48 protein-coding genes and 2 pseudogenes (1 of these 50 running past the window's edge) are annotated in these 57,671 nt (G+C 60.2%); 19 read left to right on the forward strand and 31 right to left on the reverse strand.

Annotation, left to right across the window (positions count from 1 at the left end; all coding sequences use genetic code 11):
• Positions 1–7: 7 nt before the first annotated feature.
• The gene (locus AC3WJW_RS13895; protein WP_493726382.1) at positions 8–298 is read left to right on the forward strand and encodes a DUF6388 family protein; all 291 of its coding nucleotides are present in this window, start codon (positions 8–10) and stop codon (positions 296–298) included.
• A gap of 104 nt (positions 299–402) precedes the next feature.
• On the opposite strand, the gene AC3WJW_RS13900 is transcribed toward AC3WJW_RS13895, so the two are convergent.
• Both AC3WJW_RS13900 and AC3WJW_RS13905 read right to left on the reverse strand, forming a co-directional pair.
• Positions 403–1,257, reverse strand: coding sequence for a helix-turn-helix transcriptional regulator (locus AC3WJW_RS13900; RefSeq protein WP_008060989.1), 855 nt, complete (start codon positions 1,255–1,257; stop codon positions 403–405).
• A 178-nt stretch (positions 1,258–1,435) separates the two neighbouring features.
• Positions 1,436–2,407, reverse strand: a complete 972-nt coding sequence (locus tag AC3WJW_RS13905) for an XdhC family protein (protein WP_116579518.1) — start codon at positions 2,405–2,407, stop codon at positions 1,436–1,438.
• A 90-nt stretch (positions 2,408–2,497) separates the two neighbouring features.
• Between AC3WJW_RS13905 and AC3WJW_RS13910 the strand changes: the two genes are divergently transcribed.
• On the forward strand, positions 2,498–3,283 hold the full coding sequence (locus AC3WJW_RS13910; RefSeq protein WP_116579519.1) for an alpha/beta fold hydrolase: 786 nt from the start codon (positions 2,498–2,500) through the stop codon (positions 3,281–3,283).
• Here the strand turns inward: AC3WJW_RS13910 and AC3WJW_RS13915 are convergent.
• From AC3WJW_RS13915 to AC3WJW_RS13965, 11 genes and pseudogenes are all read right to left on the reverse strand, one after another.
• A complete protein-coding gene (locus AC3WJW_RS13915) occupies positions 3,276–4,628 on the reverse strand; it encodes an MFS transporter (protein WP_116579520.1) in 1,353 nt (450 codons plus the stop codon). The genes AC3WJW_RS13910 and AC3WJW_RS13915 overlap by 8 nt on opposite strands.
• Positions 4,629–4,729: 101 nt before the next feature.
• Positions 4,730–5,533: an enoyl-CoA hydratase/isomerase family protein gene (locus AC3WJW_RS13920; RefSeq protein WP_493726383.1), complete on the reverse strand. Its 804-nt coding sequence runs from the start codon at positions 5,531–5,533 to the stop codon at positions 4,730–4,732.
• Positions 5,534–5,552: 19 nt separating this feature from the next.
• On the reverse strand, positions 5,553–7,091 hold the full coding sequence (locus tag AC3WJW_RS13925; RefSeq protein WP_008060979.1) for an AMP-binding protein: 1,539 nt from the start codon (positions 7,089–7,091) through the stop codon (positions 5,553–5,555).
• A 5-nt stretch (positions 7,092–7,096) separates the two neighbouring features.
• A complete protein-coding gene (locus AC3WJW_RS13930) occupies positions 7,097–7,597 on the reverse strand; it encodes a (2Fe-2S)-binding protein (protein ID WP_008060977.1) in 501 nt (166 codons plus the stop codon).
• A 2-nt stretch (positions 7,598–7,599) separates the two neighbouring features.
• Complete coding sequence (locus tag AC3WJW_RS13935) at positions 7,600–8,406, reverse strand: FAD binding domain-containing protein (RefSeq protein ID WP_133839520.1); 807 nt, start codon at positions 8,404–8,406, stop codon at positions 7,600–7,602.
• Positions 8,403–11,402, reverse strand: a complete 3,000-nt coding sequence (locus AC3WJW_RS13940; protein WP_493726384.1) for a xanthine dehydrogenase family protein molybdopterin-binding subunit — start codon at positions 11,400–11,402, stop codon at positions 8,403–8,405. Before AC3WJW_RS13940 ends, AC3WJW_RS13935 begins: the two co-directional genes overlap by 4 nt.
• Before the next feature lie 132 nt (positions 11,403–11,534).
• Complete coding sequence (locus tag AC3WJW_RS13945; RefSeq protein ID WP_493726385.1) at positions 11,535–13,775, reverse strand: putative bifunctional diguanylate cyclase/phosphodiesterase; 2,241 nt, start codon at positions 13,773–13,775, stop codon at positions 11,535–11,537.
• A gap of 589 nt (positions 13,776–14,364) precedes the next feature.
• Positions 14,365–17,028 (reverse strand): excinuclease ABC subunit UvrA, encoded by a 2,664-nt coding sequence (locus AC3WJW_RS13950; RefSeq protein WP_102674092.1) that lies wholly within the window; start codon positions 17,026–17,028, stop codon positions 14,365–14,367.
• A gap of 390 nt (positions 17,029–17,418) precedes the next feature.
• A pseudogene (locus AC3WJW_RS13955) lies at positions 17,419–17,779 on the reverse strand (avidin-fold protein).
• Between the two features lie 459 nt (positions 17,780–18,238).
• On the reverse strand, positions 18,239–18,541 hold the full coding sequence (locus AC3WJW_RS13960) for a putative quinol monooxygenase (protein WP_095966138.1): 303 nt from the start codon (positions 18,539–18,541) through the stop codon (positions 18,239–18,241).
• Positions 18,542–18,773: 232 nt separating this feature from the next.
• Positions 18,774–18,914, reverse strand: a pseudogene (locus AC3WJW_RS13965) (FAD-binding oxidoreductase); the annotation flags it as partial.
• A gap of 111 nt (positions 18,915–19,025) precedes the next feature.
• On the opposite strand from AC3WJW_RS13965, the gene AC3WJW_RS13970 reads away from it, so the two are divergent.
• The gene (locus tag AC3WJW_RS13970) at positions 19,026–19,514 is read left to right on the forward strand and encodes a class I SAM-dependent methyltransferase (protein ID WP_493726386.1); all 489 of its coding nucleotides are present in this window, start codon (positions 19,026–19,028) and stop codon (positions 19,512–19,514) included.
• A 464-nt stretch (positions 19,515–19,978) separates the two neighbouring features.
• Here AC3WJW_RS13970 and AC3WJW_RS13975 read toward each other — a convergent pair whose 3' ends face one another.
• Entirely contained in the window at positions 19,979–20,842 is an 864-nt protein-coding gene (locus tag AC3WJW_RS13975) for an MBL fold metallo-hydrolase (RefSeq protein ID WP_493726387.1), read from the reverse strand.
• Between the two features lie 150 nt (positions 20,843–20,992).
• On the opposite strand from AC3WJW_RS13975, the gene AC3WJW_RS13980 reads away from it, so the two are divergent.
• Positions 20,993–22,096, forward strand: coding sequence for a CaiB/BaiF CoA transferase family protein (locus AC3WJW_RS13980; protein ID WP_493726388.1), 1,104 nt, complete (start codon positions 20,993–20,995; stop codon positions 22,094–22,096).
• A 69-nt stretch (positions 22,097–22,165) separates the two neighbouring features.
• On the opposite strand, the gene AC3WJW_RS13985 is transcribed toward AC3WJW_RS13980, so the two are convergent.
• Positions 22,166–23,173 (reverse strand): AraC family transcriptional regulator, encoded by a 1,008-nt coding sequence (locus tag AC3WJW_RS13985; protein WP_493726389.1) that lies wholly within the window; start codon positions 23,171–23,173, stop codon positions 22,166–22,168.
• Between the two features lie 432 nt (positions 23,174–23,605).
• Between AC3WJW_RS13985 and AC3WJW_RS13990 the strand changes: the two genes are divergently transcribed.
• The 5 genes from AC3WJW_RS13990 to AC3WJW_RS14010 all read left to right on the forward strand — a co-directional run bounded on the left by AC3WJW_RS13990 (position 23,606) and on the right by AC3WJW_RS14010 (position 30,433).
• On the forward strand, positions 23,606–25,063 hold the full coding sequence (locus AC3WJW_RS13990) for a flavin monoamine oxidase family protein (RefSeq protein WP_493726390.1): 1,458 nt from the start codon (positions 23,606–23,608) through the stop codon (positions 25,061–25,063).
• A gap of 109 nt (positions 25,064–25,172) precedes the next feature.
• A complete protein-coding gene (locus AC3WJW_RS13995) occupies positions 25,173–26,624 on the forward strand; it encodes an arylsulfatase (protein WP_493726391.1) in 1,452 nt (483 codons plus the stop codon).
• 212 nt (positions 26,625–26,836) lie between these two features.
• Complete coding sequence (locus AC3WJW_RS14000; RefSeq protein ID WP_493726392.1) at positions 26,837–27,220, forward strand: c-type cytochrome; 384 nt, start codon at positions 26,837–26,839, stop codon at positions 27,218–27,220.
• 57 nt (positions 27,221–27,277) lie between these two features.
• On the forward strand, positions 27,278–29,062 hold the full coding sequence (locus tag AC3WJW_RS14005) for a DUF1302 domain-containing protein (protein ID WP_493726393.1): 1,785 nt from the start codon (positions 27,278–27,280) through the stop codon (positions 29,060–29,062).
• A gap of 9 nt (positions 29,063–29,071) precedes the next feature.
• Positions 29,072–30,433, forward strand: a complete 1,362-nt coding sequence (locus AC3WJW_RS14010; protein WP_493726394.1) for a DUF1329 domain-containing protein — start codon at positions 29,072–29,074, stop codon at positions 30,431–30,433.
• A 459-nt stretch (positions 30,434–30,892) separates the two neighbouring features.
• Here AC3WJW_RS14010 and AC3WJW_RS14015 read toward each other — a convergent pair whose 3' ends face one another.
• The 10 genes from AC3WJW_RS14015 to AC3WJW_RS14060 all read right to left on the reverse strand — a co-directional run bounded on the left by AC3WJW_RS14015 (position 30,893) and on the right by AC3WJW_RS14060 (position 40,497).
• Positions 30,893–31,363, reverse strand: coding sequence for an acyl-CoA thioesterase (locus AC3WJW_RS14015; protein WP_493726395.1), 471 nt, complete (start codon positions 31,361–31,363; stop codon positions 30,893–30,895).
• A gap of 69 nt (positions 31,364–31,432) precedes the next feature.
• Entirely contained in the window at positions 31,433–32,575 is a 1,143-nt protein-coding gene (locus AC3WJW_RS14020; protein ID WP_493726396.1) for an acyl-CoA dehydrogenase family protein, read from the reverse strand.
• A gap of 111 nt (positions 32,576–32,686) precedes the next feature.
• Positions 32,687–34,252 carry an arylsulfatase gene (locus AC3WJW_RS14025; RefSeq protein WP_493726397.1) on the reverse strand — a complete coding sequence of 522 codons (1,566 nt, stop codon included), beginning with the start codon at positions 34,250–34,252 and terminating at the stop codon, positions 32,687–32,689.
• A gap of 45 nt (positions 34,253–34,297) precedes the next feature.
• The gene (locus AC3WJW_RS14030) at positions 34,298–35,326 is read right to left on the reverse strand and encodes a DUF1254 domain-containing protein (protein ID WP_493726398.1); all 1,029 of its coding nucleotides are present in this window, start codon (positions 35,324–35,326) and stop codon (positions 34,298–34,300) included.
• Between the two features lie 13 nt (positions 35,327–35,339).
• The gene (locus tag AC3WJW_RS14035; protein ID WP_493726399.1) at positions 35,340–36,776 is read right to left on the reverse strand and encodes a DUF1254 domain-containing protein; all 1,437 of its coding nucleotides are present in this window, start codon (positions 36,774–36,776) and stop codon (positions 35,340–35,342) included.
• A 79-nt stretch (positions 36,777–36,855) separates the two neighbouring features.
• Positions 36,856–37,449: a DUF2889 domain-containing protein gene (locus AC3WJW_RS14040; RefSeq protein WP_493726400.1), complete on the reverse strand. Its 594-nt coding sequence runs from the start codon at positions 37,447–37,449 to the stop codon at positions 36,856–36,858.
• 63 nt (positions 37,450–37,512) lie between these two features.
• Positions 37,513–38,340 carry an SDR family NAD(P)-dependent oxidoreductase gene (locus AC3WJW_RS14045; RefSeq protein WP_493726401.1) on the reverse strand — a complete coding sequence of 276 codons (828 nt, stop codon included), beginning with the start codon at positions 38,338–38,340 and terminating at the stop codon, positions 37,513–37,515.
• Between the two features lie 34 nt (positions 38,341–38,374).
• Positions 38,375–38,794 (reverse strand): MaoC family dehydratase, encoded by a 420-nt coding sequence (locus tag AC3WJW_RS14050; RefSeq protein ID WP_493726402.1) that lies wholly within the window; start codon positions 38,792–38,794, stop codon positions 38,375–38,377.
• A gap of 10 nt (positions 38,795–38,804) precedes the next feature.
• A complete protein-coding gene (locus AC3WJW_RS14055; RefSeq protein ID WP_493726403.1) occupies positions 38,805–39,245 on the reverse strand; it encodes a MaoC family dehydratase N-terminal domain-containing protein in 441 nt (146 codons plus the stop codon).
• Positions 39,246–39,309: 64 nt separating this feature from the next.
• A complete protein-coding gene (locus AC3WJW_RS14060; protein ID WP_493726404.1) occupies positions 39,310–40,497 on the reverse strand; it encodes a lipid-transfer protein in 1,188 nt (395 codons plus the stop codon).
• A gap of 434 nt (positions 40,498–40,931) precedes the next feature.
• Here AC3WJW_RS14060 and AC3WJW_RS14065 point away from each other — a divergent pair, with 434 nt between their 5' ends.
• Positions 40,932–42,782 carry a DUF1302 domain-containing protein gene (locus AC3WJW_RS14065; RefSeq protein WP_493726405.1) on the forward strand — a complete coding sequence of 617 codons (1,851 nt, stop codon included), beginning with the start codon at positions 40,932–40,934 and terminating at the stop codon, positions 42,780–42,782.
• A 25-nt stretch (positions 42,783–42,807) separates the two neighbouring features.
• The gene (locus tag AC3WJW_RS14070; RefSeq protein ID WP_493726406.1) at positions 42,808–44,175 is read left to right on the forward strand and encodes a DUF1329 domain-containing protein; all 1,368 of its coding nucleotides are present in this window, start codon (positions 42,808–42,810) and stop codon (positions 44,173–44,175) included.
• A gap of 130 nt (positions 44,176–44,305) precedes the next feature.
• Here the strand turns inward: AC3WJW_RS14070 and AC3WJW_RS14075 are convergent, their stop codons facing one another.
• From AC3WJW_RS14075 to AC3WJW_RS14085, 3 genes are read right to left on the reverse strand one after another with little or no spacing between them, the layout of a single operon-like run.
• On the reverse strand, positions 44,306–44,992 hold the full coding sequence (locus AC3WJW_RS14075) for a TetR/AcrR family transcriptional regulator (RefSeq protein ID WP_493726407.1): 687 nt from the start codon (positions 44,990–44,992) through the stop codon (positions 44,306–44,308).
• 19 nt (positions 44,993–45,011) lie between these two features.
• Positions 45,012–45,449: an acyl-CoA thioesterase gene (locus tag AC3WJW_RS14080; protein WP_493726408.1), complete on the reverse strand. Its 438-nt coding sequence runs from the start codon at positions 45,447–45,449 to the stop codon at positions 45,012–45,014.
• Positions 45,446–46,597, reverse strand: coding sequence for an iron-containing alcohol dehydrogenase (locus AC3WJW_RS14085; RefSeq protein ID WP_493726409.1), 1,152 nt, complete (start codon positions 46,595–46,597; stop codon positions 45,446–45,448). Before AC3WJW_RS14085 ends, AC3WJW_RS14080 begins: the two co-directional genes overlap by 4 nt.
• A 426-nt stretch (positions 46,598–47,023) precedes the next feature.
• Here AC3WJW_RS14085 and AC3WJW_RS14090 point away from each other — a divergent pair, with 426 nt between their 5' ends.
• From AC3WJW_RS14090 to AC3WJW_RS14125, 8 genes are all read left to right on the forward strand, one after another.
• Positions 47,024–48,463, forward strand: coding sequence for a hypothetical protein (locus tag AC3WJW_RS14090; RefSeq protein WP_493726410.1), 1,440 nt, complete (start codon positions 47,024–47,026; stop codon positions 48,461–48,463).
• Positions 48,464–48,467: 4 nt separating this feature from the next.
• Complete coding sequence (locus AC3WJW_RS14095; protein WP_493726411.1) at positions 48,468–49,925, forward strand: acyl-CoA reductase; 1,458 nt, start codon at positions 48,468–48,470, stop codon at positions 49,923–49,925.
• A 55-nt stretch (positions 49,926–49,980) separates the two neighbouring features.
• Positions 49,981–51,042, forward strand: coding sequence for an NAD(P)-dependent alcohol dehydrogenase (locus AC3WJW_RS14100; protein ID WP_493726412.1), 1,062 nt, complete (start codon positions 49,981–49,983; stop codon positions 51,040–51,042).
• A 97-nt stretch (positions 51,043–51,139) separates the two neighbouring features.
• Positions 51,140–52,471, forward strand: coding sequence for an MFS transporter (locus AC3WJW_RS14105; RefSeq protein WP_493726413.1), 1,332 nt, complete (start codon positions 51,140–51,142; stop codon positions 52,469–52,471).
• A 16-nt stretch (positions 52,472–52,487) separates the two neighbouring features.
• Complete coding sequence (locus AC3WJW_RS14110) at positions 52,488–54,050, forward strand: acetolactate synthase large subunit (protein WP_493726414.1); 1,563 nt, start codon at positions 52,488–52,490, stop codon at positions 54,048–54,050.
• Positions 54,047–54,223 (forward strand): hypothetical protein, encoded by a 177-nt coding sequence (locus AC3WJW_RS14115; protein ID WP_493726415.1) that lies wholly within the window; start codon positions 54,047–54,049, stop codon positions 54,221–54,223. Before AC3WJW_RS14110 ends, AC3WJW_RS14115 begins: the two co-directional genes overlap by 4 nt.
• A gap of 25 nt (positions 54,224–54,248) precedes the next feature.
• Positions 54,249–54,473, forward strand: coding sequence for an FAD-linked oxidase C-terminal domain-containing protein (locus AC3WJW_RS14120; protein ID WP_493726513.1), 225 nt, complete (start codon positions 54,249–54,251; stop codon positions 54,471–54,473).
• A gap of 88 nt (positions 54,474–54,561) precedes the next feature.
• Positions 54,562–55,710: an alpha-hydroxy acid oxidase gene (locus tag AC3WJW_RS14125; RefSeq protein WP_493726416.1), complete on the forward strand. Its 1,149-nt coding sequence runs from the start codon at positions 54,562–54,564 to the stop codon at positions 55,708–55,710.
• Positions 55,711–55,818: 108 nt separating this feature from the next.
• Here the strand turns inward: AC3WJW_RS14125 and AC3WJW_RS14130 are convergent, their stop codons facing one another.
• The 3 genes from AC3WJW_RS14130 to hisD form a co-directional block, all read right to left on the reverse strand.
• Positions 55,819–56,268, reverse strand: a complete 450-nt coding sequence (locus AC3WJW_RS14130) for an acyl-CoA thioesterase (protein ID WP_493726417.1) — start codon at positions 56,266–56,268, stop codon at positions 55,819–55,821.
• Between the two features lie 68 nt (positions 56,269–56,336).
• Entirely contained in the window at positions 56,337–57,239 is a 903-nt protein-coding gene (locus AC3WJW_RS14135; protein WP_493726418.1) for an SDR family oxidoreductase, read from the reverse strand.
• A gap of 177 nt (positions 57,240–57,416) precedes the next feature.
• On the reverse strand, positions 57,417–57,671 hold the final stretch of the coding sequence (hisD, locus tag AC3WJW_RS14140; RefSeq protein WP_493726419.1) for a histidinol dehydrogenase. 1,032 nt of this gene lie beyond the right edge of the window; the window shows 255 of its 1,287 coding nt (coding positions 1,033–1,287); the start codon falls outside the window, past its right edge; its stop codon occupies positions 57,417–57,419.

Here is a 57,671-nt window from a genome sequence, read left to right on the forward strand (position 1 = left end):
AATATTCATGATCGCAAAAGAATTCAGAGCCGAACTCGCCCTGAAGAAATTCCTGGACGCCAACTTATGGCTCCAGCTTGAACTCAGCGAGTTGAACTACAGCCTCGCTGAAAGTTGCGGGCTGTCGCCCAAAGAATATCGCCATAAATTCCTGCAAGAAGCATTTGAAACAGAAGCAGACGCTCATGACTGTGATTGTTGGGACTTCACTCTCCAATGGGTAGCCAACACTAATGAAGAGCTTGAGTTGATGCGTGAAGAACGCATGAAAGAGATTTATGAGTTTCTGGACGATTAGTCCACCCTATAACTTTCGTAGCCTATACACGCCTCCAATGCTGTAGATAAACGACTAACTTCACCGACGGGAGTATTGCCCAATACCCCCGCCCTTCTCTCGATTCAAACCGTCGGATAACAATCCACTACACGCCGATACTGGCTGGGTGAAGCTCCGATGTGCTGACGGAAAAACCGTGTGAAATGACCTTGCTCGGAGAACCCGAGGTTCTCCGACAACAGGCCCAATGTTCCACTGCGCTCACGCTCAAGCCAGGCAAAAGCCCGGCGCATGCGCGCGTCGTTAAGCAGCAGGGTCGGCGTCATGCCGGTATCTTTCTTGAACAGCGCAAAAAAGTGCGCCCGCGACAGACCACAAGCCCGTGCGGCGTTGTCGATCGGGTTCGGATCATCGAGGTGCTCAAGCAACCAGGCGGTGCCACGGCGCACGCGTGCGTCCCGGAACTCACCTGAGTTCGGCGCACCCAGTAGCGACAAATGCCGCCAGCTGGAAAAGTCCTCGATCAGCTCGATCAGGAAATCAAACAGCATGAATTCCATGCGCTCTTTCGGAACAATCCCGCAGCCATGCGCTTCGGCGACCAAGATGTCAGCCAAGGTGCGATTACGACTCGACAGCTCGATGCACGACTGGGCAAAAAAGTCCGGCCGACCGCTGAGCGCCAGCGACTGCTGGGCAGTGGCCAGCCAGGCGGGCTCGATGTAGAGCGCCAGGATCAGGGTGGCACCGGCATCCGGCTGCGGATCGTAGAAATGCGGCTCCCAGGCGTTGACCAGCACCGCCGTGCGATCGCTGAGCGGTACCCGCCGACCGTTAACGTTGAAGTAAGTGTCTTCGCCAGACACTTTGACCAGCACATGGCATTCGGAATGGGTGTGGGTGACCAGCGAACGATCCATATTCAGCAAGGCGACCCGTCCAAACCTGCCGTGGAAAACCCGTTGGGCAATGGACATCAGATTTCTCCGCTCGCATGAAGCGATATCGTTATCGACCTCAATGCATATCATCGGGGCGTCTATCTATTTCTCAACACCGGCGATCGCTCTATGGTTCAGCAAACCACTATCGCGCGCGAATGACCGAGCGTCTACCTCGACTTTCGCAGCCCCCACACTCGTCGGAAAAACCGTCTTACAAGGCATGACGCTCTTTCCCGTGATACACGCGCAGGATATCGGCCACCACCGCCAGGGCGATTTCCGCCGGGGCTTTGCTGCCCAGGTCGAGGCCGATGGGCATGTGCAAACGGGCAATCTGTTCATCCGTGAGACCACCGATGCGCTTGAGCCGCTCGGCGCGTTTGTCCGAGGTTGCCAGGGACCCCATGGCGCCGATGTAAAACGCCGGCGTGTGCACCGCTTCCATCAGTGCCAGATCGTCGATTCGCGGATCGTGAGTCAGCGCCACTACCGCGGTCGCCGCGTGGCAACCTCCGGCGGCAATGAACATTGAGGGCAGCACACGTTGCATCTCCACGCCTTCAAGATGTACATGCAGCATCTCTTCCCGGGGGTCGCAGGCGATAACTTCGCAGCCGATGGCTCGGGCGAAACTGGCGCAAACTTCAGCGACCGGCGAGAGCCCTGCCAGAATCAGGCGTAATGCCGGGCCAACGCTGATGCGCACCCTTTCGTAGTCGACTTGTACCCGTTCGCTGCCGTGGCCCGCGTCCGGATCCAGGCGCAAGGCACCGTTGCTCAGCTCGATATGGCGCTGCAGACGTCGCTGACCGAGTAACGCCGCTTGCAGACTCTCCAGGTGTGCGATCCATTCAAGGCTGGCAGCGCGGTGTTCGACCAGCACTATCAGCACGCCACCACAGGGCAACCTCAGGCGGTGGCGTTGCTCGACGCTGTCGCCATAACTGACGATCTGTGCCGGTTCGCGTAATTCACCGCGCGCCAGACTTTCGAGAAACTCCTCTTCGACGCAGCCACCCGACAGCGAGCCGACGTGTTCGCCCGAGCCGTTGGTCACCAGCATCGCACCCGGCGCACGCGGCGCCGAGCCATAGGTGGAGAGCACCGTGCACAACCACTGTGCCTGCCCGGCGCGAGCCCATTGCAGTGCCTGGTCGATCACCTGAACATCGAGATGACGCATGTTTTCTGTACCTCAAGCAAAGCGTGGTGCTGCATGCAGGGTTACGTTTACGGTAACCTGCGAGCAACCTTGTTCAATCGTTGATTCAACATGTCGCCACAACAATTTTTGCAACTTGGGTCGCTGCGCCTGGAATATCGCCAAATCCCTGCGGCTGACCCATCGCGACCGACGCTTGTGCTGCTGCACGAAGGCCTCGGAAGCGCCGATCAATGGAAAGACTTTCCCCAGCGCCTGGCCCAGGCCAGCGGTTACGGTGTAGTCACTTACAGCCGTCAGGGTTATGGGCAATCGAGCCCGGTAACCCTGCCGCGTCCGCTGAACTACCTGAGCAGCGACGGGCCTCGTGAACTGCGGCAACTGCTCGATGCCTTGCAACTGCCGCAAGTGGTCTTGCTCGGTCACAGTGACGGCGCATCCATCGTCCTGGCCTATGCCGCCGCCAACGATCCGCGCGTGTTGGGCAGCATTGCATTGGCGCCTCACGTGATTGTCGAGACCGAGAGCCTCGTTGGCATTCGCCATACCACTGAGGCTTGGCATCAGGGCGAACTGCGCGAACGCCTGGCGCGCCACCATGGGAGCAATGTCGACGGTGCTTTTCACGGCTGGAGCGACAGTTGGTTGCACGCGGACTTTTCCCTGGACGATCTCGAAACGCAGTTGGCTTATATCGAAAAACCGCTGCTGGTCATCCAGGGTCGCGAAGACCACTACGCGACGCCCGAGCAACTGGCAGTCATCCAGCGACAGGTGCCTGGACCGTGCCGCTGTGTGTTGCTGGATAACTGTCGGCACTTTCCCCAGACCGAAGCGCCCGAGCAGACCTTGCAGCTGATCTGCGAATTCCTGGAGCACCTCCCCGCGTTTATTTGAAATTGCCTTGGGTTTCTGGAATTACCACACTGCCAATCAGGTAGATCACAGACAGACCGACGGCAAAAAACGCCAGTACCATGGGGATCTGCGCGGGGCTGCTGCTGACCAGAGACACAAAGGTCGGCATGGTTCCGCCGAGGGCGAAACCGATGTTCCAGGATAATCCGGTGCCGCTGGCTCGCAGCTCGGTGGCAAAGCGTTCGTTGAGGAAGATCAGGATAGGCGCGATGATCGCTCCGCCCATGAAGCCTATGCCCATGCAATACAGCGCAGTGCGGGTCAGCGAACCCGGCTCGGCGACCCCATGGAACATCATGGGCAGGCCCACCAGGTTGATCACACCCAGCAGCATGAAGGTCTTCTTGCGACCGATCAGGTCACTCAGGTAACCGAAGGCCAGTGCGCCGACAATGGTTGCCACCGACCCATACATGAGCAGCTGCGAAGTCTGCGTATGAGGCACTTTGGCGACCACGTTGAGCAATGTCGGCAGATAACCGCAGGCCAGGTAATAGGTGGCACCGCCGCCGAAGGTAATCAGCAGATTGACCAGCATCACGGCGCGGTACTCACGACCGAACAGACGCTTGAGTGGCGACACGACCACGACCGTCGGCCCCTTGGTTTTGCGGGCCTGTTGCAGTTGCCGCCAGACCGGGCTTTCATCCAGGTAACGGAACATCACCAGACCGAAAAATGTGCTGAGCAGGCCGCAGAAGAACATGAAGCGCCAGCCCCAGACGTCGAATTCGCCCCCCGGAAAGATCTCCGACAACACCAGATAAGTGAATGACGCCAACAGCGCGCCCATGCCGGCACCGGCGCCACCGATCAACCCGGACATCAAGCCGCGATAGCGCGGCGAGATGGATTCGGTGCCGATGGTGTGAGTGGAAGCGACGATGCCGCCAACGAAAATGCCCTGAATCACCCGCAATACCAAAAACAGTATCGGGGCCAACACCCCGACCTGGTGAATGGTTGGCAACACGCCAAACAGTGCCGTGGAAATACCGACGCCGACCATCGATACCATCAGCGCACGCTTGCGACCGTGTTTGTCGGCATACGCGCCAAAGATCGCCGAGCCCAGCGGACGTACCAGCAAGGCCACGGCGAACGAGGCGTACACGGCGGCCAGCGACAGTGTCGGGGTGTCCGAGGGGAAGAACAGGCGGCCGATGATCGGCGCCACATAGAGCAGAATGAACAGGTCGAACAAATCCAGCGCCCAGCCGAATGTCGAGGCAAATGCCGCGAGCAAAGCCTTGCCCGGTGGAATCTGCGGCGTATCGATAGCGGCGCTGGTGGGTGATGCAGTTATTGTTGTTGTCGTAGTCATGGTTGCCTCACACAAGCGGTGAATCAAAAGGAGCGGCAGGCCCTGCTCCGTAAGGCGTACGCCGTTACCAACATACTCCCGGGCCTGTTCGCCGGTACGATCTACTCGCCGATAAATACGGCCTCACGCTTGCTGTGAAACGCTTCGACGCCTTCCTTGAAGTCCTTGGAACTGCGCAGACGGCTGTAGCAGTGACCTTCCATTTCGATCGCGACGGTCAGCGGCGCGTCTTCGTTGTCGTTGATCAGTTTTTTCGCCGTGCGCTGAGCCAGCGGCGAGAAGCGCCGCAGTTCATCGACCAACGCATCGACGGTGCTTTCCAGTTCGGTATCCGGCACGACCTCGGTCGCGATACCCCAGGCGTAGGCCTGGTCGCCGGTAATGCGTTTGGCGCGCATCACCATGTGCTTGGTGCGGGTGATGCCGATGATTTTCTGCAAGCGCGCGGAGCCACCCGAGCCCGGGATCTGACCCAGGTTCTGCTCAGGCAAGGCGTAGCGAGTGGTTTGCGAAGCAATACGGAAATCGCAGGCCAGGGACAGTTCGAAACCGACGCCGAAGGTGTAACCACGGTTGGCGACGATCACCGGTTTTTCGCAACGTGCCGGTGCCGCGACGTTCCAGGCCAGCTTCGAAACGTGCTCGGGCGAGGCTTCGAGGAAACCCTTGATGTCGCCGCCGCTGGAGAAGTGTTCACCCACCGAGCGCAGCACGATGACGCGCACGTCTTTGTGTGCATTGAGGGCTTCGAAGACCAGGCGCAATTGATCGCGCTGCCCCATGGAAATGACGTTCAATGGCGCCCGGTTGAGGATGATGTCGGCGCGCTCGCGGGACACATCGACTTCAACCTGGAAGCCATCGAACTGAGTGTCGAGAAATTGCTGGATCGCTTGTTGTTGCATGAGAGTGTCCTCTGGATGATTAGCTGATGGCCTTCAAGGCCTGTTCCTGAAATTGGGCCAGCAGCACGCGCCGCAGCACCTTGCCCACTGGAGACTTGGGAATCTGATCGATGAACTGGTAACGCCGTGGCCGCTTGAATTTGGCCAGGCCCGAAGCGATGCAATGGGCATCGAGGTCTCCTTCCGAGACCTCGGCGCGCGGCTTGATAAACGCGGCAATGATCTTGCCCCACTGCTCGTCGGGCAGACCGACCACCACCACTTCTTCCACTGCCGGGTGCAGAGAGAGCATGTTTTCGATTTCCGCCGGGCTGACGTTTTCGCCGCCGGTGATGATCAAGTCATCGACACGCCCCGTGACGAACAGATCGCCCTCCAGATCGAAGTAGCCGATGTCACCGGTGAAATACCATCCGTCACGTAATGCCTTGGCGGTCGCTTCGGGGCGGTTCAGGTAGCCTTCGAACGCCTCGTCACTCGCCAGGTCGGCGATGATCTGGCCCTCCTCCAATGGGTTGACCTGCACATCCGCCGTTTCAGCATCGATCGGCACCACGCGCACGCGCTGGTTCATTGCACTGCGCCCTGACGAACCGGGTTTGCGGTTGGCTTGCTGGTCGATGGTGAAGGTGTAGATCTCCGAGCTGCCGTAATGATTGACGAACAATTGCGGCTGGAACGCCTGCTCGACACGACGCATCAAGCCGTCGCTCATCGGCGCACCGGCAAAGCCGATTTTCTCCACACTGGCAACTCGCTCGCGAGCAAAGGCCGGGTGTTCGATGAGCATGTGGTAGAGCGTCGGCACCAGGTAAAGGTTGCTGACTTTTTCCCGCTCGATGGCCTGCAGCGTGGCTTCCACGTCGAACTTCGGCACACAGACGAAATGTCCGTCGATCAACGCCATGGACAGCAACGAACGCACGCCCATGGTGTGGTAAAGCGGCATGACACCCAGCGTGCACTCGCTCTGGCGGTAGAGGTTTTGCGCCACGTGGGCAACCGCCGCGGCGCGTTCGCAACGGTGCCGACGGGGCACGCCCTTGGGCTTGCTGGTGGTTCCGGAGGTGTAAAGCAGCAGTGAATAGTCTTCGGCGTCGGCCTGCAAAATGATGCCGGAGGGGGTCTGCGAACACAGTTCCTCGAAACTCAGGTCGGTGTTGGCGGCACGAAGTCCGGCGGCGATCCGAGGCAGCCTTGTGGCGGCGCTGCAACCGGCCACGGCGGTCACGGTAGCGTCGTCGTAAGCCACTGCCCGGATTTGCGCATCTTCGATGCAGTAACCCAGTTCATCGGCCGTCGAACGCCAGTTCAACGGGGTCATGACGATGCCCGTAAACTGACAGGCCCAATGCAAGGTTGCCATCTGCCAGCGGTTTTGCATTGCTACCAGCAGTCGATCACCGCGTTGCAGCCCAAGGCATTGCATGCCCCAAGCGGCGCTCTGGATATCGACGAACCAGTCTTCATAGGTTTTCTTCAACGCACCGTCACTGACCGCCACGGCGTGCGGCCGGCGTTCAACAGCAGCGAGGAAACTGCGTCCGAGATCGAACATTATTGTTATACCCCTTTGTTCGTTTGGCGCTGGGCAGCGACTTCGAGCACGGCCTGGACGATGCCGGTGTAGCCCGTGCAGCGACATAGATGCCCCGAAAGCATGTCGCGTACCTGGGTCTCGTCCGGGTTGGGTACCCGTTCCAGGAAATCCACGCAGGACATGAGAATGCCCGCAGTGCAAAAGCCGCACTGCAAGGCGTGATGACGGCGAAAGGCTTGTTGCAGGTCGCTCAGAGTGTCGTCGTCGGCCAGGGACTCGACGGTCTCGATACGCCGCTCGTGTCCCTGTACTGCGAGCATCAGGCAGGAACGCATGGCGACTCCGTCCACCAGCACCGTGCAGGCACCGCAGACACCGTGTTCGCATCCGACATGGACACCGGTGGCACCGAGGTCGTGGCGCAGGAAGTCGCAGAGTTGGGTCCGCGGTTCGGCTAGCGCTTCGCGGGAGCGGCCATTGAGTTCCAGGCGAATCGGAAAGGTTTGGTCGGCAGTTACACGCATGTTCAGACTCCTTCGATCAGCTGATGACCCAGCTCGCGAATCAGTTGGCGGCGATAGGCAGCGCTGGCCTGCACGTCGTCTTGAGCGTCGAGCGACCAGGCGGTTTGATTGAGCGCGTCCGGCAGCGCCGCACCACGTGGCAGGCTGCGACGTTGCGGACGGTCGGCGACCCCGCCGATGCCGAGTTCGACCTGGTCCGCGCCGATGGCCGCGGCCAGGGAGACAATTGCAAAGTCGCCGTGGCGCATGGCGATTTCACGGAAGCGATAGGTGATGCCTTCGCGCTTGAGCGGAAAACGCACCTCGACGACCAGTTCATCTGCACGCTTGTCGGTGGTGAGAATGCCTTGGAAGAAGTCGGCAGCCTTGACGATGCGCTTGCCTTTTTTCGACTCGAGAACGATCTCGCCGCCCAGCGTCACCAGGCACAGCGGCAACTCGGCGCTGGGGTCGGCGTGAGCCACCGAACCGCAGACGGTGCCGCGATTACGCGTCTGGAAGTGACCGATCCATGGCATCGCCTGTGCCAACAAAGGCACCTCGTCCATCAGGGTCGAACGCGCCAGCAACTGCGCCTGGCGTACCCCGGCACCTACCGCCAGGCAATCCTTGCGCAGTTCGATATAGGCGAGCTCAGCCACATGATTGATATCGATCAGCAACTTGGGTTGAGCCAGGCGCATGTTCAGCACCGCCATCAGTGATTGGCCACCGGCGATGATTCGAGCTTCCTGGCCGTACTCGGCGAGCAACTCAACCACCTGACGACGGGTGTCAGCCCGAACGTAATCGAAAGCAGCCGGTTTCATTGCGCACCTCCCTTGCCAAACAGCGCGCCAAGCGAAGCCCGCAGCCGCGCCCACCAGCCGGTGGAGATGGCTTGGCCGCTGACCCGTTGTGACAGGCGAGTAAAGATTTGTCCGATGATCACTTTCGAGGCCCCTTGCAACATTCGGCCGCCGACCGCGGCGACTTTGCCGCTGACCGCCACCTGGTATTGGTATTCCAGACGTGTGTGGCCATTTTCCAGTTCGACGAAACGAACCTTGGCGTGACCCTGGGCCGAACCCATCGAGCTGCTGCCGGAACCGGACAGACGCAATGAATGCGGCGGGTCCAGATCACTCAGGGCAACCTTGGCCTCGAAGCGCGCACGGATCATGCCGACGCCGACGGTGACGTCTGCGCGGTAACGGTTTTCGCCTTCAAGCACGAGGTCGTGGCAACCGGGAATGATTGCCGCCAGCGTCTGTGGGTCGAGCAAGGTATCGAAGACCTGTTGCGGCGCAGCAGGAATCACCACCGAGTCGTTGGCCCGCAGTGCCGGTCCACCGGCAGCTGCCGCGTCCAGGTTTTCATCGGGCTCCATACCGGCGGGCCGTGGCGGCTCGTCGATCCCGATGAGCGTGCGTACTTTCGATGGCGTCAGTGGCAGACGGATGTCCGAGCGGCCAAGGGCGTCGGCCACCGCGTTGGCGATGCACACCGGCGTGCTCATATTGTTGCCCTCGCCCACACCCTTGGCGCCCAGTGGGGTGAATGGCGATGGCGTTTCCATGTGCAGGATCACCGGTTCGATCACTTCCGGTGCGGTCGGCACCAGATAATCGGCGAAGGTCCCGGAGAGGAAACTGCCGTCCTCGCCATAGGCGAACTCTTCCATCAGCGCCGCGCCGAGGCCTTGGGTGAAGCCACCACGAATCTGGCCATCGACCAGCGCCGGGTTGAGCAGGCGGCCGGCGTCATGGCAGGTGACGTAGCGATCAATGTGGATCTCGCCGGTCATGCGGTCGATTTCCAGACCACAGATGTCGAAGACAAAGCCGTAGCACAGCGAGCTGTTGACCTGATCCTGGTCGTCCGGGGCCACCAATTGCGGCGGGCTCCAGAAGGCGGTTTCGCGCAGTCCGCCACTTTCACCTTCCGGCAGCAAGCCCGGCGACCAGTGGGTCGCACCAGCAATCCGATGGAATTGCGCCACCGCCCCACCATTGACGACAAAAATTTTGCCGCCCGCGAAGCGAATATCTTCGGGACTGGCCTGCAGCTGCTCGGCGGCAATCGCGGCGAGGCGATCGCGGATCTTCAGCGCGGCCTTATAGACGGCACCGGCTACAGCACCGGCGAAGCGGCTCGAATAGTTGCCCGAGGCAATCGACCAGGCGTCCTTCTGGGTATCGAGCTCGACGTTGACCACGATGGATTCCAGCGCAACCCCAAGCACTTCGGCGACGACCTGGGCCACGGTGGTTTGGTGGCCCTGCCCTTGCGGGGCCGAGGACACGTGCACACTGACGTCCCCCAACGGGCCGACGTTAATGGTTGCCGTTGCGACAGCGCCGTTTTTTGGACCGGCCTTACGCCGCTCTTCGGGTGTCATCGCGGTGGTGATGTAACCCATGTTGGAAATCGAGGGTTCGATGACGGCGGCATACCCAATGCCATAGATTCGGCCTTCGGCACGCGCCCGATCACGACGTTTGAGCAACTCGTCGAGACCGCCATCAGCCACCGCCAAGGCAATGCCTGCCTGGTAATTGCCGGAATCGAGCAACGCACCCGCGGCCGCTTGGTAAGGAAAGGCATCGGCGGGCACCAGGTTGCGGCGGATCACGTCCAACGGATCAAGCTTCAACTGCACGGCGATGTGTTGCAGCAGCCGCTCCAGGGCGAAATACACTTGCGGGCCACCGAAACCACGGTTCAGGCCGGAGGGGGTCTTGTTGGTCAGCACCACCCGGTTGCGCACTTGTACATTGCGGATTGCGTAGGCACCCGTCAGATTCCCGTGCATGCGGTAGAAAGTTGCCGGCTCGGGCGCTCTCAGGTAGGCACCACAATCATCGATCTGGTCATAACGCAACGCGGTGATGCGACCATCGGCTTCTACCGCCGCTTCAATTTCGGTCACCCGATTGGTCGCCGAAGAAGCCCCCTGAAGATGTTCCAGACGGTCCTCGACCCACTTCACCGGTGCACCGACCTTGCGTGACGCCAGGCCCATCATCACCACGTAAGGGAACACGCCTTGCTTGATGCCAAAGCTGCCGCCGGAATCTTTCGGTGTGCGCAAACGCAATCGGTTGCCGGGCACATTCAGTGCACGGGCCATGACCGTGTGTAACGCATAGGGGCCCTGGAAATTGGCAAGCACGTCATAAATGCCAGTGGCGCGCTCGTACTGAGCCAGCACCACATAGCATTCGATGGGTGTGCAGGAACTGCGCGGAAACTTCACTTTGAGCGAGACCTTGTGCGGCGCCTGCTCGAACGCCTGCTCCGGTTTGCCATAACGAAAGTGCCGTTCGTTGACCACGTTGCTGCCGACTGCTTCGTGCAGGATCGGCGCCTGTTCGGCGGTGGCCAGTTCAGGATCGATGATCGGTGGCAGCGGCTCGTATTCAACGCGCACACCTTCGATGGCGTCTTCGGCCAGATAGCGGCTCTCAGCGATCACCACGGCCACCGGCTCTCCGACGTAACGCACCTTGTCGACGGCAACGCACCAGTGCTCCATCGGCTGACGCACACCCACCGGGAACGGTAGCGCCCAGCGTTTGACGTCTTCGCCGACCAGTACGCCGTGCACGCCTTTCATCAGCAGCGCTTTGGAAAAGTCCACCGAGGTGATCCGCGCATGAGCGTGGGGTGAACGGATGATCGCCGCGTGTAGCGTACCCGGCGGGATCGCAGCGTCATCGGCATAGCAGCCAAGGCCGCGCAACAATGCGGCGTCCTCGACACGGGTCTGACGGGCGCCGATGTGGCCGGTCTGGCTTTCGGTAGCAGGTTGGAAACTAGTCATTTTTCGCGGCTCTTGTTGTTTTGCAGCGCGATAGCGTTAGAGCCGAGTGTGTGAGAAAGGCGCAGGGAGCGCCTTGCCTGGGGAGAGGGAGTTCTGCGCTGGGGTCTGAAAATTTGCCTTAGCGTCTGAATTTCAGGTCTGGGACCCGACACAATTGCCGGTCAGGGAGAGGGAAACGGGATGGCTCAGGAACGCTTCGATTTCTGCAAAGGGCATCGGTTTGGCAAAGTAATACCCCTGAAAAATATCGCAGCGACTGACCTCCAGAAAATCCACCTGGGCAGCCGTTTCCACGCCTTCGGCGACCACCGTCAGGCTGAGGTGATGGGCCATGGAAATGATGCCTTGGGTGATCGCTGCATCGTGATGGTCGGTGGCGCTTTCCTGGATGAACGAGCGGTCAATCTTGATCTTGTCGATGGGCAAACGCTTGAGATAGCTGAGGCTGGAAAAACCGGTGCCGAAATCATCGAGAGCAATGCGCACCCCCAACGCCTTGAGCCGGTGCAACGTGTCGATCGCCTGTTCAGCGTTATACAGCAGAAGCGACTCGGTAATCTCCAGCTCCAGCTGCTCACCCAGCAGACCATGTTTGTCCAGGGTAGCCTGAATACACTGGACGAAATGGCCACGCTGAAAATGCATCGGCGAAATATTCACGGCCATTGAGATGCCGGTGATGCCCTGCTCGCCTAGCTGGCGCAACTGCGCGCAAGCCGTATCAAGAACCCAAAGGCTTAGCGGGATGATCTGACCACTGTCCTCTGCCACTGGCACAAACACCGCCGGAGAGATGAATCCTTTTTCCGGATGCTCCCAGCGCAGCAACGCTTCGATCCCGACCACCCGCCCCGTGCGCGCGTCTATCTGCGGTTGATAATGCAGCTGTAACGATTGAGTTTCGATAGCCTTTTGCAGGTCATTGCGCAGGCTCGCGTGCTCACAAACGCGCTGATTAAGATCGCTGGTGTACCACTGAAAGTTGTTGCGCCCTTGCTGCTTGGCTTTGTACATGGCCATGTCAGCCTGCTGGATCAGCTGCATCGGCTGCTCGATGTGACCATCGCTCAGGGTGATGCCGATACTGGCACTCACGTGCAAGTCAATGCCCTGGACACAGTAGGGTCTGGCAATGCTGGCCATCAAGCGCTCGGCCACCGGTACAACGTCCTCATCACGAAGCAGGTCAGGCAACAGCACGATAAATTCGTCACCGCCCATGCGCACGATGGTATCCCCGGGACGAACCTGCTGGGTCATACGCTGCGCCACCTCGATCAGCACCTGATCGCCGAAGTAGTGCCCGGTCGAATCGTTGATGGATTTGAATCCATCCAGATCTATGCACATCACCGCCAGACGACGCTTACGCCGACGACTGATGTGACAATCCAGAACAAGCCGGTCTTCAAGCGAGACACGGTTGAGCAAACCGGTCAGACGGTCATGGCTGGCGTTGAAGCTCAATTGGCGCTCGAAATGCTTTTGCTCGCTGATGTCCCGGGCAATGCCAAATACCCCGACGATCTCTCCGTTGACCATGATCGGCAGGTTAGAGATGTCCATGGTCAACAGCTTTTCACTCTCGTCGCGAACCCGCGCCTCGAAGCGCTGAGGCTCTCCGGCGCGGGCTGCGGAAAAATGCTGACTGACCCGTTGCAGGTCTTCTTCAAGCACCAGATGGGAAAAGTGATGACCAATGAAATCGGTTGCGGTGTGCGGTTTCAGCTTCAGGCCTGCTGGGTTCACACTCTGGATGTTGCCAGCCAGATCAAGGGCGAACACCGGGTTGGGGTTGTAGGTGAACAACGACCGAAAACGTTGCTCGCTTTCCTCCAGTCGTTGGCCGTCACGCTCATGGCGGATCGCGATGACTGCCAGTTGGGCTGCGCAGGCCAGTCGTTGAATCTGCGCCTCGTCCGGTGCATGGACGCGGTTCTGGTATAGGGCAAATGTACCCAACACGTTTCCTTGATGGGAGAGCAAAGGCACCGACCAGCAGGAACGCAGGTTATGCCCCAGCGCCAGGTCGCGAAAACGCTCCCAGTTGGGGTCCCGGGCGATGTCTTCGGTGACCACCAGTTCGCGCCGGAACGCTGCGGTGCCACAGGTTCCTTCCTCTGGTCCAATGGTCATACCATGAACCGCCTTGCTGTATTCGATCGGCAGGCCGGGCGCCGCGCCGCTCAGCAAGCGTTTACCCTCGGCATCGGTAAGCAGAATCGAGCAGAAGGTTTCGGGGGACTGTGCGTCGAGCATCTCGCAGATGGCGCAGAGTATTTCGCCCAGATGATGGTCGGTCGCGATCATGCCGAGGATGTCACGTTGCGACTCGGGCAATGCCTTGCTGTGGAAGCCAGGACGAGTATTCATGGTGGTTCCTGAAGACTCTCGAGGTCATCCGGTCATCAGAGAGCCCGAAATAGTGGGCGGCCGATCACTGTCCACTAGTGCGTCGGACGCGCACTCTATAGAGCACCGACCAACAAAAAAAAGGTTCAGATCCAACATAAAAAACCGTATCAGATTGCCGCCGTTTAGCTGACTTCGATTTCTCGACTCGCTCGACCTAGGAGCACCCTCTGGTCAAATCGATTATGTCTTTTCCAGCGTACGTCGCCACAGTCCCCCTAATGCCGTCCTCGGTCAGATTCTTCAATACTGAATCACTTAAAGTTTTGTAGCGCTCGCAGAGCGCTTGTTTCAGGTCAACTCCGGCTCGGATTGATCGGCAGCAATCGGCCCAGAGTGTGTAAAAACGCTTCGCCAAAATTGAAGTGCGTGCGTCTACATGAAATTTGAAATTTATCGGCACGTCAGCAGATGTGAGATTGAAATCTTTAACCGACTTTTTCAACAAAATCGGTCGGTAGCGGCCGGCTGTGAAGTGCCATTTTCGACTCAGGCGGAGCACGCGTACCAACCTTGCGATCGTGACCAGAACAAGGTCGCCCTTGTGCGATCAGTCGACTGACTGTGGCGCGCGCCTGAGCGCCTCAGCCATGAAAGGAGCTGTCTGGCTTGTTGGCGCGACCGCTACCTGCCGGGGCGTGCCGACCGCTACTATCCGGCCGCCCGCCTCTCCCGCGCCAGGCCCGACGTCGATCACCCAGTCGGCCTGGGCCACCGCGCGCATGTCGTGCTCGATCATCACCACGGTATTGCCAGCATCGATCAGGCGCTGCAGTTGTACCAGCAAGCGGTCGACATCCGACGCGTGCAGGCCGGTAGTCGGCTCGTCGAGCACATACAGGCTGCGACCTCGCTGGCTTCGCTGAAGCTCCGTGGCGAGCTTGATGCGTTGCGCTTCGCCCCCCGACAACTCCGTGGCGGGCTGCCCAAGGCGCAGATAACCCAGCCCGATGTCCCGCAGTAGCTGCAACGGCCGCGCGATGGCGTCCTGGCTCGCAAAGAAGTCCTGGGCTTCTTCCACCGTCATGTTCAGCACATCGGCGATGTTGCTTCCATTCCAGCGCACGGCGAGCGTGGCCTCGTTATAGCGCGCACCATGGCACGTGGGACAGGGTGCGTAGACGCTGGGCATGAACAGCAGCTCAACGCTGACGAAACCCTCACCTTCGCACGTCTCGCAGCGCCCCTTCGACACGTTGAAGGAAAATCGCCCGGCGTCGAAGCGACGACGGCGCGCGTCCGGCGTAGCGGCAAACAGTTTTCGCACGTGATCGAACAGACCGGTGTAGGTGGCCAGGTTGGAACGTGGCGTACGGCCAATCGGCTTCTGGTCGACCTGGACCAGGCGCTGGACCACCTCCACATCGCCTGCGAGGTGGCCACCGGTGACTTCGATCATCGCCGGCCCTTCGCTGCTGGCGTTTTCAGCCGCATCGTCCTCGGGCTCGTGCCCCAGGTGCAACAGCAACAGTTCCGGCAAGGCCTGAGCGGCCAGGCTGGACTTTCCCGAACCCGAGATGCCGGTCACCGCCGTCAGCACGCCGAGCGGGATGTTGGCATCCACGCCGTGCAGGTTGTGCCGCCGAATACCTCGCAACTCCAGCCAGCCGGCGGGTTCGCGCCCACGGCTAGCCGGCGCAGGGATTTCATCGAACAGATAACGTGCGGTGCGCGACTCGGCAATCTTACGCAGCCCTTGCGGCACACCGCTGTAAAGCACATGGCCGCCCCGCTCTCCCGCATCCGGCCCCACATCCACCAGCCATTGCGCGCGGCGCATCAAGTCGAGGTCGTGTTCCACCACGAACACCGAATTGCCGGCATCGCGCAGCTTGTCCAGCGCGTCGTACAGCGACTGGCTGTCTGAGGGGTGCAGGCCTGCTGAGGGTTCGTCGAGCACATACACCACGCCAAACAGCATGGAGCTCAGTTGCGTGGCCAAGCGCAAGCGTTGCAGCTCGCCAGCCGATAGCGTCGGGGTGGCCCGATCCAGGGTGAGGTAACCCAGGCCCAATCCGCGCAGCTGGCGCAGTCGCGCCATCACACCCCCGACCAGGCGCTGTGCGGCAAGGCGCTTCTCCTCCGAGAGCGCCGAGGTCCGGCGCACGTCAGGCGATGCGGCATGCACCGCACGACCGTGCGCGGCACGTTCGGATCGATCACGACGGGTCGCGGACAGGTCGGAGCCCTCCCCGGCGGCGTGCGCGCGAAAATCGCCCTGGGCTATGGGCTCAAGCAGTGCAGCCAGGTGGTCCAGCGGCATTTGCATGAACTCGCCAATGTCCAACCCGGCAAAGGTGACCGACAGCGCCTCGGCCTTGAGCCGCTTGCCGTGGCAGGTCGGACATGGCTTGCCTTCCATGTAGCGCGACACGCGCTTTCTCATCAATGCGCTCTGGGTATTGGCAAAGGTGTGCAGCACATAGCGTCGCGCGCCGGTGAAGGTCCCCATGTAGCTGGGATCAAGCTTGCGCTTGAGTGCGTCACGGGTTTGGCCAGGTGTGAAGCCCGCATAGACCGGTACCGTGGGCGTCTCCTCGGTGAACAGGATCCAGTCACGGTCTTTTCTGGACAGATCCTTCCAGGGGCGGTCGACGTCGTAGCCCATGGTGACCAGGATGTCGCGCAGGTTCTGACCATGCCAGGCCGGTGGCCAGGCGGCGATGGCCCGATCACGTATGCTCAGCGACGGATCGGGTACCATGCTCGCCTCCGTCACCTCGTACACGTGGCCCAGGCCATGACACGCCGGACAGGCCCCTTGCGGCGTGTTTGGCGAAAAGTCCTCCGCATACAACATCGGTTGATGGGCGGGATACGCGCCGGCACGCGAGTACATCATGCGTATGAAACTGGACAGCGTGGTCACACTGCCTACGGAAGAGCGCGCATTGCTCGCCCCGCGCTGTTGCTGCAATGCGACCGCTGGCGGCAGGCCGTCGATCGCATCGACATCCGGAACGCCCGCCTGGTCGATCAATCGCCGCGCATAGGGGGCAACCGACTCGAAGTAGCGCCGCTGCGCCTCGGCATAGATCGTGCCGAAGGCAAGCGAGGACTTGCCGGAACCCGACACACCGGAAAACACCACGAGCGCATTGCGTGGAATGGCGACATCGACGTCTTTGAGATTGTTTTCCCGCGCGCCGCGCACTTCCACCAGGCCGCTGGCCGCAGTGGTGCAGGAGGATTCACCGAATGAAGGGTTTGGCATGGGTTCCCGTCCTGCTGTGCGTGATGGCAACGTGCTGATGATCCGGGTGGGTCGAACGCTCATGTTGCCGGAGTTCAGTGTTTAAAGTTCGCCGCCCGCGTTGAATCCCCTGCTCTGCCCCGGGAACCTTTCGCCTGTCGCTGTCAATCCAGCGACCGAACATTTGCTGCAGATCTGCCAGGCGCTGGTGGATTCGTTGCTGGAAGATGTTGAAAGCCGAAGTCAGGCTCGGAGCCCGATAGAGCCGGAACGGTTCCAGTAAAGCGTTTAATGGAGTTTGCGGCCGCAGTTGCGGCCTTTCGAGCTTGTATGGACCTGCCTCAATTGACGACATATCTGCTTTCAACTCTTCGCGGACGTTCGCGAATCGCTGCTTCTGCAATAGGCTAGCTAGTCGACAAGCTCGACGTAACTAGACTCGCCCCCCCCCCGTCGCACCGGATAGCCATCCCCAAACAAAGTGAAGCGTCGTGCGCCCATGATGGTCTTGGCCAATCTCGCCGCGCGACCAGCCAGCAAGGATCTCGTCCTCAGTGGTAAGGCAGTGATAAAGAAGCTCGATAGTGTTGCTGCCCGTCACCCGCCCCACTTGACTGCCCATGCGGATCCGGCCGCCGTGGTAAGTGCCGGTGATGGCCCCGCCGTCGACGAGATGATGAAATACCGTTCCGTTACCCGATAGCCCTTGGGTGTTGTTGGCGACGATGAATCGACGGTTGTTCAACCGTTCGTGAATTTCGGAACTTTCCATAAGCCACTTGCCCTCACCTGGAAATCCATTTCAGAAGCGCACAGCCTATACGTAGATGGTTGGGGCTTCCATCTGAACGGCCGCTAGCCAAAAGCAGTCGTTCAAGACTGTGTACAAAAAAATGTGACGGCTCACTTCATATATATAAAACGCAACTGTTTAACATTTAGGCTGCCGGTGCCCTGCCACAGCCAACTGCTGAACATCTGGCTGTGATCGCCCGGCGATATCGGGGTCAGCGCTTTGATGGGTTTCGGTGCAGCGTTCGGCTCCATATCCAACCAAAGGGCATCGGGCAATTCGGCTTGCACACTGGTGTGGATACAGGCGTCAGCAGGATCGCCAGCCCCCTCCACGGCTTTATCCCAGTTGGCATCGCTAAACGTCCAAACTCAGCCGCGCCCCTGATGCTGCAAAGTGGCGGCAGGGAAATTGGTTGGAGCGCCTTGTTGGACTTGCTTAGCCGGGTAGCTTGGCCGCAAGGACGTCAACCTTCTCAATTGATGGCGGTGTGGCAAACAGCTCGGCAGCCTTGGCCATAAGCGCCGCTGCGACCTTGCCCGAAAGATGAGCCTGCCGGCCTGCTTCATCCGGGAAAGCGTCAAAGATGCCAAAGGTGGACGGCCCCAAGCGGATGGCGAACCAAGCCGTAGTGGCCGGCTCATCCTCCACTATTGGAAGGCCACCCAAGAGAAAGCTCTCTACCTCTTTCTCTTTCCCGGATTTGGCTTCCAGACGAACGAACAACGCTACCTTGACCATTACGTGCCTCCTGTTGTTACGCCTACGCCATCATGCGCCATTCTTTCCAGTAAGCCCAACGCGATATTCACCGATTTGCCGGCCAGCTCCAGCGTGGCGGGATGAGGGGTAGCGTCGAGTCATTTTCGCAGTCGTGAGAAAAAGGCGAAAAGCGGTCAGTGACAATATTTGTAAAGGCTACCGTGACAACCGTTCAGCTTCCCGAAGACCGATCTCGACTATTCGTTAAGTGCAGCACCATCTCTGCACGAGGCGCATCCTTGATTGCAGCTCCGTGCAGTTCTGCATTGGGGTCAGGTTCTCCGTATTGGGTGTTGATCCATGCGAATGAACTTCCAGTCTCTCCCGACGCGATACCTTCAGCCTCAACCAAGGCGTCCCATATCAACCTCCATTCTGTCGAGCTGCCCATGGTACGACGGCGGATCGTGTTCGCTCGCGGCGTCTGGTGGAACAATCCTGGCTGGATCGTTTTCGCCAGGCCATGCCGGTTGCGGCTGGTCATGTTCTCGACATCGGCTGTGGCTGTGCCGAACCCATGGCTGGTTACTTGATCGGCGCGGGACACGCTGTGACTGGCATTGATTCGTCCATGGCGATGATCGCCTTGTGTCGGCAACGTTTTGCGCAGCACGATTGGCATGTGGCCGACATGCGCCAATTGGCGCTTGAACAGCGTTTCGTTGGCATTCTGGCGTGGGACAGTTTCTTTCACCTGACGCCTGAGGATCAGCGTCGAATGTTCCCGATTTTCCAGGCCCATGCCCAACCTGGTGCCGCTCTGATGTTTACCAGCGGAACGGCCCATGGCATTGCGTTGGGCAGCTTCGAAGGTGAAACGCTTTATCATGCCAGCCTGGACCACGATGAATATTTCGCGCTGCTCAATGCCCATGGTTTTAGCGTCGTTGAGCAAACAACGGAAGATCCGGCTTGTGGTGGGCATACGATCTGGTTGGCTGTTTTCGGTTAGAAACGTCCCTTTGCCCTGCTCGTTTATATAAGTAATTCCTATAACTAAACTAAACAACCATTTAGTTGAGTTATATACTTTACCAACGCAGAAACGAGCACCCTACTGCTAGCTGAGTGGTGTTCTTCAAGCGCTACCCCCCCCTAAAAGGTGGTGTTTCCATCGCTGTGATGGCCAACAATTGGGAACTGTCCGGCTTGGTGCTTACATCAAGTCGAAACAAAAGCGTCGATATATCAAGCTCGGTACCAGCCTGTTGATTGTCAGCGACTTACAGTTTTCGTAGGTGCAGGTTCCATTTTGGCGGTGCGGGCGGTCACCCTCCTCGGCTAAATGGTCTGCCCCTACTTTTTATTTGCCAGACAGGGCTGGCTGGCCGCTTGGTCGTTCAGGCCTGACACTGCACTGCAATAAGAAAAAACGCCGCCATCGTGAGATAAGCGGCGTTTTTTTTGCAGCCTCGCTCAGGCCTCGAATCGGCTGAACGAAGCGCGCTGGTCAAAGGGCGTGTAACGTGCCTGCCGATCGCGCGTGACCTTGATCATGGCGACCTCAGGGTCCCGGGAAAAAAACAACCGGCCGCCGCTGGCCACCAGGTGGTCGAGCAGGCGCTCCTTCTCGCCGACTACGCACTCTGGGTTGCGGTCGTAGGCGCTGGTGATATCCAGGTCAAGCCAATGGATGCCCGGGATCAGGTCGCCGGCATACACCACCGGGCCGCCCGGCATGGCGATTTCAGGCACCAGATGTCCCGGTGTATAGCCATCACAGACATGCAACTGCCAGCCATCGCCGAGCTGGTCACAGCGGCCGCCATTGACCAGCACCAGGCGGCCACTGTCCTCGAGGCGGTGAATGATCGGCGAGACGAACTGGCCTCTGTCACGCGGATGCGGGTGCCGGGCGCGCTGCCAATGGCGTTCACCGACGATGTAGTGCGCATGTGGAAACAGCAGGCGCGGCATCTCCCCTTCCCTGACCAGGCCTGCCAGTTCAGTTGATAGCTGCGCATGCAGATGAGGCAGCACGACCGCATCGATATCACCTTCGCCAAGCCCGAGTTTGGCCAGGGTGTCCAGCAACCCCGGAGCACGCGGCTGACAACGGCAGGTTCGTGGGGGTGGAGCCAGAAGCGCCTCGGCGCCGGCGACTATCAGGATATTTTTGCCCGCCTGCTGCACCAGCAGGCCGCGCGTGGCGAGGTCCACCAGGTTGTCCTGATCGGGCTTGATCCAGTTTGCCCAGCGCAGACGCGGCGTATTGCCAAAGACAATGCCACCGTCAAGTTTGGTGTTTCTACCGACCAAGGTGGAAATGCTGCGGTTCACAATGCTTACCTCTTCAGACTGGCCATGGACGTGTTATCGCCTGCAGCTTGAACCAGTGCCGTGAACTGCCACCCACCCCCAATGAGTGGGGTTGGGCGTTTTGTCCGAACGCTATCATCGATCCGTACTGAACTTTCAATGGAGAGCGCTATGCAGACGAAACAAGGGCCGCTGTCGGGCCTTAAGGTTCTTGAAATCGCGGGGCTTGGGCCTGGACCCTTTTGTGGAATGCTGCTTGCCGATCTTGGCGCTGATGTGGTGCTGGTGGAGCGTGGCGCACAGACTGCTGACGAAATCGACATGGGCGCAGGTGCTATCTATAAGCGCGGCAAACGCTCCGTCGGGGTTGATCTCAAAAGCCCGGAAGGCATCCAGACCGTACTGAGCCTGGTAGAAAGCTGTGACGCCCTGATCGAAGGCATGCGTCCCGGCGTGATGGAACGCCTGGGCCTCGGACCGGATGTTTGCCTGGCGCGCAATCCGCGTCTGGTCTACGGCCGCATGACCGGTTGGGGTCAGGATGGTCCGCTGGCCCATGCCGCCGGGCATGACATGAACTACATCGCGCTGGCCGGTGCGCTGTGGTATGCCGGCCAGCCCGGGCAGGCACCGATTGCACCGCCAAGTCTGGTGGGTGACGTTGGCGGTGGTGCGCTCTACCTGGCCATCGGTTTGCTCGCCGGCGTCATGAACGCTCGCACTACCGGCAAGGGCCAGGTCATCGATGCCGCGATCGTCGATGGCTGCGCCCACATGCAGAATTTGCTGCTGAGCGCCAAGGCCGGTGGTCAATTGCCCAACGAGCGCGGGCAAAGCGGGCTCGATGGCCCGCACTGGTACAACACTTACCTTTGCGCCGACGGTAAGTATGTGTCCGTGGGGTCTTTGGAACCGCGTTTCTATGCTCTGCTGCGGGAGAAGCTTGGCCTGGGCGACGACCCGGAAACCGCCAACGGCTACAACCCGAAAACCTGGCCGCAGCTGCGGGAGAAATTCGCTTCGATTTTCGCCCGGCGTACCCGCGAGCAATGGTGTGAAATCCTCGAGGGGACTGACGCCTGCTTCGCCCCGGTACTGAACCTGGATGAGGCAGCGGACCACCCTCACCTTCAGGCTCGCAAGGTATTCGACCGCGAAAGCGGGATGCTCCAGGCCAACCCGGCACCCCGCTTCAGCGGTACGCCGGCTGGCAGGCCGGGCCCGCTGCCTGTGCGTGGCGAGCACACTGAGCAAGTGCTGCGCGACTGGCTCTGAGGCAACGCCACAACGACAATGCCCGTATCGCAGGATACGGGCATTGTCGTTTATGGGCGGTTCGTTGTTTTAGCGAATATGCTGACGAAACTCGCGCGGGCTGAGCCCGGTCCAGCGACGGAAAGCCCGGGTAAACGAACTGGCCTCGGTGTAGCCCAGCCCCGAGGCGATATCGTTGATGCTGCGAGACGAGTTCTCCATGTACTCCAGCGCCTTGGCAATGCGGATTTCCTCGACCAGCGTGTTGAACTCCAGGTCCTGTTCCTGCAGACGGCGTTGCAACGTCCTCGCACTGAAGCCCAGTTGCTTGGCGATCGCGTCGAGGCCGACGTGGCCTGCTCGCAGATTGCCGGCAATGGTCTGACTGATGCGTGCCGTCAGTTCGGTGTCCGCCAGGCGCTTCTTGCGCTGTTCTTCCAGAAACGGCTGCAATGCCTGGAAGAGGCGTTCATCGGCCGTGACCAAAGGCTCTTCGAGCATTGCGCCGGGCCAGATCATCACATTGATGGATTGGCCGAACCGCAATGGACATTGGAACGCCTGCTGGTGGAGGCTGATGTCGGCGGGCTGTGGATGGGCGAAATCGACCCGCAGCGGGGCGAACTTGTTATTCGTGACTTTGCACAGCGTGGCGTACAGCCCGGCCATCGCAAACTCGGCATCCTGTCGGCGCCGCGTAATACTCGGGTCGGTCAGTTGGTAGTGGACTTCCACCCGTCCACCGCGCAAGTACCAGGTCACCTCATTGGCGTGGGCATGTACCACCAGGTAGCGGCTGATGAAATTGAGCATGGCGCGGACATCCCTGGCACTGCGTGCAGCGTGCCCGAAGGCGCCCAGATAGCTTCCCGAAGTCGGCGGACTCAGCTGTCCCAGCCCCATGCGCAACCCCAGGCAGGGGTCGACATGTTCGGCCGTCGTCTCCAGAAGCTGAACGTAACTGCTCAGTGGCAGCTCGCTGTCTGCGCGATCGACGACATCCGGACTCAAGCCAACGGACTCCAGGTAGGGCCTGAAGATCTCGCTATGTCGTTGCAGCAGCGTCTCGCTGAACACCGTGTAGTTGCCATGAGACATGATGGGCCTCTTGCTCGGATCGCCTTGAAACACGAGCCATTACACTCCAAACATCGCCACCTCTCTACCCCTAAAAAAAGGGGGGCATGGGAACGCGTGCCCCTGATCAACGCGCACACCTGTAGGAGCTGCCGAAGGCTGCGATCTTTTGATCCATCTGTTGATTTGGCTTCCAGATTCACTGTGGCGATATGGGGGCTACTGTCAGGCCGCCATCGCTGGCAAGCCAGCTCCCACAGGAATTGGGGATATTTGCAGTGTCGGGGCGGCTATCCATCGCAGCCTTCGGCAGCGCCTGCAAGCTGGCGTCAGATGTCAGATTGCCTGGCGCCGTTAGGCGATTCTTGGCGAGACCTCTCTGTCACCGTGGTGCGCTAAACGCCCGAGGGCGATGACAACAATAATAGAGGTAGGACTATGACGGAGCGTGAAGTGAACACCCAGTGTGGCGTCAGTCGGCGCAGGTTTTTGCGCGATGCCGGGGTCGTCAGTGCTGCTGGCGCGGTGGTGGCTGTGGGGGCGGCGCACATCGATGGCGTGCAGGCACAGGAAAACAACCAGGGCTGCAAGAGCGCTGGCTGCGATTACGACGTGGTGGTCATTGGCGGTGGTTTCGCCGGGGTGACCGCTGCCCGCGACAGCAGCAAGCACGGCTACAAGACGCTGCTGCTGGAGGCGCGCAATCGCCTCGGTGGCCGTACGTTCAGCAGCGAATTCGCCGGCCACAAGATCGAGCTGGGCGGCACCTGGATCCACTGGACCCAACCCTTTGTCTGGGGTGAGGTCGAGCGTTACGGCCTCCAACTCAAGGAAACCCCCGAGCACCACGTACCGGGCAAGGACACCTTGTCGGTGATCCACGAGGGCAAACGCATCGAACTCGCGGGCAAGGACTTGATGAGCGCCGTCGAAGGGATCTACGCCTACTTCGCCGAGGCTCGCAAGCTGTGGGAGCGCCCCTACGACGCCAAATACACCTGGAATCAGCTCAGCGCCGTGGACGCGATGAGCGCGACCGACCGTTATGCGCAGCTCTCGCTCACGCCGCTGCAACGCACCGTGGTGGACGCGTACATCGCAGGCATTTCGCACACCACCAGCGACAAAGCGTCCTATGCCGACGTGCTGCGTTGGTGGTCGCTGCCAGGCTGGGAGCTGTCGCAGTTCAGTGATTCCCTCGGTCGCTACACCTTCAAGAACGGCACCATCAGCCTGATCAACGCAATGATCGCGGACGGCCAACCCGAAGTGCGCCTGTCGACGCCGGTCGCCAAAGTTGAAGACAAGGGCGATCGGGTGCTGATTACCACCCAACAGGGCGACACCCTCGTGGCCGGCGCGGTGATCGTCGCGGTGCCGATGAACGTGCTGCCGCGCATCGCATTCTCCCCTGCCCTGGACCCGGCTCTGGTAGCAGCCGCCAAGGAAACCCATACCGGCAGCGGGATGAAGGTGTTCGTGCGGACCAAGGGCAAGCTGCCTGTGGAAGGCAAATACCTCGGCATCGCCGACTCGCACCAGCCGCTCAGCCTGGTGACCACCTATGCCAAGGCCGACGACCACACCATTTTCGCCTGCTTCGGCAGCGACCCGGACAAGCTCGACGTCCAGGACCGCGACGCCGTGCAGCAGGTCTTCGAAAGCTTCTTCCCCGGCATCGAAGTCACGGAATGCTACAGCTACGAGTGGACGCTCGACCCTTATTCGCGCGGTACCTACTGCAGCTACAAACCCAACTGGCTGGGCAAATACTACGACCATTTCCAGCAGGATCGCGGTCGGGTGATCTTCGGTCAGGGCGACCATGGCGAAGGCTGGCGCGGCTTCATCGACGGTGCGATCAGTGCCGGTGGCAAGGCCGCCAAGCGCACACAGACGTTGCTGGGCTGACGCATCACATCCTGAGTGCCGAGCGTTGGACGAATCGTCTTGCAGGTAAGGCAAGGCGATTCGGGTAACGCATCGGCAGCGAGAAAATCCGATCCCGAAAGGAATGTCGATGAACTCCATAGCGTCCATTGCTGCGCTCACCGCAGCGTTACTCAACGTCCCTGCGCCGGCTTTCGCACAGCCGGGCAGTCCCAACATCGTCGTCATACTGATGGACAACCTGGGATACGGCGAACTCGGTGTATACGGCGGCGGCATCCTGCGTGGCGCGCCAACGCCGCGTATCGATGAACTGGCTGCCGAAGGCGTGCGTTTCACCAATTTCAACGTCGAACCGCAGTGCACGCCTTCGCGTTCGGCGCTGATGACCGGGCGCTTTCCCATTCGCTCCGGGACCTACAAAGTGGTCGCCGGCGGTGCGCCGGATGGTTTGACGCAATGGGAAGTCACCCTTGCCGAATTGTTATCCGATCGCGGCTACGCCACCGGAATCTGGGGCAAATGGCACCTGGGCAGCAACGAGGACCGCTTCCCGACTCACCAGGGTTTTGATGAGTGGTACGGGATACCGCGCACCTATGACGAAGCGATGTGGTCGGCCGCCGACGACACCGACAATGAACGGCCGGCCATCGGGCGCAATCAGGGCTGGGACGAGTCACTGGCACCTGCGCAATACATCTATGAAGCACGCAAGGGCGAGCCGGCCCGCAAGGTGGCCAGGCTGGACCTGGCGACCCGGCGCACGCTCGACGCGCAAGTCGCTACCCGCGCGGTGGACTTCATCCAGCGCAATGCCAAGGCGGGGAAACCCTTCTTTGCCTATGTACCGTTCTCCCTGGTGCACATGCCCACCCTTCCCAACCCGGAATTCGCCGGCAAGACCGGGAATGGTTCATGGGCCGATGCACTGGCCGAGATGGATCATCGCAGCGGGCAGATTCTCGATGCGATCAAGGCGGCGGGCATTGAAGACAATACCCTGGTGGTGTTCGCCAGCGACAACGGTGGTGAGGCGACTTCCCCCTGGCAAGGCGCCAACGGCCCTTGGCGCGGCAGCTACTTCACCGCCATGGAAGCAAGCCTGCGCGCGCCGTTCATCCTGCGCTGGCCGGGGAAAATCAGCGGTGGCCGCGTCACCAATGAGGTCGTGCACATTGTCGACCTGTACACCACCCTCGCCCATGTGGGGGGCGCACAAGTACCGCAGGATCGGCCGATTGACGGGGTGGATCAGCTGGACTTCTTCACCGGCAAACAGGACAAATCCAGTCGCGAAGGTTTCCCGGCCTATGTGGCCGACCGGTTGACGGCTGTCAAATGGCGCAACTGGAAATTGCACTTCATCTGGCAGGAGAACATGTACGACCCACCGCAGGTGTTGCCCGTGGCGAAAGGCATCAACCTGCTGACCGACCTGCGCGAGGAGCATGATGTCCTTGCGCAGAACACCTGGATCGTGAGGCCAATGATGAAAATCGTCGGGGATTTGAAGGCGAGCCTCAAACAGTATCCACCGATTGAGGCCGGGACACCGGATCCGTACAGCCCACCGAAATAAACATCAAAAGATCGCAGCCTTCGGCAGCTCCTACAGAGGATCGCGTACACCTGTAGGAGCTGCCGAAGGCTGCGATCTTTTGATTTTGATGATTGGCGCCGAAAGCTAGAAACCCTGTCGCCATCCAGCGATTCATCCGCCCCCTTCAACTGCCACCTTATCCGCACTTACTCCACAACGGCGGTAAGACCCGGTTAGCAGTGGGATACACAATGCAGACAACCATTCGCGGATTGGCATTGGCCATCCTTTCCAGCGGTTTCGCAATGGCACATGGCATCAGCCAGGCCGCGGAGTGCGACGCCAGTGCTGGCCAACAAGTGTTCCAGACCAAGTGCAGCGCTTGCCATGCGCTCGACGAAAGTCGGGTGGGGCCCAAATTGTCCGGGGTCGTCGGTCGCCCGATCGGCTCGGTGCCGGGCTTCACCTATACGGCAGGCCTGGCCGGTGCAAAGTCAACGTGGAACGTCGAGCAACTCGACCAATTCCTGACAGCCCCGGCGAAGAAATTCCCCGAAACCGCCATGGCCTTTGGCGGCCTGCGCAAGGCCGAGGAACGCCAGGCAGTGCTGTGTTTCCTGCAGACAAAGAGCTGACGCGCAGCCACTGCCCTCTGCTCAACAACACAAGACAACAACAATAAGGACCACCCAGTGCACAGCAAAATATTCAATCGCTGCCTGTTGGCGGCCGGGGTTTCGGCCACGAGCATGGGTCAGGCACTCGCGGTCGATTTCAACATCGGCGAGATCCAGGGCCAGTTCGACTCGGCACTGTCGATTGGCGCCAGTTGGGGCACCCAGGCGCCGAGCCAGAAACTGATCGACACCACCAATGGCGGCAGCGGCTTCTCCTCCGGCGGCGACGACGGCCGGCAGAATTTCAAGAAAGGCGAGACCTTCTCGAAGATCTTCAAGGGCGTGCATGACCTTCAGTTGACCTACGGGGACACCCGCGCCTTTGTGCGGGGCAAATACTGGTACGACTTCGAACTCAAGGACGAGAACCGTCCGTTCAAGCCAATCAGTGACGACGGCCGCGACATGTCCGCGCGGTCTTCCGGCACAGAAATACTCGACGCCTTCGTGGCGCAGAAATACTCCATTGCCGATCGCTCCGGGGATGTTCGCCTGGGCAAACAAGTCGTGAGCTGGGGTGAAAGCCTGTTCATCGGCAACTCGATCAACTCGATCAACCCGCTCGATGTCGCGGCCCTGCGTCGCCCGGGCGCTGAGATCAAGGAAGGTCTGATTCCGGTCAACATGCTCTACGTGTCGCAAGGTCTGACCGACAATTTGAATCTCGAGGCCTTCTACCAGCTGGAATGGCAACCCTATGCCCTGGACAACTGCGGCACTTTCTTCGGCGCCGATCCGATCGCCAAGGGCTGCAACAACAACTTCACCGCCGGTCTGGCTGAAGTCAAGCCGCTCGAACCCATCGCCGCCGCGGCAGGGCTGGGCTTTGGCTTCAATGGCCGTGAGGGTGTGTTCGTCCCGCGCGGCAAAGACCACGAGGCCCGCGACGGTGGTCAGTTCGGCCTGGCGTTGCACTGGCTGGGTGACGGCACTGAATACGGCGCCTACTACATGAACTACCACTCGCGCACCCCGACCCTGGCCCTGCGCCCGGCGAGTGGCGTGACCAACTTCATCAACAACGTGTTGCCTGCCAGTGGCCTGGGCCCGGACGAACAATTCGCCCTGGGCCTGGCGACCGCTGCCGGCAATGGCAGCTACTCCCTGGATTACCCGGAAGACATCCACCTCTACGGCCTGAGCTTCGCGACCACGCTGCCCGATGGCACGGCCTGGAGTGGCGAGATCAGCTACCGGCCCAATGCCCCGATAACGATCAACAGTGCCGACCTTGGCGGTGGTTTGTTGAACCCGGCCTTCCGCGCGCTGACCGGTGCCAATGCCGAATCGACCGTGGATGGCGAAGAAGGCCAGGTGATCCAGGGCTACCGCCGCAAGGAAGTCACCCAGGCGCAAACCTCCTTCGTCCATATATTCGATCCGATGCTGGGCGCCGACTCGCTCAGTCTCGCCAGCGAAATCGGCGTGACCCACATCGGCGGCCTCGAGTCGCTCAACAAGCAGCGTTACGGTCGGGATTCAGTCTACGGGGACGTCAACCAGGGCGGGCGCAACGGTTACTACACCACCTCGTCCTGGGGCTACCGCGCCTACGCCAAGCTGGCCTACACCAACGTTTTTGCCGGCGTGAACCTGACCCCGAACCTGTTCTGGTCCCATGACGTTTCCGGTTACAGCCCGGTGTTTACCGAGGGTTCAAAGTCCGTCGGCCTGGGCCTCGATGCCGATTACCGCAACACCTACACCGCCAGCCTCAGTTACACCAACAACTTCGGTGGCGATTTCAACACTTCGGTCGACCGCGATTTCGTGGCGCTGAGCTTCGGCGTTAACTTTTAAGGCTTGATAATGAACAAGACAATTCAGAAAGGTTGCATCCTGGCACTCAGCCTGTTGGCTTGCCATGTCATGGCGGCTGTACCCGCTGGCGAGGCCAACAAGCTTGGCACCGAACTCACCCCGCTCGGTGCCGATAAATCGGGCAATGCCGACCGCAGCATTCCGGCATGGACCGGTGGCTTGCCGAAAACGGCGGGCCAGGTGTCGGCCAACGGTTTCGTCTCCGACCCGTTCGCGGCGGAAAAACCGCTGTTCGTGATCACGGCTGCCAATGCCACGCAGTACCAGGCCAAGTTGACCGATGGCCAGATGGCGCTGTTCAAGCGCTATCCGCAGACCTACAAAATTCCGGTCTACGCGACGCATCGTACGGCGTCGGTACCGCAGGCCATCGCCGATGAGGCCAAGCAGAATGCGTTGAAGGTCCAGCCGACCAACAACGGTGACGGCGTGGCGAATTTCCATGGCTACTACGCCTATCCGATTCCGAAGAATGGCGAAGAGGTGGTGTGGAACCACATCACGCGCTATCTGGGGGGGAGCTCACGCCGCAGCTATATTCAGGCCACTCCGCAAGTAGACGGTGACTACACCGCGGTGCGTTTCGATGAAGAAGTCATTTACCCGGAAAGTGTCCAGGATTTGCCGGCCGACCGCGCCGACAACCTCCTGTACTTCTACAAGCAGCAAGTCACCGCGCCCGCGCGGCTGGCCGGCACCGTGGCGTTGGTCCACGAAACCCTCGACCAGGTGAAAGAACCTCGATTGGCCTGGGTCTACAGCGCCGGGCAACGCCGTGTGCGCCGCGCACCTCAACTGGCCTACGACGGCCCGGGCTCAGCCTCTGACGGTCTGCGCACTGCCGATAACGTGGACATGTTCAACGGTGCCCCGGACCGTTACGACTGGAAGCTGGTGGGCAAAAAGGAAATCTACATTCCGTACAACAGCTACAAGCTGGAGTCTCCTGCGCTGAAATACGATGACATCGTCAAGGCCGGCCACATCAATCCGGACCACACACGTTACGAGTTGCACCGCGTCTGGGAAGTCGTGGCCACGCTCAAGTCGGATGCACGGCATATCTACTCCAAGCGCCATATGTATATCGACGAGGACACCTGGCAAATCGTCGAGGTCGATCACTATGACGGCCGTGGCCAACTGTGGCGCGTCGCTGAAGGTCATCCGCTGTTTCGCTACGACCAGCAGACTACGTACGCTGCCGCTGAAACGCTGTATGACGTGATTTCCGGACGCTATCTGGTCCTGGGCTTGCGCAACGAAGAGGCGCGCAATACGCAGTATGGGCTGACGGCGAAGGTGTTTGACTACACGCCGGCGGCCTTGCGTACTGATGGGTTGCGTTGATTGACGGGTTGCAGGTGAACCCGCAACTGTTCACTTGGGCTCCAGGCTGATTGTGGACCGGCATGCACTCGTGCCGGTCCTTCTCCGTGGGCCTGACGATAAAAAACAAAAGATCGCAGCCTTCGGCAGCTCCTACATGGAAACGCGTACATCTGTAGGAGCTGCCGAAGGCTGCGATCTTTTGATCTTGCTTTATTTTGTCTGCCACTTGCGCAGCAGCATTCGCCGACTAGTCCTTGTACGGATCGAACAACGCGAGAAACGCCGAGGCGCCCTTCTCGTCTCCCGCCAACTCAACCTTGCCCCCTCAGCAATTCGCTCAGCCCCTGCTTGTTCATGAACAGCTCAAGGACGAGGGGTGAGAGGGAGGAACATGAAATTTTCATCGTTGAGCTCTTCCTGTCGTTCAATGAAAAACGCGGCGGGTCCGTCCGGGGGGAAGGCGATTGGCGATGGCTGTTACGCCGATGTCGCCGACAGCAGCTCACAGCCATCAACCTCGACTATCCTGCTGCGCAGGTGATCGGGTACGGTGACGCGCTCGCCCGTCCGGTTCACCAGCCAGACGCAGACCGAATAACCATGGCCGACCATTGAGCCATTCCACACCGAATACTCCATGCGGAAACTGGTTTTTTTGATCCAGGCAATCCGCGCGCACACCAGGATTTTTTCACCCTGGTACACAGGCCGATCGTAGGTGAAGCCGACCTCCTTGATCACCGGCCCCGGTGTATCCGCGGTGAGGCGTGGCACGCCAATTTCGGTCAAATAGCCGACTCGTGCCTCTTCGCACCATGTGAGGTATGCGCCATTGTTGGCATGGCCGAAGGGATCCAGGTCGTTCCAGCGCGTCTCCAGTTCCTTGGCGAACCACCAGCCCTGTTCGACGCCGTAACGCACCCGGTTCGCTTCGTTCAACTCATTCATCGCACTTCTCCTGCCGAACCATCGAATGGCGGTTGCGCGGCGAGCCTGCCCTTGCAACCGCCGTCAGTCTCAGAGTGTTCTCGCCACGAGTTCGCGCATGATGTCGTTGGCACCGCCATAAATGCGCGTCACGCGGCTATCCAGGTAATGCCGCGCTACCGGGTACTCGAGCATGTAGCCGTTGCCGCCGTGCAGTTGCAGGCACTGATCGACCACCTTCGAATACAATTCCGAGCAATACAGCTTGGCCGCCGCCGCTGCTTCGCTGGTCAGCTTGTGCGCCAGGCACAGTTCCATGCAGCGATCGACGTAGGTCTGGCCGACAGTGATCTCGGCTTTCAGGTCGGCGAGTTTGAAGCGCGAGTTCTGGAAATCGATGATCGGCTTGCCGAACACGGTGCGGCCACGGGTGTAGTCGATGGTGTGATCGAGCACGGCCTGGGCACCGGAAATGCTGCTGACGGCAATCGACAAGCGCTCCCAGGCCAGTTCCCTCATCAACTGAATGAAGCCCTGCCCCGGTACATCGCCGAGCACGTTCGCTTTGGGTACGCGCACATCCTCGAAGAACAGCATGGTGGTGTCCTGCGCATGCAGTCCGACTTTTTTCAGCGGCGTGGATTTGCTCACGCCCGGTCGGTCAGCCTCGACCAATATCAGCGAAATATCCTGCGAGCCCTTGCCGGTATTGCCGGTCCTGGCCACCAGGACGATGATGTCGCAGTTGGTGCCGTTGGAGATGAAGGTCTTGGACCCGTTGATGATGTAGTCATCGCCATCGAGCACCGCGCGCGCCTTGACCGCTTGCAAGTCGGAGCCGGTATTGGGTTCGGTCATGGCCACGGCGGCAATGGCTTCGCCGCTGGCCATTTTCGGCAGCCACTGCTGCTTCTGGGCCTCGGTGCCGAAGTTTATGAAATAGCCGGCGCAGATGTCATGCACCGAAAAACCGTTCAGGCCTGTGGTATTGGCAAAGGCGATTTCTTCGGAGGCGATCATCGAGAAGCGACGATCCAGCCCCAGTCCGCCATACGCTTCAGGCGTCGTTGCGTTGAGCATGCCGAGTTCACCGGCACGTCGCCAGATCTCGCGCGGCACGCAGCGGTTTTCTTCCCATTGCTCGTGAAACGGGGTGCATTCTTCGCTCAGGAAGCGGCGAACGGTGTTACGGAATTCTTCGTGTTCATGCTCGAACAAAATACGGGGGATCATGGCTTTTCCTCAGGGACAAGAGCCGAACATTGCCGGCCAGGCTTGTCCACGATAGGAAATGCCGAGGGGGTACTGTCCCCCTCAGGGAGAGGGGGACGATTGACGCGAAGTTCAGTGGGCGGGAGGCGTCAGTTTCTGCAGCTTCATCATCGCCTGTTTAACCGCCAGGCTCTGATAGCTGATGTTGGCCGCGTTGAGGCTGACGCCCTCCTGGAACGGGTACTGCGCAATGGTGGCCATGAACGCCTGGATCTTTTCCTGGATCGGCACGAACAACCACATCTGGTCGCCAGCCCACCGCGCAGACATTGCCGAGTCCCGGCGAGCTGTCTCAAAGGGGTCAGCCTTCAGATTGGTAACCACCGGCACATTGGTGACCGTCCGGGTTGCAGAGCCGAAGGAGCCGGTCATGCTGGCAAAGGTCACCTTCCAGTCACGCCAGCGTACCGCGTTCAATTCGCCGCCCATGCCGAAGTAGAAATACTCCTCGCGCGGGCTCTCCTTGGCCTCACCCTTGAAGAAAGGCAGGAAGTTGTAGCCGTCCAGATGCACCTTGTAGGGTTTGCCGTCCAGGGTCGTGCCCTTGGCAAGGTCCTCGCGCAGCTTGGGCAGGCCAGCCGCCGCGGCCAGGGTCGGCATCCAGTCGTTATGGGCGATCAGGGCGTTGGAGTGACTGCCCGGCTTGATCACGCCGGGCCATTTCACCAACAGCGGCACGCGGTGCCCGCCTTCGTTGGTGGTGCCCTTCTCGCCATTGAACGGTGAGGTGCCGCCATCCGGCCAGCTGACCTTCTGTGCGCCGTTGTCGGTGGTGTAGATGATGATGGTGTTGTCGGCGATGCCCAGGTCGTCGAGCTTCTTCAGCAACTGACCGACCTGCCCGTCGTGTTCGACCATGCCGTCCGGGTACAGGCCGATGCCGGTCTTGCCGTCGGCTTCCTTGCCAAGGTGGGTCCAGACATGCATACGCGTGCTGTTGAACCAGACGAAGAACGGTTTATCGGCCTGGTGCGCCTTGTCGATGAAGTTCTCGGTGGCCTGGACGAACTCATTGTCGATGGTTTCCATGCGCTTGCGGGTCAACGGGCCGGTGTCCTCGATCTTGCCGTCGGCATACGAGTGGACCACCCCGCGCGGGCCGTACTTTTTGCGGAATTCAGGGTCTTTCGGATAGTAATAAGTCTCGGGCTCTTCCTCGGCATTCATGTGGTACAGATTGCCAAAGAACTCATCGAAACCGTGTTGGGTCGGCAGGTGTTTGTCGCGATCACCCATATGGTTTTTGCCGAACTGCCCGGTGGTGTAGCCCTGCTGCTTCATGACGTTGCCGATCGTTGGAGCCCAATCCGGGATGCCGTGCTCGGCGCCGGGCATGCCGATGGTCAACAGGCCGGTGCGGAACGGATGCTCGCCGAGCAGAAACGCCGAGCGGCCGGCGGTGCAGGATTGTTCGCCGTAGGCATGGGTGAACAGCACGCCCTCGTTGGCGATGCGATCGATGTTCGGCGTCTCGTACCCCATCATGCCCTGGTTGTAGGCACTGAGATTGGAATAGCCGATGTCATCGCCGAAGATCACCAGGATATTGGGTTTATCAGCTGCCGTGGCGCTAAAGACCGCCCCCAGCATTGAGACGGCCAGCGCCAACGCAGAAAGCCATTTGTTCGTGAAGTGCATGTTGTTATCTCCTTTGACCAGGTTCGTTGGAATCGACCTCAGGGGTCAACCGAGCGGGCTCGCTTCAGGGAATTTCCAGGTGCCGTCGAGAATTTCGGCCTGCGGCTTGTACAGCCTGATCATGTAGTTCCAGTTCGGCACCGTTGGCAGGCAGTTGGCGGTCTTGTCATCACAGCCACCGAATTGAATCGTGACCGAACCGTCACCCTCCTTCTTCGCGGTGAGGTTATTCAGGGTGTAGGCGGCGTACGGGTTCTGCTGAAAGTAACCCTTGTCGTTGTAAACGCTAACCGACCAGAAGGCATTCACAGGCACGTCCTTGACCTTGAGCTGGTACAGCACCTTTGCGTCGTTCTGTTTCGGCGTGACGTTGAGATAGAACGCATCCTTCTTGGGATTGCCGCCCCAGGCCGAGGCGCTGCCAATCAAGTGACGAACAGGTTCGACCTGTTTGCGGGTGCCGAACATGCCACTGGAATCCGGTACGTTCGCGGCCAGCGCCAGCAGCGTTTCACGGACATGATCCTGGCTGGCCTGATCCCAGGCGGGCATGTCGAAATGTCCCGGCCCGCCGTCCTGACGGGACTTGATTGCATCCTGCAGGGTGTGCGCGGCGGTCACATCCTGCGGGTTGGACGGATCGACCAAGGTGCGCACGCCCAGCAATACATAGCGTGTGCCAACCTGCTCCTTGCTGAAGGTGTAGGTGCCTGCCTTGTACACAACGCCTGGGGTGTACTCGTTCTCATCGATCGCAATCATCGAAAAGTAGCGATCACCGGCGTCGGGCAACGTCACAGTGACCGGCCCCGCGTCCAGATCGAAAACAGCCGAGGAATAAAGGGTGTCGCGATTGGGTCGCACCACGGTCTGCTTGTCGACCGGCAACAATTCGCGATGGTGCACGAACTGGCCGAACCCGCCACGCTTGACCACACCGCTGAAGAACCTGGTTGATTCGGCACGGGTGAAGTTATCGACAGTGACGAGCCTATCGACTGGAGACGTTTGAGCGTAAAGCAGCGTTGGCGCCATCAGGGCCACGGTAAAGAGCTGCGGTACTAACCTGACCATCGTGATTTCCTTTTTATTGTTGAACGTCCGAGACCTGGCTGATTTTCTGCAACGCAGGCTTTTTCCAATCACCATCGAGTGCTTCAGGCTTGGGCCAGAACAAGCGCATGGCCATCAGGAATGAACCTTTCGGAGCTGGCAACCAATTGTCTTTCTTGTCCGCGCCCGGCGAATCATGCTGGATGTACACCGTGAGGCCGCCATCGGCATCGCGCTTCATTTGCGCGAGCATCGAGGCGTTGATCAGATAGCGGTTCAGTGGGTTGGCCACCAGCAGACGCGAAGGCAACTCGTACATCGTCAGCGACCAGAAGGCGTTGACCGGTGGAAACTGATCCGGTGCGAAACGCAGCACATAACGGTTACCGTCACCGCTCAGCCGCTGACCGCTGCTGTCGACGTAATAAGGTGGATAAATGGCCTCATCCCTGGAGTTGCCATAGATGCCCGACGCCGCTCCGCGCATTCGGTAGAGGTAGTTGTTTTTCAGGAATTCACGACTGCCCAACAGATCGCCACTGGTCAGTGCACCGCTGGCGGTCGGCGCGTCCAGTTCGCTATTGGCCTTCCAGGCATCGGCCATCCCCTGTTCCACGGCGTTGCGCAGTTCCGGCGACAGCGATTGCCCGTCGAATGTTTGCCCCGCGCCGATCCCCAGTTTGGCGAAGCGCTCCATCAGCGCCTGCTCGGAGGGATGGGTCGGGCAATAGCTCAATACGAAATTCAGGAGGTTGAAGAACTCCAGCGAGGTCCGCTCCTGCGCCACGGTGAGTGGCTGGGGGAAGTCAATCCGCGGGGCTGCGGCGGGCGCCGGTTGCCCCAGGTAGGCGGAAAGTGGCTGGACCTTGAAACCTGCCTGAATCTTCTTGACGTTCTCGATATCGTCGGGGTTGAACAGCTGGGTACGGTAGAAGACGTAGGCGAATTGTGTTTCAGAACGGAAAACCGCCTTGACCCCTGCAGGCGCCTGCCCTTTCCAGTCCGGCCCGACCAGTAGAAAGTCAGCGGCGCCATTGCCGGTGGTGCGGCTGCCGGCGTAAGCGAAATTATGGGTGTAGGCGTCGATGAATTGCGCCGTGTAGTAACGCCCCGCCTCCACTGCCGGCATGCTCAGCACCAGCGGCTCGGCCCTGAGATCGACTCCCAGTTGCGAGTATGGCGTATCGGAATTGGGGGTCTGGATCGCCTTGTCATCCGCGGTATAAACCCGCGCATCGCTGTGCAATTGATTCCACGGTGCCTTGTATTCCGGGCCGTTTCGGTCCTCGAAATAGGCATGCTGGATGCGGTAGCTATCGACCAGTGGAAAACCATAGATGTAGGCGTCCCTGGCGATGGTGCGCACTTCTTCCGGCGCAAGCCGAGCCGCATTTGCCGTGAAGGAAAGCAATGCGCTGCAAACCAAGGCCGCGAAAGTCGTCTGGGTGAACGAGGGAACGTTGATTGTCATTATTGTTATTTTCCTGATGAGCTACCTGGCTCGAGAACATGGTTGTCGGGCGCGCGTCGAGTGATTGCGCCCCTCGTACTCAACGTTGACCACCTTCATCCGCTCGGTCCGGCTCGTAATGGTCCGGCCACAGGGTGCGCACGGCTTCGCCATCGGTGCGATAGGTGTGGCAGGTGCCGATGACCCAGTGCTTCGGGCGTTTGAAACCAGGCTCGCGGGTCTCGCGCAGGCGCAGTTGCTCACGCAACAACGGTGCGGTGGTCTGGATCAGGGTGGTGGCCATGGGGCCAAGCAATTCGGTCAGATGCGTACAGCCGCGCTCGCCGCCGACGCGTTCAGCCACCCGTTGTTTGAACCCGGCACCGATTTTCAAGCCCTTCAAAGCCGCGTAGGCGTGGCTGATCTGCTTGCACATGGGTGCGGGCGTGATTTCAGAGCGCGCTTCCACGTGCTGGATCACGAGGTTGGCGTCCACGGTCATCACGATGACCATCTGGTGCAGCGCCCCGCCGGCCTCAATGGTGCCAAAGGGCATTTCGGTTTCTCTGCCCTTGATGTCCAGCAAGCGTCCTTCAATGTCGAACAGGCCGTCGCTGCGTAAATACCCGGTACAGGTGACGGTGCGGGTATGCAGCAGTTGCCGTACAGGATTGATTGCTTCGTCGTCGGTCATCGAAATGTCTCGCGCCGGAGTCGGGAAAGGCGACCGTGAAACACGGTCGCCGTTGCTTTCTGATCAAACCGTACCCAGGCCGCCACCGCAGACCAGTACCTGGCCCGACAGGTAGTCCGATTCCGGGATGCAGAACAGATACACGGCGTTGGCCGCTTCGTCCGGGTTGCCGGGACGGCCCAGCGGAATCATGGATTTCGACGCTTCGACGGTGGCCTGGCTGATGCCGACCTTGATTTCCCGACCTTCGATATTGATGAACTTCGGATCACCTTCCACCGGCAGGGTCATACGGGTTTCGATGTGACCGAAAGCCACCGCGTTGACGTTGACCTTGTAGCGTCCCCACTCCTTGGACAGTGCCTTGGTCATGCCCAATACACCGGCCTTGGCCGTGGAATAGTTGACCTGGCCTGGAGTGCCGCTGGCCGATACCGAGGAGATGTTGACGATCTTGCGGTTGACCACGCGACCTTCGGCAGCCTCTTGCTTGGCCGCCGCGCTGATGATCGGCTGAGCCGCGCGCAGGATGCGGAACGGCGCGGTGATGTGGCAGTCGATGATCGCGTACCACTGCTCGTCGGTCATCTTCTGGATCACGTTGTCCCAGGTGTAACCGGCGTTGTTGACGATGATGTCGATGGTGCCGTAGCTGTCCATCGCGGTCTTGACCAGGCGGTCGGCGAAGTCAACGGCCGTCACGCTGCCCACGCAGGCAACGGCGTCACCACCAGCAGCACGAATTTCTGCAACCACTTCTTCGGCCGGTGCGGCGTCCAGATCGTTGACCACGATGCGGGCACCCTCGCTGGCCAGTTTCAATGCCACGCTGCGACCGATCCCACGGCCGGAGCCGGTGACCAGGGCGACTTTACCTTCGAGCTTTTTCATTGTTGGGTTCCTGCCAATGTTCTTGTAATTGAATTCAAGCCAGGGCGACGACGGCGTCGCCGGTCAGGCGAGGTTCGCCGTATTGGTTGTTGCACTGGATCTGCAGGCGCACGCGCTTTTCGCCGTCGGCTTCGTATTTTTCGACGATGCGCCCGGTCAGTTGCGGGACATGGCCGAGTTGAGTGATGCCGACAAAACGCATCGACAAAAAGCGGATCTGCGCTTGCGGCACCCAGCCGGTCAAAAGGCGGCCAAGGTAAGCGGCGGACAACATGCCGTGGGCGAACACATCGGGCTGTCGCGAGCGACGTGCGAAATCGAGGTCGATATGCACCTGGTTGTGATCGCCGGAAGCGCCGGCATACAGCGCCAGCGTGGTGCGATTGATCGGCGGCAGTTGCAGCGCCGGCAGTTCATCGCCGACCTGGAGTTCGCTGTATCGAGGGATCGTCATTGTCTGCTCCTCAGCGCTGCACAACCGACGAGAGAACGTCGGCAATGTGTTCACCCAGCTGGTTGGTGACGCGGGTTTCGCTCACCACGAATTGCAGCGCGCCGTTCTTCTTTTCATAAACGTCGGCAACGCGACAATCGAACGTCAGCACATCGCCGGCGTACGCCATCCGGTGGTAGGTGAAGCTTTGTTCGGCATGCAGGATGCGCCCCAGATCGAAGCCCATGATGCCTTCGATAATGTGGTCGGTATCCCGGCCTTCACGTTCCAGGCAAAACAGGAACGTCGGTGGCATCGGCAGGGATTTGTGCCCCGCCGCCCTGGCCGCCGTTTCGTCGGTATAGACAGGATCGGTTTCACCGATGGATTTGGCGAAGAAGCGCAGGCGCCCCTTTTCCAGTTCGGCAGTGGTCACGCCGAGCGAACGGCCGATCAGACTGATGTCTGCCATAGCACTGGGTTCCTTGCAGGTGAATGAGAAAACGCGCGCTCCAAGCGAGCGCGCGTACAGCTGATCAGCCGCGACCGAACAGGGTCACGATGCCCGCGCCACCCAGACCCAGGTTGTGTTGCAGCGCGTGCTGCAGACCTTCAACCTGACGGTCGCCGGCGGAGCCGCGCAACTGGTGGGTCAGCTCATAGCACTGTGCAAGACCGGTGGCGCCCAGTGGGTGCCCCTTGGACAGCAGGCCGCCCGACGGGTTGACCACGACCTGGCCGCCGTAGGTGTTGTCGCCATCCATCACGAACTTCTCGGCGCCGCCTTCAGGGCAGAAACCCAGGCCTTCATAGGTCAGCAGTTCGTTGTGGGCGAAGCAGTCGTGAAGTTCGCAAACACGAATGTCTTCCGGGCCGACGCCGGCTTTTTCATAGACTTCCTGCGACGCGCGCTGAGTCATGCCGGTGCCGACGATGCTGATCATCGACGGCGGATCGAAGGCGTCCGGCTTATCGGTGACCAGCGACTGGGCGAGGATGGTTACGTCGGTGCGCAGACCATGCTTCTTGGCAAAACGCTCCGAAACGATGATCGCCGCGGCACCGCCACAGGTCGGCGGGCAAGCCATCAGGCGGGTCATCACGCCCGGGAAAATCACCGGGTCGGCCATCACGTCTTCAGTGGTGATGACCTTCTTGAACACGGCCAGCGGGTTGTTGGCGGCGTGACGGCTGGCCTTGGCGCGGATGGCCGCGAAGGTTTCCATCCTGGTGCCGTACTTTTCCATGTGTTCCTTGCCGGCACCGCCGAACAGGCGCAGCGCGTTCGGCATGGCATCGCCTTCCGGGAAGATCTGGCTGGACACTGCCATGCCCTTGCCGTAGGTAGCCGGACGGTCCATCCAGTGATCCTTCAGCGCACCCGGCTGCATCTGCTCGAAACCGAAGGCCAGGGCGCAATCGACGGCGCCGCTTTCCACAGCCTGGCGAGCCAGGTACAGGGCGGTCGAACCGCTGCCGCAGTTGTTGTTGACGTTGATCACCGGGATACCGCTCAGACCCACTTCGTACAGCGCCGACTGGCCGCTGGTGGAGTCGCCGTACACATAGCCGGCATACGCCTGCTGCACCAGGTTGTAATCAACACCCGCATCCTTCAGGGCCAGGCGAATGGCCTGCGCGCCCATCTCGATGTAGCTGAGGCTGGCACCAGGCTTGGTGAACTGAATCATGCCGACGCCGGCTACGTAAGTTTTCTGCGACATCATTTTCTCCAAGGTCAGTTGAAAGGCTCCGTTCGTCGCGTTGGTCTGGCGGCGATCACAGCAACCCCTGGATCGATAGTTACGTAAACCGGCCTGACTCCATCCCCCTCCTGTTGAGGGGGATGGGTCGAACTGCCCTGCATGGCAGGCAGCACGCCCGATACGCACTGCCGCCCCCCCTCCCCACCACCTGCCTGCCCCCCTCTCCCCGAGGGGGCATCGCTCGCCTGCATTGCGATTAGCGTTGCCCCAGCTCGACCCAAAACAACAACAAAAATCACACAGGTAGCCGCAACGTGACTCTCGTCCGCACTTCATCACATTCAACTGCGCCACGGCATTTCGCCGCCGCTCTCGCCTGCTCAACCGCCGCGAACAACCCGGTCAACTGGACTGACTTCTCGTCGTTTTGACATTTGCAATTGGAGCGCCACATGACAATAAGAAAGTACGAAGCCTTCCAGCCGCAGGTGCTGGCCGTGGCTGTCGCGCTGGGCGTTAGCGCTCAGGCACAGGCCATTGATTTCAACATCGGGGAGATCCAGGGGCAGTTTGATTCATCGCTGTCGATTGGTGCCAGTTGGGCCGCAGCCGATCCGGATCCGAAGTTTGTTTCCAACTTCAACTCGGTGGGCGCAAACGGCAACTCGTCGGCACGCAACGCCGACGATGGCCGGCTCAATTTCAAGAAAGGCGAGACCTTTTCGAAAATCTTCAAGGGCGTCCACGATCTGGAGCTGAAGTACGGCGACAGTGGTGCGTTTGTGCGCGGCAAGTACTGGTACGACTTCGAGCTCATGGATGAGCACCAATCGTTCTACGACATCGACGACCACGGCCGTGATCGCGCCGCCAAGTCTTCAGGTGCGATGTTCCTCGACAGTTTTATCTACCACAACTACACGATCGACGATCTGGCGGGCAACGTACGCCTGGGCAAACAGGTGGTGAGTTGGGGTGAGAGCACCTTTATCAGCAACGGTATCAACGCGATCAACCCGGTCGACGTGGCGGCCTTGCGTCGTCCGGGCGCCGAGGTCAAGGAAGGCCTGATCCCTGTGAACATGTTGTATGTGTCGCAAGGCCTGAGCGACAACCTCAACGCCGAGGCTTTCTATCAGCTGGAGTGGAAAAAGTCGGTCGTCGATAACTGCGGGACCTTCTTCAGTGTCGACCCGATCGCCAAGGGGTGTAATGACCGCAACGTATTGGCCGGCCTGGACCTGGCGCCAGGTGTGGCCAGCAATACCGCGACAATCCCCCAGATCAATGCCGGGGCATTGGATGATGTTTACCTGCCGCGCGCCAAGGACAAGGATGCTCGCGATGGTGGCCAGTACGGCCTGGCCTTGCGCTGGAACGTGCCGGAATTGAACGACACCGAGTTCGGCGCTTATGCCTTGAACTATCACAGCCGCAGCCCCTCGGTCAGTTTCACGCAGAACACCTCGACAGTGCCCGGGCTGGCCCAGCAGGTTCGCGCGACCCGCTACTTCGTCGAGTATCCCGAAGATATCCGCCTTTATGGTTTGAGTTTCGCCACCAACGTCGAAGGTGTCGCGTTGGGTGGTGAAGTCAGCTACCGCCCCAACATGCCATTGAACCTCAATGGCGCTGATCTCAACTACGCAGCGACCGGTCTGTCGGCACTTACGCCAGTCTTCACCACAGGTTTTGCCACCAAGTCTGCAGGCCAGGAGCTATCGGGTTACAAACGTATGCCAGTGACCCAGGCGCAAATGACTGCCACCAAGTTTTTCAACCAGGTCCTGGGTGGTGAGCGCCTGACCCTGATTGGAGAAGTGGGCTACACCCACATCAGTGGCCTGGGTGCAACCGACGGCACCGACCTGCGCTTCGGCCGCAGCACCACCTTCGGTCCCGGGATTCTGCCGGGAGCCGCCGGAGCGGCCACCTGCGCCGGCAGCCCGACACAGGTTCCCGGCGCACCCGCCGGCACAACCCGGCCGAGCAACCCGCAACAGGAATGCAACAACAAGGGCTTCTACAGCACCAGTTCCTGGGGTTACCGCACGCGCGCCAGCCTGAACTACCCGAACGCCATCGCTGGCGTCAACCTGACGCCGAACGTGGCCTGGTCCCATGACGTCAATGGCCGTAGCCCGACCTTCGAGGAAGGCGCCAAGGCGATCAGTGTCGGCCTTGATGCGGACTACCAGAGCACCTACACCGCGACCCTGAATTACACCAACTTCTTCGGCGGTGACTTCAACACTCAGACTGACCGCGATTTCGTTTCACTCAGCTTCGGCGTGAACTTCTGATACCTGTCAGACGGAGGAAAAAAGCATGAAAACCACATCCATGATGCAAATCGGCGCTCTGGCGCTAAGCCTGTTGACCACCAGTGTAATGGCGGCCGTTTCCCCACAGGAAGCCGCCCAACTGGGCACCACACTGACCCCGATGGGTGCGCAAAAGGAAGGCAACGCCGATGGCAGTATCCCGGCCTGGACCGGTGGCTTGAAACCCGATGCCGCACCGGTGACAAAAGGCTTTCTCGGCAACCCGTACCAGAACGAAAAACCCTTGTTCGTTATTACCCCGGCGAACGCCCAGCAGTACAAAGACAAGCTGACCCCTGGTCAAATGGCGATGTTCAAGCGCTTTCCGGACAGTTACAAAATCCCGGTATACACGACTCATCGCAGTAGTTCCTTCCCGCAGCAGATTTACGACATCGTCAAGAAAAGCGCGTTATCCACGGAGCTGGTCAACGACGGCAATGGCCTGGCCAACTTTGTCGATAGCCGTTACTACCCCTTTCCGATTCCGAAGAGCGGCGTGGAGGTTTACTTCAACCATGCAACCCGTTATCGCGGCGGGAACGTGAAAAAAGAGACCGCGCAAGCAGTACCGCAACCCGGCGGTGACTACACGATCGTCCAGATTTCTGAAGAAACGGGCTTCCCGCAACAAATGGAGGGTGTTGACCCAGGCAAGGCCGCCAATGCCCTGTATTTTTACAAGAACTCCATCACCGGACCGGCACGCCTGGCAGGTACCGTTTCGCTAGTCCATGAAACCATCGATCAGGTCAAGGACCCGCGCCAGGCCTGGGTTTACAACGCGGGTCAGCGCCGTGTACGCCGCGCACCACAACTGGCTTACGACGGCCCTGGCTCTGCAGCCGACGGCATGCGAACTTCGGACAACGCGGACATGTTCAACGGTGCGCCGGATCGCTACGACTGGAAGTTGCTTGGGAAGAAGGAAATTTACATTCCCTACAACAATTACAAGCTGCAATCGCCAAGCCTCAAGTACGCTGACATTCTCAAACCGGGGCATATCAACCAGGACCTGGCGCGCTATGAACTGCACCGTGTCTGGCATGTCGAGGCGACGTTGAAACCGGGCCAGAGACACATTTACGCCAAGCGCGATCTGTATTTCGATGAGGACACCTGGGAACTGGTAGAAATCGACCACTACGACGGCCGCGGTGAACTGTGGCGTGTCGCTGAAGGCTATCAGGTCAACGATTACCAACACGGCATCGGCAACTATGCCTTGCAGAGCATCGTCGACCTGATTGCGGGGCGTTATGTAGCGTACGGTATGTACAACGAGTCCGCTCAGGGCCCATCGTACGGCGAGATGTCGAAAATGGCGGACTACTCCCCCGCAGCGCTGCGTAACGCTGGCATTCGTTGACCTTTGACTTGTAGGAGCGAGCTTGCTCGCGATGTACGTTAACGATAACGCGTGTTTTGCTGGATAAACGCGTCGTCCTAACGTCCTTCGCGGGCAAGCTCGCTCCTACAGGGGCATTTTTTTGTACCGCTTAATGTTCAGGTGTGGTCAACAGCGCATGCAGCATGCGCGCCATCAACAACGGTGTATCCTCGTCTGTCAGGTAGCCCGGCCTTTCCAGCAGCATGGCCCGAGGCAATGCCAGCAATGTCTGATAAGCCAGAAATTCGACCTTTTCCCGATCCTTCACCTGTATCTCGCTGGCAAATCGGGTCATCAGGGTGGATGTCGCACTGGTGGTCCATAGCTGTTTGGCCTTGACCAGATCGAGCCGCACCAGCTCGTCATAATGCGTCGAGCGCACACTGAACACCGGGTCAAACAGGGTTTTCTTGTAATGCACGGCCAGACCGATTCTCAGGGTGAGCAGAATCCCGTCGAGCAAGGATGCCGTGGCCGGCAGTGCTGCGATGCCGCTGAGCAGCTCTGCACGCACCTCCACCCGATAATCCTCGAAGATGGCCGCAATCAGCGACTCCATGGTCGGGAAATATTCATAGATGGAACTGATGGCCACCCCGGCGTCTTCGGCCAGGCGTAAGGCGCTCAAGGCCTCCCTACCTTCTTTTTCGAGTATTTGCCGGCCGGTTTGCTTCAATGCAGACACCAGCGCAATGGAACGCGCTTGCCGCGGTTCCTTGCGCGGCTGCGCAGGAACCTCCACTTGCAGCAGGCCGGCGTCGCCAGCCCCCTTCTTGTCACGGTCTGGCTTGGTCATGACGTGTTCTCCCGGCATTTCAATCAGTGAGCGTGGCAAGTACCGTGCGCACCGCATCGGGGACCGGCACCGAAACATTGCTGGCGCGGTCGACGTACACATAGATGATATGAGCCGCCGCGGCGGCTTCCTGCTCATCGTTTCGAAACAGCGCCAGTTCGTATCGGGCGCTGCTGTTGCCCAAGTGGGAAATCTTCATCCCGACATTGATCCGGTCTGGAAAACCGATGGGCGAGAAGTAGGTGCAACTCGAATTTACGATCAAACCGATCACCGGGCTGCTGGCAATGTCGAGTGTGCCCTGCTCCACCAGGAACTCACTGATCGCCGACTCGCAGTACGAGTAATAGACGACGTTGTTCACATGCCCGTAGGAATCATGATCGCCCCAGCGTGTCGGCATTTGCGTGAAGCGGCGAAATTCATTCCTGCGCGGCCGATCGACTTTGCTGCTCATATGATCTCCAGATAGATCGAACGCACATCGTCCAGGCTCACTTCCCGTGGATTGTTACCGAGCAGGCGCGTCTGTTTCATGGCATCGGCGGCCAGCAGCTCGATGTCGGATTCGCAAATGCCCACATCGCGCAAGCCGCTAGTCCGACACAGTTCACCGGCCAGCCCCCCCATATAGTCGGCCAAGGCAGAAGCCTTGTGCAGGTCGGTACCGTCGATGCCGGGCAAGACGATTTCAGCCAATTGCGCATACAAGGGCGCCACCGTGTCCAGGTTGAAACGCATCACCGGCCCCAGCACGAGGGCGTTCGACACACCATGTGGCACATGAAAACGCGCACCAATCGGATAAGCCAGGGCATGCACCGCCGCCACCGGAGCATTGGCAAAAGCCATGCCCGCCAGACAAGCGCCGAGCAGCATGTTTTCCCGCGCCTCAAGGTTGGTACCGTCGTTACAGGCTTGAAACAGACTGCCGGACAACAGACGCAGCGCCTCGCGTGCCAGGCAATCGGAAATCGGATTCTTCAGGTACTTGCTGGTATAGGCCTCGATGGCATGAACCATGGCGTCGATCCCCGTCGCGGCGGTGACTGGCCCGGGCAGTCCGAGGGTCAGTTCCGCGTCCAGTACGGCCAGGTCGGGAAGCAGCAAGGGCGAGATGACGACGTTCTTCTCCCCGGCGCCGGTGGTCACGACCGAAACCGCGGTGACCTCAGAACCTGTCCCCGCGGTGGTCGGCACCAGAATCAGCGGCAAGCGCGGTCCCTTGGCCTGGTTGATGCCATAGACTTCGGCCAGTGCTTCGTTACTACACGCCAACAGGGCTGCCAGTTTGGCGGCATCCAGCGAACTGCCGCCACCCAACCCCACCACGCAATCGGCGCTACAGGCTTTCGCTGCGTCTACCGCTGCCAGAATCACCGACTCGGGTGGATCGGCTTGAACCTGGGAGAACACGGTCACTGCGATGTTTTCGCGCACCAATCCGTCAAGCACCGCATCCAGGAGTCGAGCAGCAATGACGCCCGGATCGGTCACCAGCAATACCGAGATGCAACCCATGGCCCGAACATGTGTGGCGAGCCGGGTCGATGCACCAGGTTCGATGACCATCGACTTAGTAGTCTGGAATGCCATTTTCAGCATGAAAACCTCACGAGTAACGTGTTTTGAGGACTGTTTTGGCGAAAGCAGAACGCTTGCGCCAACCGGAAACCTCCCACGATAGTGATCTGGCGGGTACCCGGTTCCCCTCGTTCGGGGTGGGGGCTATTCCAAAGATCAAAAGATCGCAGCCTGCGGCAGCTCCTACATTGGAATGCGTACCTTGTAGGAGCTGCCGCAGGCTGCGATCTATTGATCTTGCCGTTGCTTTGCATTGTGCTAAACGCAAACACAGAGTGATCCGTCCGGATTCGCCAAGCTTAATTTATTTTCTTTATTTTTCAGCTAGTTGGACTCGTACAGCAATCACCTGAATCCGGAATAAAATCCCGCCCGTCGTCCCCATACTCATGCCACACCTCCCCCGGCGCCCGCCGGGTTTCCACCCTTCGAGTAGCGAGCCAGACGATGCCCATTGCGCAACAGTCAATAGAACAAAAAACCCAGCTCCTGCTGACCAACCCGACAAAGCTGGTCAACTATTCCCAACTCGCCTGGAACCAACTGCCTCGCGCAGAAGTTGAAGCGATGCAGTTATGCGGCCTGCAGCAGCGTTTCTCGGAACTGCGTGAGCGAATCCCGGTGCTCAAAAAGCTGGCCGACGCAGAAGGTGTCGAGCGTATCGAGCACCTCGACGATGCGGTGCCGTTGCTGTTCGAACACACCGTCTACAAATCCTATCCACCCTCGTTGCTGGAAAAGCGCAGCTTCGGCCAAATCAACAAGTGGCTGGCCAAACTCGTGACACCGGAAGTCGGCGAAGCCATCGTCGCGGCGGACGTCAGCGCGTGCCAGGGTCTGGACGACTGGTTCGAAACCATGGACCAGGCCGTGCCGCAACTGCGCATCAGCCATACGTCGGGCACCTCTGGCACGCTGTCGTTCCTGCCGCACGGTGTGCGCGAATTTGAGAAGACCTTCGAGATCCGCCGCTTGTTCGCCTGGAACATGGAGGGTCCGGACACACCGAAACCGGAGTTGCACACCGCCTACCCTTACTACCGCAAGGGTTATCTGAGCCATGTACGCGCCAACGAATTCATGATCAGGGTGCTGCTGCCGGACGAGTCCCATTTCCACGCCGCTTACCCGACGACAATGTCCACCGACATGTTGCATCTGGGCGCAAAAATTCGCGCGGCACACGCTAAGGGGACCCTCGATCGTCTGGAGATCAGCCCGGAACTTCTGGCGCGCAAGAAGCAGTTCGACCAATTGCAAGCCGATACCCCGCAGCATCTGGCGACCTTCTTCGAGCAAATGGCGAGCGAGCTCAAGGGCAAACAGGTGTACATCGGTGCGACCTGGAATCTTTTGCACAACATGGCCAAGGCCGGTCTGGAAAGCGGCCTGGAAAACGTCTTCCACGCGGATTCTTACATCAGCACCACCGGCGGCGCCAAGGGCGTGGTCCAGCCGCAAGGCTGGCGCGAAGACGTGCTGCGCTTCACCGGCGCCAAGGTACTGCATGAGACCTATGCCATGTCGGAAGTGATCGGTGGCTCCCACGCACGTTGCGAGCATGGTCACTTTCACCTTGCCCCCACTGTGATCGCCTATCTGCTCGACCCGGACACCAGCAAACCGCTGCCGCGTGAAGGCCGCGTCACCGGTCGCGCCGCCTTCTTCGACCTGGGCGCCGACGTGCGCTGGGGCGGTTTCATCACCGGTGATGAAATCACCATCGAGTGGGACAAACCCTGCGCCTGTGGCCGACCGAGTCAATACGTAGTCGGGCCTATCCAGCGCTACAGCGAAAAGAACGGCGGCGACGACAAGATCACCTGCGCCGCGACCGAAAACTCCCACCGCGAAGCGATGGATTTCCTGAACACTTTCGAAGGCTGAAACCATGACCCAACCTATCGCGCCGATGATCATCCGCGGCCAAGTCATCACCGACAACCTGATTGAAGTCGGTGGCCGCGGCGGTGATCTCGCCTTCCTCACTCCCGATGCACACAAGTACATCGACAAGCTGCCGCTGGGTAACCCGGCCAAGTTGGCCGACCTGTACACGCTCAGCTTCGAGGACATCCTCGACTATGCGCAGGCCCTCGGCGAGCGCCTTGACTTCGCCAGCAACCCGTACCTGCAGGAGGCGTGCGAGCTGTCCTACTTGACCGCGCCCACCACGCCGACCATGGTCAAGGGCAGCTACATGGGCCTGCGCCACATGCTCACCCGCGAGGCGATCACCGAAGCGGTGGAAAGCACCGTGGGCGTCAAGTACCTGGAAGGCTGGGTTAAACAGCAGTTGATCGACGGCACTGAACTGGAGGTGCGCTGCTTCGGCGCGCGGACCCTGCACGTCGTCGCCGGCAATGCGACCTCCCTGTCGCTGCTGACCATCATCCGCAACATGGTGCTGCGCAGCGACGCGATCATCAAGGCGCCGTCCAACGATCCTTTCACCGCCCTGGCCATCGCCCGCACCATGGTCGAGATGGCACCGGAGCACCCGCTGACCAAGCATCTCAGCGTGGCTTACTGGAAAGGTGGCGACCAGGCCTTCGAACAGCGCCTGTATCAGCCGCAGAACCTGGAAAAGATCGTCGCCTGGGGCGGCTATGCCTCGATGAAGCATGTGACCCAATACGTCCAGCCCGGTCTGGAACTGATCTCCCTCGATCCGAAACGCAGTGCCAGCATCATCGGCAAGGGCACCTTCGCCAGCGAGGCGACCATGCGCGAAGCCGCTGTGCGGCTGGCCATGGATATCGGCGCGCTGAACCAGAAAGGCTGCGTTTGCGCGCGGGTGGTCTACGTGCAAAGCGGTACCGACGAGGCTGGCCTGGCGCAGTTGAATACCTTCGGCCGCTACGTCTACGACGCCATGCACACCCTGCCCAACACCCTCAGCACGGTGCCCAAGCGCTATGACCAGAACCTCAAGGCCCACGTCGACGCACTGCGACTGGATGATGAGTGGTACCAGGTGATCGGTGGCAAGGACGGCGAAGGCGCGATCATCTGCTCGCAGATTCCGGAGCCGGTGTCCTTCGCCACCCTGCTCGACGACCGCACCGCCAACCTGGTGCCGGTCGATGAGTTGAGCGAAGTCATGGATGCAGTGGATTCCTACACCCAGACCGTGGGTATCTATCCGGAAAGCATCAAGGATGAACTCAAGGACATCCTGCCGTTGTACGGCGCACAACGCATCGTCTCGCTCGGCTATGCGGCGGCGATGAAGTGGGCCGCTCCGCAGGATTCGATAGAGCCGTTGCGGCGGATGGGCAAATGGATTTCCAACCAGATTGCCTCGCCTGAAACCTCCCCGGCGCCCTGGTTACGCCCATCGATCTGACCTTTCCTGTGCCCCGACTTCTGTCGGGGTACGCGTTTCTCAATCAGGAGTCCCCATGTCAACTTGTTTAGGATTTGCCGCCCACGAGGCCAACGCCGCCCTGACCCCGATTCGTTTCGAGCGCCGGACCCTGCGCGCCGATGACGTCGCCATCGATATCGCCTTCTGCGGCGTCTGCCACTCGGACGCCCATCAGGTGCACAACGACTGGAACAACACCGTTTATCCTTGCGTACCTGGCCACGAGATCGTCGGCCATGTGACCGCCGTTGGCAGCGACGTCAGCCGTTTCAAGGTCGGTGACTGGGTTGCGGTCGGTTGCCTGGTCGATAGCTGCCAGCAGTGCACACCTTGTGAAGAACATCAGGAACAACTGTGCACCCATGGTCCGACGACCACCTACAACGGCAAGGATCGCCAAACCGGCGAAATTACCTATGGCGGTTATTCCGACCATATCGTTGTCCGCGAAGCGTTCGTTCTACGCATGCCCGAAAACCTCGACCCGCGTTTTGCCGCGCCACTGTTGTGCGCCGGCATCACCGTGTGGAACCCGATGCGCCGCTACGGCGTGGGCAAGGGTTCGAAAGTTGCAGTGGTCGGGCTCGGCGGGCTCGGCCACATGGCCGTGAAACTGGCCGTTGCCCTCGGTGCCGAAGTCACGGTGATCACCACCTCACCAGGCAAGGCCGACGACGCCCGCGCCCTGGGTGCCAACCACGTCCTGCTGTCGAACGATCAGCCGGCGATGCTGGCAGCCACCAATGGCTTCGACTTTATCCTCGACACCATTCCCAGCCGCCACAACGTCAACCCGTACCTGATGCTGCTGGGTCGTGAGGGCGTCATGGTGCTGGTGGGCGCCATCGAACCGCTGGAACCGATCCACGGTGGTTTGCTGATGCGCAACAACCGCACCCTGGCCGGTTCGATCATCGGGGGCATCCAGCCCACCCAGGAACTGCTCGACTTCTGCGCCGAACACCAGGTGCTGCCGAGCTGCGAAATGATCGGTATCCAGGACATCAACACCGCCTTTACCCGCCTGCAGACCAACGATGTGAAGTACCGCTTCGTCATCGACATGACCACCTTGCACGACGTGACGCTGGAGTAAAGGCCCGGCGCTGCGGTGCCCGACACCGCAGCGCACCGGGCAATTTCTCCGCGTACCAAACAATTAAAACAATCGGTTACCCGTGCAGGAACATTCCATGAATCAACTCGAGCAAACCTTGCCGCTCACCGGGGCAAGTCCTTGCGCCGATCTGGCGAGCATCTATCGCAAGGTCATCTGGCGCCTGATGCCCTTTCTGCTGGTCGCATTCATCATCAATGCAATCGACCGCATCAACATCTCCTTCGCCAAATTGCGAATGGCCGAAGACATCCTGTTGAGCGATGCCGCCTATGGCATCGGCGCCGGCATCTTCTACTTCGGCTACATCCTCTTTGAAGTCCCCAGCAACCTGTACTTGCAGCGCGTCGGTGCCCGCGCCACGCTGACTCGGATCATGGTGCTCTGGGGCCTGGTAACGGTGGCGACGGCGTTCGTCACCACGCCCAACCAGCTGATCGGCGCACGCCTGCTCCTGGGCATGGCTGAAGCCGGCTTCTTTCCGGGCGTGATCCTGTACCTGACCTACTGGTTTCCTTCGGCATTGCGCGGGCGCGTCACCGCGGCGTTCATGATGTCCGGCGTACTCGCCGGGATCATCTGCGGCCCGCTGGCCGGGGCGATCATGACTCACCTGCACGGCTGGCTGGGGTTGCGCGACTGGCAAATGCTCTTCGTACTGACCGGCCTCCCGGCCATCGCACTGGGCATTTTTGGCTGGTTCTGGTTGACCGACCGGCCTGCGCAGGCCACCTGGCTCAGCGCCGAACAGAAACAAGCGCTTTCCGAAGTGCTGGAAAACGAGCCGGGCACGCGCCAGGGCGGCTTTGCCCAAGTACTGCGCGACCCGCGGCTGTACATCGCCGGGCTGGTGTATTTCTGTCTCTACAGCGGCTCGAACACCGTGACCTATTGGATGCCTACGTTGATTCGCGACTTCGGCCTGCAGGACCTGAAAACCATCGGCATGGTCTCCAGCCTGCCTTACCTGGGCGCATTAGCGGGCATGTACCTGCTCGGGCGCAGTTCCGATCGTCACCTGGAGCGGCGTTGGCACCTGGCCTCGACGCTGATGGTCAGCGCCTGCTGCTTCATCCTGCTCGGTTTCGTCCAGGGACAGGTTGCCCTGTCGATCGGATTGCTGGCACTCGGCGCGGCAGCGGCGTTGTCCGCGGTGCCACTGTTCTGGACCATACCTCCGGTGTTCCTCGGCACGGCCGGTGCCGCTGGCGGGATCGCGGTCATCAGCAGCATCGGCAACATGGCTGGGGTCGCCAGCCAGGCCATGGTCGGCGCCATCAAGTCTGCGACCGGCGACCTGTACCTGGCCTTTGACGTGATTTCCGCGGTTCTTGTATTCGGCGTCTTGCTACTGCTGATCGGCATTCCCGCACGCTGCCTAAATGAACGGCGCATCGAAAAACAATAACAACCAAGGAACCACCATGAACGAGACTTCAATCAACGGCGCCGAAAGCCTAGTGCAGACTTTGCTCGACTGCGGCGTGGACACCTGCTTCGCCAACCCCGGCACCAGCGAAATGCACTTTGTCGCAGCCCTCGACCGTATTCCCGGCATGCGCTGCGTACTGGGCTTATTCGAGGGTGTGGTGACTGGCGCGGCCGATGGCTACGCACGGGTCAAAGGCAAGCCCGCCGCGACGCTGCTGCATTGTGGCCCCGGCCTGGCCAACGGCTTGGCCAACCTGCACAACGCCAAGCGCGCCAATACGCCGGTGGTCAATATCGTTGGCGATCAGGCCACCTATCATCGCCCCTTCGATGCGCCGTTAACCGCCGATACCGAGGGTTGGGCGCGCCCGATTTCCGTCTGGACGCGAACGGCGACGAGTGCAGGTTCGGTCGGTTCAGCGGCCGCGGCTGCGGTTCAGGCCGCTTGTGCCGCGCCGGGCGGCGTGGCCAGCCTGATCCTGCCGTCGGATGTCTGTTGGGACGCGGGCGGCCAGGTGGCCGCGCCACTGGCGCCGATCCCGACGCCCAAGGTCGCACCCGATGCCGTGGCGCAAATGGCCCGGGTGCTGCGCAGCGGTCAACCGACCTTGATCCTGCTTGCTGGACGTGCGCTGGAACAGGACGCCCTGGCCAGCGCCCACCGCATCGCCGCCACCACTGATGCACGCCTGTTGTCGACCACCTCCAATGCCTGCGTCGCCCGTGGTCGCGGCCGGTTTGCGGTTGAGCGCCTACCCTACTTTGGCGACATGGCACGGGCCAAACTGGCGGGCATCGTCAACGTGATACTGGTGGGTACGCCGGTACCGGCGACCTTCTTTGCCTATCCAGGCAAGTCGCCGCGTCCGTATCCGGAGGATGCAGCGGTCCATGTGCTGGCCCGCCCCGAAGAAGATCTGGCCGACGCACTGGCGCGTCTTGCTGATGAACTGCACGCTCCGCAGCTCGCAGCCCCTGTCGCCGCGCCGGCCAACCCAGAGCCTGGTAGCGGCGCCATCTCCTCCGCAGCGGTCGCGCAAACCCTCAATGCCCTCTTGCCGGAAAACGCCATCGTCGTCGACGAAAGTGTCACCTTCGGTCAGGCCTTCTACCCCGGTACGATCAACGCGGCTGCGCACGACTGGTTGCAAGTGACCGGTGGCGCCATTGGCGACGGCTTGCCCCTGGCCCTCGGCGCAGCCATTGCCGCGCCGGACCGGCGTGTCATCGCCCTGCAGGCCGACGGCTCCGGCATGTATACCGTGCAGGCGTTGTGGTCGATGGCCCGGGAAAAACTTGACGTCACCGTGGTAGTCCTGGCTAACCGCAAGTACGCCATCCTGCAACACGAATTGGCCAGCGTGGGTGCCACCACCGGTAAAACCGCGATGGACATGCTCGATATCGGCAACCCCGATCTGGACTGGGTGAAGCTCGCCAACGGTATGGGTGTGACGGCGGCCCGCGCCGAAGACATGGACCAGTTCAACGAACTGTTCGCCATGGCCAATAGCAATCCGGGACCCTTCCTGATCGAACTGGTGATCGAGTCATGATGAGCTCGAACCCGAGCAGCGCACTGATCGATACCCTGCGCAGCATCGTCGGCCCGACCGGCCTGCTGTTGGCTGCCGACCTTCAGGAGCGTCATTGCGGCAAGCCACAGCAGGCTCGGGTACTGGTGCGTCGGGCCGGGAGCCCGGAGCTGGGCTTTCGGTCACCTGGGTGACGGCAACGTGCACATCGCCGTGCAGGTGCCCGACATGGATGCCGACGATCGCCAAGAACTCGACAGACTGGTTTACAACCCCTTGCAAGCGCTCAAGGGGGCGATCTCGGCCGAGCATGGTATGGGCTTCGAAAAGAAAGCCTGGCTGGGCATCACGCGCACGCCGGCAGAAATCGCGCTGATGCGCGTGCTCAAGCAAAACCTCGACCCCAAAGGCGTGCTCAATCCCGGGCGCGTATTCGATCTGTAGTGATGATCCGCACAGTGCGCACAAGGCTTGAATAACCAGTAAAGCGCTCGTGATCGGTGCGCCGTCATCTCCATCAAGGAAATCAACAATGCCCGTCATTACCTCCATCGAAGACTTGCGTGTGCTGGCCAAGCGGCGCGTGCCACGCATGTTCTACGACTATGCCGACTCCGGCTCCTGGACTGAATCGACCTATCGCGCCAACTGCAGCGACTTCGAACGCATCAAGTTTCGCCAGCGGGTTGCGGTCAACCTGGAAAATCGTACGCTCGAAACCACCATGGCCGGTCAGCCAGTCGCCATGCCAGTCGCACTGGCGCCCACCGGTTTGACCGGCATGCAGCACGCCGATGGCGAGATTCTCGCGGCCAGGGCAGCCGAGAGGTTCGGCGTGCCCTTTACCTTGTCGACCATGAGCATCTGCTCGATCGAGGATGTTGCGGCACACACCAGCAAGCCGTTCTGGTTCCAGCTCTATGTGATGCGTGACCGCGGCTTCATTCGTCAGCTCATCGAACGCGCCAAGGCTGCGCAATGTTCGGCGCTGGTGCTGACACTCGACTTGCAAGTACCGGGGCAACGCCACAAGGACATTCGCAACGGCCTGTCGACACCGCCCAAACTGACCTTGCCCAACCTGCTCGACATGATGACTAAACCCCGCTGGTGTCGCGGCATGCTCGGTACGCAGCGGCGCAATCTCGGTAACATTCTCGGCCATGCCAACGGCGTCAACGACACGGTGAGCCTTTCACACTGGGCCGCCCGGCAATTCGATCCGACCCTGAGCTGGGACGATATCGAATGGATCAAACAAGCATGGGGCGGCAAGCTGATCATCAAGGGCATCCTCGACGCCGACGATGCGCGGCTGGCCGTGCAACACGGGGCCGACGCGCTGATCGTTTCCAACCACGGCGGTCGCCAGCTCGACGGTGCGCCCTCCTCGATCACCGCCTTGCCGGCGATCGTTGATGCGGTCGGCGAACAGGTCGAGGTGCACATGGACGGTGGTATTCGTTCCGGACAGGACGTGATCAAGGCGTTGGCACTGGGTGCGAAGGGTGTCTACCTGGGGCGCGCCTTCCTCTACGGCTTGGGAGCAATGGGCGAGGACGGCGTCAGCAAGTGCCTGGAAATCATTCGCAAGGAGCTGGATCTGACCATGGCGTTCTGCGGTGTCACGGATGTGCAGAAGGTCGATTCCCGCATCCTGTTGCCGGGCACCTTCGGGTAACCGGTGAGGTGAGAACGCCCTCCTCCTGTAGGAGCTGTCGAGTGAAACGAGGCTGCGATCTTTTGATTTTCAAAAACCAGATCAAAAGATCGCAGCCTGCGGCAGCTCCTACAGGGGAATGGGTGTTACCACCAACGGCACCAGCGCGGCACGCAGCGCTTCGGACAGGGTGACCGGGCGACGCGTTTCGCGCCCCACGTACACATGCACGAAGTGCCCCTGCGCTGCCGCCAGCGGCTCACCCTCCCGAAACAAGCCGACCTCATAGCGCACGCTGGAGCCGCCAAGACGGGTGACCCGCACACCGGCCTCGATCACATCGGGAAAGGCTATCGGCGCGAAATAGTTGCACTGGGTTTCGACCACCAGGCCGATGGTCTCGCCTCGTTCATAGTCAAGCACGCCTTGGGACAGCAGATAGCCGTTCACCGCAGTGTCGAAATAGCTGTAGTAGTTGACGTTATTGACGTGGCCGTAGACGTCGTTATCCATCCAGCGAGTCTGGATCGGCCGAAAATACCGGTAGTCTTCGCGTGAGTTGGCGCCGGGCTTGGACATGAAAAATACACCCTTACAGATAATGGATAGCGCCAATACTGAGCTGACGCCGTATCAGGATTTTTGGGTCAGCCGCGCAGATCGTTGATCAGCTTGGCTCGCACTTGCGGTTTGCCGGCAAAAGGGTCGCCAGGGTTGTGCTGGCTGAGCATGGCGTCGAATCGTTCTTGTACCAACGCCAATGCCTGCGGGTGCGAGTAAATGTAAAAATGCTGCGCGCCAATCCCGTCGAAGGTGATCCGGGCAATCTCTTCGGCGCTGACCTTGCCAGCGCTGGTGGCCTTGTGGGAGTTGGCTTGCGCGACCAATTGCGAGCGCGTCGGTGGAGCATTGCCGGCAAGGTCCGCAGGACGGTTGCGACTCGAATCACTGAAGCCGGTGGGCACGAAGAACGGGCACAGCACCGAGCAGTGCACCTGTTCGCTGACCAGGCTCAAATCCTGGTACAGCGTTTCACTAAGCGAGACCACGGCGTGTTTGGTGACGTTGTACACCCCCATCGCCGGCGCATTGACCAGCCCCGCCATCGAGGCAGTATTGACGATATGGCCTTCGTAGGCCGGATCTTTGGCGGCAGCGGCCAGCATCAACGGCGTGAAAATGCGCACCCCATGGATCACGCTGCGCAGATTGACACCCAGCACCCAGTCCCAGTCCTGTTCACTGTTTTCCCAGATCAGCCCGCCTGCGCCAACGCCGGCGTTGTTGAACAACAGGTTGACCTGGCCGAATTCCGCCAACGCCGCATCGGCCAACGCCTGCACTTGCTCGGCCTTACTCACATCGGTGCACAGGCCGATAGCCGTTGCGCCCCGATTCTCGAGTTCGGACACCGTGGCCTCCAGCGCGTCCTTTTGTATATCCGCCAACACCAGCTTCATGCCCAGGTCGGCAGCGTGTTCGGCAAACGCCTTGCCCAAGCCGGAGGCGGCACCGGTGATCACCGCCACCTTGTCGTGAAAGTCCTTCATGGAAACTCCTCGATCAATACTGATTGGCGAGGCGAATATTCGCCTCGCCAGCATTACCTGTACGAGCGAGCTCGCTCGCGATGGTCGTTAACGATTACGCGCGTGACCTGGTTAAACGTGGCGCACTCGAGTCCATCGCCAGCAAGCCGGCTTCTACAATTCAACAGAATTGTGCGATCAACCTTTTTTTGTGCCGTAGCGACGTACGCGAATGTCGGCTTGCTCTTTATGGCCGGCAAACCCTTCCAGCGCGCACAGGCGCGAGCAGTATTCGCCAATCAGGGCGCTGGCCTCGTCGGTCAGCACTCGTTGATAGGTGCAGGTCTTGATGAACTTGCCGACCCACAAACCACCGGTATAGCGAGCCGCGCGGTTGGTTGGCAGGGTGTGGTTGGTGCCGATGACTTTGTCGCCATAGGAAACATTGGTGCG

Source organism: Pseudomonas sp. GW821-FHT07G06 (genome assembly GCF_058986625.1).

What these genes read in the sequence shown, in the direction of transcription:
- AC3WJW_RS14065 (WP_493726405.1), top strand. Translation starts at nt 40,932, where the DNA reads ATGACAATAAGAAAGTACGAAGCCTTCCAGCCGCAGGTGCTGGCCGTG.
- AC3WJW_RS13915 (WP_116579520.1), bottom strand. Translation starts at nt 4,628, where the DNA reads ATGACTACGACAACAACAATAACTGCATCACCCACCAGCGCCGCTATC.
- AC3WJW_RS14030 (WP_493726398.1), bottom strand. Translation starts at nt 35,326, where the DNA reads ATGGTCAGGTTAGTACCGCAGCTCTTTACCGTGGCCCTGATGGCGCCA.
- AC3WJW_RS14090 (WP_493726410.1), top strand. Translation starts at nt 47,024, where the DNA reads ATGCCCATTGCGCAACAGTCAATAGAACAAAAAACCCAGCTCCTGCTG.
- AC3WJW_RS14050 (WP_493726402.1), bottom strand. Translation starts at nt 38,794, where the DNA reads ATGACGATCCCTCGATACAGCGAACTCCAGGTCGGCGATGAACTGCCG.
- AC3WJW_RS14060 (WP_493726404.1), bottom strand. Translation starts at nt 40,497, where the DNA reads ATGTCGCAGAAAACTTACGTAGCCGGCGTCGGCATGATTCAGTTCACC.
- AC3WJW_RS13940 (WP_493726384.1), bottom strand. Translation starts at nt 11,402, where the DNA reads ATGACTAGTTTCCAACCTGCTACCGAAAGCCAGACCGGCCACATCGGC.
- AC3WJW_RS14110 (WP_493726414.1), top strand. Translation starts at nt 52,488, where the DNA reads ATGAACGAGACTTCAATCAACGGCGCCGAAAGCCTAGTGCAGACTTTG.
- AC3WJW_RS14025 (WP_493726397.1), bottom strand. Translation starts at nt 34,252, where the DNA reads ATGCACTTCACGAACAAATGGCTTTCTGCGTTGGCGCTGGCCGTCTCA.
- AC3WJW_RS14115 (WP_493726415.1), top strand. Translation starts at nt 54,047, where the DNA reads ATGATGAGCTCGAACCCGAGCAGCGCACTGATCGATACCCTGCGCAGC.
- AC3WJW_RS14130 (WP_493726417.1), bottom strand. Translation starts at nt 56,268, where the DNA reads ATGTCCAAGCCCGGCGCCAACTCACGCGAAGACTACCGGTATTTTCGG.
- AC3WJW_RS14105 (WP_493726413.1), top strand. Translation starts at nt 51,140, where the DNA reads ATGAATCAACTCGAGCAAACCTTGCCGCTCACCGGGGCAAGTCCTTGC.
- AC3WJW_RS14035 (WP_493726399.1), bottom strand. Translation starts at nt 36,776, where the DNA reads ATGACAATCAACGTTCCCTCGTTCACCCAGACGACTTTCGCGGCCTTG.
- AC3WJW_RS14075 (WP_493726407.1), bottom strand. Translation starts at nt 44,992, where the DNA reads ATGACCAAGCCAGACCGTGACAAGAAGGGGGCTGGCGACGCCGGCCTG.
- AC3WJW_RS13930 (WP_008060977.1), bottom strand. Translation starts at nt 7,597, where the DNA reads ATGCGTGTAACTGCCGACCAAACCTTTCCGATTCGCCTGGAACTCAAT.
- AC3WJW_RS13910 (WP_116579519.1), top strand. Translation starts at nt 2,498, where the DNA reads ATGTCGCCACAACAATTTTTGCAACTTGGGTCGCTGCGCCTGGAATAT.
- AC3WJW_RS13995 (WP_493726391.1), top strand. Translation starts at nt 25,173, where the DNA reads ATGAACTCCATAGCGTCCATTGCTGCGCTCACCGCAGCGTTACTCAAC.
- AC3WJW_RS14095 (WP_493726411.1), top strand. Translation starts at nt 48,468, where the DNA reads ATGACCCAACCTATCGCGCCGATGATCATCCGCGGCCAAGTCATCACC.
- AC3WJW_RS14015 (WP_493726395.1), bottom strand. Translation starts at nt 31,363, where the DNA reads ATGAATGAGTTGAACGAAGCGAACCGGGTGCGTTACGGCGTCGAACAG.
- AC3WJW_RS14010 (WP_493726394.1), top strand. Translation starts at nt 29,072, where the DNA reads ATGAACAAGACAATTCAGAAAGGTTGCATCCTGGCACTCAGCCTGTTG.
- AC3WJW_RS14055 (WP_493726403.1), bottom strand. Translation starts at nt 39,245, where the DNA reads ATGGCAGACATCAGTCTGATCGGCCGTTCGCTCGGCGTGACCACTGCC.
- AC3WJW_RS13900 (WP_008060989.1), bottom strand. Translation starts at nt 1,257, where the DNA reads ATGTCCATTGCCCAACGGGTTTTCCACGGCAGGTTTGGACGGGTCGCC.
- AC3WJW_RS13945 (WP_493726385.1), bottom strand. Translation starts at nt 13,775, where the DNA reads ATGAATACTCGTCCTGGCTTCCACAGCAAGGCATTGCCCGAGTCGCAA.
- AC3WJW_RS13895 (WP_493726382.1), top strand. Translation starts at nt 8, where the DNA reads ATGATCGCAAAAGAATTCAGAGCCGAACTCGCCCTGAAGAAATTCCTG.
- AC3WJW_RS13970 (WP_493726386.1), top strand. Translation starts at nt 19,026, where the DNA reads ATGCCGGTTGCGGCTGGTCATGTTCTCGACATCGGCTGTGGCTGTGCC.
- AC3WJW_RS14070 (WP_493726406.1), top strand. Translation starts at nt 42,808, where the DNA reads ATGAAAACCACATCCATGATGCAAATCGGCGCTCTGGCGCTAAGCCTG.
- AC3WJW_RS14125 (WP_493726416.1), top strand. Translation starts at nt 54,562, where the DNA reads ATGCCCGTCATTACCTCCATCGAAGACTTGCGTGTGCTGGCCAAGCGG.
- AC3WJW_RS14085 (WP_493726409.1), bottom strand. Translation starts at nt 46,597, where the DNA reads ATGCTGAAAATGGCATTCCAGACTACTAAGTCGATGGTCATCGAACCT.
- AC3WJW_RS13935 (WP_133839520.1), bottom strand. Translation starts at nt 8,406, where the DNA reads ATGAAACCGGCTGCTTTCGATTACGTTCGGGCTGACACCCGTCGTCAG.
- AC3WJW_RS13950 (WP_102674092.1), bottom strand. Translation starts at nt 17,028, where the DNA reads ATGCCAAACCCTTCATTCGGTGAATCCTCCTGCACCACTGCGGCCAGC.
- AC3WJW_RS14080 (WP_493726408.1), bottom strand. Translation starts at nt 45,449, where the DNA reads ATGAGCAGCAAAGTCGATCGGCCGCGCAGGAATGAATTTCGCCGCTTC.
- AC3WJW_RS14045 (WP_493726401.1), bottom strand. Translation starts at nt 38,340, where the DNA reads ATGAAAAAGCTCGAAGGTAAAGTCGCCCTGGTCACCGGCTCCGGCCGT.
- AC3WJW_RS14135 (WP_493726418.1), bottom strand. Translation starts at nt 57,239, where the DNA reads ATGAAGGACTTTCACGACAAGGTGGCGGTGATCACCGGTGCCGCCTCC.
- AC3WJW_RS13985 (WP_493726389.1), bottom strand. Translation starts at nt 23,173, where the DNA reads ATGTCTCATGGCAACTACACGGTGTTCAGCGAGACGCTGCTGCAACGA.
- AC3WJW_RS13920 (WP_493726383.1), bottom strand. Translation starts at nt 5,533, where the DNA reads ATGCAACAACAAGCGATCCAGCAATTTCTCGACACTCAGTTCGATGGC.
- AC3WJW_RS13925 (WP_008060979.1), bottom strand. Translation starts at nt 7,091, where the DNA reads ATGTTCGATCTCGGACGCAGTTTCCTCGCTGCTGTTGAACGCCGGCCG.
- AC3WJW_RS13960 (WP_095966138.1), bottom strand. Translation starts at nt 18,541, where the DNA reads ATGGTCAAGGTAGCGTTGTTCGTTCGTCTGGAAGCCAAATCCGGGAAA.
- AC3WJW_RS13980 (WP_493726388.1), top strand. Translation starts at nt 20,993, where the DNA reads ATGCAGACGAAACAAGGGCCGCTGTCGGGCCTTAAGGTTCTTGAAATC.
- AC3WJW_RS13905 (WP_116579518.1), bottom strand. Translation starts at nt 2,407, where the DNA reads ATGCGTCATCTCGATGTTCAGGTGATCGACCAGGCACTGCAATGGGCT.
- AC3WJW_RS14020 (WP_493726396.1), bottom strand. Translation starts at nt 32,575, where the DNA reads ATGATCCCCCGTATTTTGTTCGAGCATGAACACGAAGAATTCCGTAAC.
- AC3WJW_RS14040 (WP_493726400.1), bottom strand. Translation starts at nt 37,449, where the DNA reads ATGACCGACGACGAAGCAATCAATCCTGTACGGCAACTGCTGCATACC.
- AC3WJW_RS14100 (WP_493726412.1), top strand. Translation starts at nt 49,981, where the DNA reads ATGTCAACTTGTTTAGGATTTGCCGCCCACGAGGCCAACGCCGCCCTG.
- AC3WJW_RS14000 (WP_493726392.1), top strand. Translation starts at nt 26,837, where the DNA reads ATGCAGACAACCATTCGCGGATTGGCATTGGCCATCCTTTCCAGCGGT.